This is a genomic window from Streptococcus equinus ATCC 9812, assembly GCF_000187265.1.
Lineage (GTDB): Bacteria > Bacillota > Bacilli > Lactobacillales > Streptococcaceae > Streptococcus > Streptococcus equinus.
The window spans coordinates 885666-929106 of record NZ_GL698429.1; the positions used below are offsets into that span (position 1 = coordinate 885666).

The following is a 43441-nucleotide window of genomic DNA, read 5'->3' on the forward strand; positions in this document are numbered from 1 at the left end:
GTCCTATAATCTCCAAAGTGGATTTACCCACTACAGAAATTATAGAGCCAAACTAAGTTATGGTAAAGCTTTTTGGCTAGCAACTGCTATTTTTGGAATCAGAATTGGATCCACTGCATTGGCACAAAATCGTTTCGTCATCTTTCTAATTTGGTTTATGTCATGCCTATTTTTAGGAGTGATACATGTTACTCAAAAGCCAATTTTACAGACTGAGATTCTGGATGAGTACCTTGGAAGAGTATTTAGTGCTTTTTAATAACTATTCCAACACTTGCCATTGGTTCCCTGTTCTTTGGATTTATTGCTGTTTTCTTATCATGGCGCATTTTTGTTGTGCTATTTGCAGGAGCTTTGCTTTTAGTCGCTTTACATTATTATTCAAACAAAAAGTTAAAAAATTATAGCATTTGAAACGTTACCAATCTTTATAACATAAAAAGAGCTTGAAAAATTTCCAAACTCTTTTTTCATTCTCTCACCCCACCAACTCACTGATATCATTAATTACTTTAGCATTCATGGTGTTGAGCGTTTGGATTTCGTCTTTGGTGTAAGGGAAAGTATTGAGCAGGATACCATCGATATCTGCGGCATTTGCGATTGCCATGTCACTGGTGAAGTCATTTCCGACCATGACGGTTTCTTTAGGGTCAAGTTGATTTTCCTTCAGGACAAGATTCATAAAGTCAACTTGTGGTTTCTTCATTTTGTGGTCTGATGAAATGTAAATCTTATCCAAAAATTCTCTGCATCCTGTCATTTCAATCTCTGCTTGGGTAAATGCACGCTGAGCATTTGAAAGTAAAATGACCGTAGCTCCTGCTTCTTTTAATGTTTTCAAAGTGGCTAGTGTATTTTCGTAAGCTTGCAATTTTTTTCGCGACAGCATTCTAAAGATCTGGGCAATGAGATTTCCCCAAGTTTCCAAATCAAGAATGATACTATCTGTCGCATGCTTGCGCGGTGCTTCAAGCATAAGCTCGATAAAAACCACTACCAAATCAACCTCAACGTGCTGCCATGAATAGTGTTTGTGCAGTTTTTCTTCTTGGCGTTTGATTAGCTCATCATAATTAGCTTTCAGCTCATTGGCTGAGTAATCAGCACCATATGCACAATACAGCTCTGCCATTTTTTGCCAAAGCGCTAAGTCAGCCTCATCTATCTCAATATCCACCAAAGTGCCGTAAAAATCAAAAATATAATTCTTATACTGTAAATTTGTCATTTGTCCTCACCTTATGATTACGTTTACAAAGGTTATTATAGTGAAAAATAAAATATTTGACCAGTCCCAGCCGCAAAAAAAAGCCGACAGATCATAAAAAATGATTTGTCGACTCTTTTTTATCCGCGAAAAGCATCCAAAATGATTTTGAATTCGTCGTTTGTAAGTGTGATACCTTTACCCATTTTACTGTGGTCTGGGCTCCATGAACGAATATCAAATTTTGGTTCAGCACCATTAAAGCTGACACGGTTCAATTCTTTGGTCCAGCCTTTGTCACTTTCAGATAGGGTAAGCAAGTGTTCAACGATTTCAAATTTAAATTCTGACATAATTAAGTCCTCCTACTTAATCTATTCGTAAAAAAATCCTAAACTTTTGATTATTTATTTTTTTAACTAAAAGGTGTATAATCATTTTATCAATTTTTGGGGTAAATGACTATGAAAAATATTATTAAACAATTTACAAAGCAGGCGCAAGCTTACATTGACTTTCGTGCTCCGCAGACAAATGAAGTCAATCTAAAAGCCAATAAAATCGCAGCTATTATCAAAGAAGCGCAGGAAAAACATCTAGCTTTGCATGCGATTTATCTAGATGAAAGTTTCACTGGAGACCTTGTCAAATATGACGCTAAAGGTAGCAAACTTATTCTCAAAAATTTTCAACAAAACATCTCAACCATTATCCCAATTGAAGACATTAAACGCCTGACTTTAGTCCCACCGACTGTCAGAAAATCACAACTTCAAAATCCTAACAAAAAATGAACGACCAAAACAAAACTGTTTTTATGTCGTTCATTTTTTTATTATTACTGCTTTAATTATGCACGAACGGTTTTGCTTGAACCGTCTGTTTTGTAAAGGTTGACTAAACCTTCTTTACAAGCACGAATCATGTCACCAGGCTGAACAGCTTGTGGGACAGTGATTGTCAAAAGTTCCATTGGGTTTGGAGCACGGTCAATTTTATTACCATCTGCGTCGTGCAAGTCTTTGATTGTTGTTTCAAAGTGACGAAGGCCTGGTCCATAAAATTCGACTTTGTCTCCTTCAAGGATAACGTTACGTTGACGGATAGTTGCTGTCATTGTTGATTCATCAAAAGCAACAACTTCACCGACAAATTTATATTGTGGGATTTTACGGCGAGCACCGAAAAGTTGCTCGTTTTCTGTTGGTGTTTGGTAGTAGAAACCAGTTGCTAATTCACGTTGGGCAACTTTCCAAAGTTCATCAAGTAATTCACCTTTAATAGCTTCAAATTTTGCTGGGCTTTCTAGGTAAGCATCAACAGCTGCGCGGTAGCAGTTTGTAACTGTTGACACGTAGTGAATTGATTTCATACGACCTTCAATCTTGAAGCTATCGACACCATTATCAATCAAATCAGGCAAGTGTTCAATCATGCACATGTCAACTGATGACATAGAAAATGGTTCTGGAACTTCACCTTCAAGACTCTTACGATTTTCACCGAATGGCATGTCGTAAAGGTCATATTTCCAACGACAAGATTGTGAACATCCACCACGGTTGGCATCACGGTGACTCATGTGGTTAGAAAGGACACAACGTCCTGAGTAACCAATACACATTGCGCCGTGAACGAAAGCTTCGATTTCAAGGGATGTGTGTTTACGGATTTCTGCAATTTCAGCAACCCCAACTTCACGCGCTAAAACGACACGTGACACACCAACTTCTTCCCAGAAAGCAAATGCTTCATAGTTAGTTGTAGAAGCTTGCGTAGAAACGTGAACTTCTAAACCCGGTGCTTCTGTTAAACAAATTGTAATCATGGCTGGGTCTGATACGATAACGGCATCGAGTCCCATATCACGAAGTTTACGGAACCACTCTCCTGCACCGACTTCATTTCCTTCGTGAGTAACCATGTTTGCTGCAACGTGGACACGAGCGCCACGAGCGTGAGCGTAATTAATACCTTCTTGCAATTCTTCCATAGTGAAGTTACCTGCGCGGCTACGAAGACCGAATTGTTGACCACCTACGAAGACTGCATCTGCTCCATAATCAACAGCAACTTTTAATTTTTCAAGAGTTCCAGCAGGTGCTAAAACCTCTGGACGTTTAAAATTATTTTTTGACATTATATTCTTCCTATTTTCAAGATAGTAAAAATGATTTTCGGTAAAATAGCTTTTACCACATTTCAATAATTCTGCTTAACATGCCCTGAAATAGTAACTCAATCATGATTAAGCAGTAGTTTACGTGAACTTATTTCACTTCTTTTGGATCAAACTCGTAGAATCCAGTTCCAAGTGTACGACCTTTTGGATGCAATTTACGGATTTCTTCGTCAAACAAGAAAGCTTGATCTTGAGTGAATTCACCCTTTTCTAGCAATTCTTTTGTCTTAACAAAGATTTTTGCAATCTCAACAAAATTATGACCTGGGCAATAGATACCGTCTAATTTCCAGTGTGTGTAGTTATGTTCTACCAACTCAGTAATTTTTGGCATCATATCAAGGTCATCGGTATCAAAAATATGTGTACCTTGTTTGTCTTCATAGATTGAATAATGTGTGTCTTTATCACTTGGTTCAGCAAGGAAAAGACCACGTTCACGTGTTTTTTCATCATCAATATGTGTAAAATTAAAGTAATTTTGCAACAATGGACGTTTTGAATGATGAATAACAGTTGCTCCATAAACAAGCACTTCCGCTGGGTAGCGAAGGTTTTCTGACATTTGGAACAATTCAGCTGATGGGATTTCACGTGCAAGAACTGTCTCACTTGCACCATGGTCACCCCAGAAGTTTACTTGACGGCTTGATGTTACAAAAACTGATGCATCGTAAATCATCTTGAAATTGTAGCCTTCAGCTTTATTGACGTGAAAAAGGCCAGCATCACATGCCACAACATAATCCACTTTGATTTCTTTCAAGAAATCTAGATAAGAACGAATGGCATTAATCATGTCTTGGTGCAACAAAGCATTACATGCAACACTCAATTCTTTACCATCAGCATGAACCAATTCAGCAATTTCACGAAGTTCATCATAAGAGAAATTGTGCGGTAAACGTAAACCATAATTTTCTTCACCCACATAAATGCGGTCAACACCTGCATCTAAGAGCTCTTTAACCTGCTCAATAGATTCAGCTGTCGCAGTAATAATTATTTTTTCCATAACGTTTTAATTATACCACTCCTATAACAATTAGTCACTCAGATCTCCTCGGAATCCTTTTGTTATAGCTTTCTAAAGTATTTTATCAATGCCTCAAGAATGAGCAAAACTTTATGAGAGGAGAGGCTCAAAAAGAAATCCTCATTTTGAAACAAAAAAGAGGAACAACTATTTTAAACATATTTTAGAGCAAGAGTCAAGTCCCTTTTTAAAAATAGGTGACAAATATCACAAAATGTGATATGATATCAGTTGAATTAGAGGAGAGGATTATGCCAACACCGTTAAAGCAACACAAAGACCTTGAAGATCAACATCTTCAGGCAGAGGATACCCCTAAATTTTACGAATTTAAAGAAATTAATCATAAAAGCGCTAAGTTCAAAGAATTGATGTTCTTTGCACGTATCGCTTTATTTGCTATTTCTACTGTTGTGGTATCTTTCTTTTTACTTGTCTTGAATCTCGCTCCTATCTGGGCTTTCTTATTTGCCTCTCTTATTAGCCTAGCTATCACTTCAGCGGTTTCAAGTATTATTTGGTCATTACGACACTGATATAAAGCTCCTAAATTGGAGCTTTTTTAATACAATAAAAATAGCGGTCAAATGACCGCTATTTTTATTCTTCATCTTCAGTTGTTTCTGTTTTTTCATTTTCAGAAGCTGGTGTTTCATCCTTTGGTGTGTAATCGATGATAATGTTATCAACTTCTGCTTTTGTTTCTTCTTTAACGTCATCTGCTTCATCAACTGCTTCAGATACTTTTGAAGTGAATTCTGATACTTTTTCAGAAGCAAAATCTGCAGCAGCTTGACCCTTTTCTTTAACGACTTCAAGAAATTCATCAGTGGTTAATTCACCAGATTTAAATTTTTCTTTGTAGTCATTGAATGTATCAACAGCCAAATCAGTGTATTCTGTTGCTTTATCTTTAGCTTTTTGATGATATTCAGAAGGATTTTCTTTGTAAGCTTGGTAAGCTTTTGTTGCTTTTTTTTGCAACTCTTTACCTTTTTCGGTAGATAGGAAGTAGGCTGCGGCGGCACCTGAGGCAACACCAATAATCACATTTCTTAATAGTTTACTCATGATTTTTCTCCTTTTTCAATATTTTTGAGGCAACTTTACCAACAGCGTAAGCTGCACTAGCTTTACCAACATTTGACGTTGCTTGAGAAGCTTTTTGAGACAAGAGTCTAGCTTGAGCATTCAAGTCTGAAACTGTCTCTGAAAGGTCTGCAACTGCGACAAACAAAGGATCAATCGTTGATACCTTACCATTGACATCTTCAACTAAGATATTTGCCTTAGCAAGAATTTCGTTGGTTTGGTGAAGAGTGACATTAACATCGCTCGTCAAGACTTTAATCGTTTGCTTAGATTCATCAATTGTCTCATTAACAACATCAACTGTTTTATATAGTTTAACACCAATTGGTATAAAAACAACAACTAAAACTGCAAAAGCAATGGCAAAAATTAATAGAGCTATTTCTAACATCTTATCTCCTATCTACTAAGCTAATTTTGATAATAAGGAATATCCTTTTGTCTTCGTCTCCAGACAATCATCACAATACCGATAATGACCAAGATTACTGATAACCACTGTGACACGCGCATGCCAAGAAACATCAAACTATCTGTTCGCATTCCTTCTATCACAAAGCGTCCACATCCATACCAAATCAAGTAAAAGAAAGTAATTTCACCTTGTTTAAAGAAATGTGTACGGTGTCTTAAGCTCATGATAATGATAAAACCAAGCAGGTTCCACATTGACTCATACAAGAAAGTCGGAACACGGTAACTACCATCGATATACATCTGATTTTTAATAAAATCTGGAAGGTAGTTTAAGCTTTTAACAGCCTTACCATAGGCTTCTTGGTTGACGAAATTTCCCCAGCGACCAATAGCTTGCGCAATCATCACTCCAGGAGCGGCAATGTCAAGAAAATCAAGCGGATGAATCGCATGATAATATGAAAAGATAAACAAGACAATGGCACCTGTCAGCAAGCCTCCATAAATAGCTAAACCGCCATGCCAAACAGCAAAGATTTCTGTCCATGGCTGACTAGCATAGTAGTTAAAATCAAAAATCACATAATAGAGACGCGCACCGATAATGGCAAGCGGAAATGCAATCAAGATAAAATCCAAAATGTCGTCTGGAATTACTTTTCGACGCGGTGCTTCTTTCATCGCAAGGTAAACAGCAAGAAGCATACCTGACACAATGAAAAGAGCGTACCATCGAATCGCAAAAGGACCAAATTGAATCGCAATTGGATTAATCATTTGATTCCTCGTTCTTTGTAATGAGTTGAGTCAAACGATCTTCAAAAGTCTTAGTAGCATCAAATCCCATTTGTTTTGCACGATAGTTCATGGCTGCTGCTTCGATAACAACAGACATGTTTCGACCAGTTTGGACAGGAATGCGCAAGCGCGGAATTTTGACACCTGATAATTCAAGTTCTTCATTTCCATTTCCAAGACGGTCAAACACTTTACCAGATTCGTAATTTTCAAGGTAAATCGCCAATTGAACTTGTGATGAATCTTTAACAGCACTTGCACCGTAAAGGCTCATAACGTCGATAATTCCGACACCACGAATTTCTAGCAAGTGGCGAAGAATCTCAGCAGGTTCACCCCAAAGTGTTTCTTCATCTTTTGCAAAGACATCAACACGGTCATCGGCTACAAGACGGTGACCACGTTTGACAAGTTCAAGACCAGTTTCACTTTTACCAATACCTGAATCACCTTGAATCAAGACACCCATACCATAAATATCCATCAAAACACCGTGAACACTTGTACGTTCAGCCAAGCAAGAATCAAGATACCATGACATTTCACCTGATAAACGACTCGTTGGAACGTGACTTTGCAAGATAGCAATGCCTTTTTCCTTAGCAGCAGCTAACATTTCTTCAGGAATCGCTAGGTTACGAGCAACAATGATTGCTGGTGTTTCAGGCTTAATCATTTCTCGCAAAACATGACGACGATTATGTGACGTCATTTTTGTCAAATATGACCATTCCTTCATTCCCAAAAGTTGCAAACGCTCAGGCGAATAATAATCAAAATATCCAGTCATTTCAAGACCTGGACGTGAAATATCTGCCGTTGTTATTTCTTTTGCTAATAAGCCATCATCACCGTAGATAACATCAAGTTTTACCTTGTCTACCAACATTTTTACAGTAACTGACATGCCCCATACCATGAACTTTTTACAAAAAATGTAAATGAATTGAAAAATGAAAAATAGACTGTTACTACATTTGGCCTATTTTCAAAGTATTTAACAATTCTGTTCAATCCTTTTCTTCTTTTTTTATTATTATATCATAATAATCCTAAAAAGTAAGCGCTAACGCAAGCTTTTGGAAATTTCACTTCAAGTGTCAAAAAAAGTTTGAGAATAGAACTCAAACCTTTTATCGTTTCTTAAGACTAGGATAAGTTCCTGTTATACTTATCTAGGCTATTAACTACAAACATTAAAAACTTTTTTGCCAGTGATTACCAGAACCAGCCGTCGTTGTCTTTGTCATCATCGTCAACAACTTCAGCATCCTTTCTTCGACGTGGCCCTGTACCATAGTTGTCACGTTCGAGATCTTCTTTGTAAGGAAGAAAAATTGCTAAGAGAATGTATAGCACAATACCAAAACCATAGAAGTACATTAGCAAAGCTGCTAAAACACGTGTCAAAGGCAAGTCCCAGCCAAACTTATCAGCAATTCCGGCACAAACACCGCAAACCAGTTTATTTTTTCGCTGTTTATAAAGAGCTGATTTCATTTTCATCCCTTCCTTCCTTTTCTCACTATAAGTATTATACAAAATATCCTTTAAAATAAAATCAGCCTTACGACTGATTTTAAATTGAAAGTAAGATTATTTTATGTCAACATACGATAATTTGCCATGGCATCGTCCACAAACGTATTTTTTAGTATTAACACGGCGTTTTCGGTGATATTCTTGACCACACTTTTGACAACGATAGCGATAAAATTGCTCCTTCTTAGCAAGGCTTGGAGCGTAGCGAAGTCCATCAACTTTTCGCAACAGTTCTTTAAAATCAGCATCTGAATGCTTGTAGCCTTTACCTTCAAAATAAAGATGGTAATGGCAAAGCTCATGTCGAACGATTTTTCGAAAAATTTCTTCTCCAAAGGCTTCATAAAGTTTCGGATTAAAATCAAGATGACCATCTGCTGGAAAAAAACGTCCACCAGTTGTGCGAAGTCGAGCGTTCCAAGTCGCTGTATGCAAAAATGGTTTGTCAAAATCTTCTAGTGAGACAGTTTTCACATAATCAGTTAAATTCACGTAAATCTACCAATGAAAGATTAATTTTTCCACGTTCTTTATCGATTTTTGAAACCCAAACTGTGACAACATCACCAACGGAAACCACTTGACTTGGGTGTTTGACAAAGGATTTACTCATTTGAGAAATGTGAATCAATCCATCATCGTGAAGACCGATATCAACAAAGGCACCAAAATCGACAACATTTCTGACAGTTCCTTCTAATTTTTGGCCAATTTCAAGGTCTGAAATATCTAGAACATCTTGACGTAAAACAGGCGCTTCGAAATCATCACGTAAATCACGCCCTGGTTTCAAGAGGTCAGCAATGATATCTTTTAATGTTTCTTGTCCAATATTGATTTTTTCAGCCATCTCTTTGATTGATACAGCTTGTAATTTCACTTTTGCAGAATCATCTAAATCTGTGATAGCAAGTTCTTTTAACAAATGTTCAACGGCTTTATATGACTCAGGGTGAACACTTGTATTATCAAGAATGTTTTCAGCACCTGGAATGCGTAAGAAACCTGCTGCTTGTTCAAAAGCTTTAGCTCCCAAACGTGGCACTTTCTTGATTTCTTCACGAGAAGTGATTCGACCATTTTCATCACGGTATTTAACAATATTTTCAGAGATTGTCTTGTTAAGTCCTGAAACGTGTGACAAAAGCGCAGGACTTGCTGTGTTAATATTTACGCCGACCTGGTTAACAACGGTATCAACAACAAAGTCAAGATTTTCAGCAAGTTTTTTCTGACTAACATCGTGCTGATATTGACCGACACCGATTGATTTTGGATCGATTTTAACTAGTTCTGCAAGTGGGTCTTGCAAACGACGTGCAATGGAAATAGCTGAGCGTTTTTCGACAGTCAAATCTGGAAACTCATGACGTGCAAGCTCTGAAGCAGAGTAAACAGAAGCCCCGCTTTCATTAACAATCACGTAAGAAACATCTGGGAAATCTTTCAAAACTTGTGCAACAAAAGCTTCACTCTCACGACTAGCTGTCCCATTTCCGATAGCAATGATTTCAATGCCATAACTGCGAATCAACTCAGCCAAGTCTTTCTTAGATTGCTCAATCTTAGCTTGGCTAGCTGGTGGAACTGGATAGATGACTTGTGTTGTCATTAGTTTTCCGGTTTGGTCAACGACAGCAAGCTTTGCACCCGTACGAAAGGCTGGGTCAAATCCGAGAACCATTTTTCCTTTCAACGGAGACACTAAAAGAAGGTTACGAAGATTTTCTGAGAAGAGTTCGATTGCTCCATCTTCAGCACTCTCAGTCAGCTCACTGTGAATGCGACGTTCCATAGCAGGAACAATTTTTTTCTTGATTGTTTTTGAAATAACATCATCGATATAGGCATTTTTATTTTTAAAGCGTGCTGCCATAAATCGAATCATTTTATCAGTATTGTGGTCAAAACCAACTTTCAAGATACCAAGTTTTTCCCCACGGTTAAGGGCAAGGATACGGTAACCTTGGATTTTACCAACTTTTTCTGAAAAATCATAGTATATTTGGAAGGTCTTTTTGTCATCCGCAGCTTCATCTTTAACTGTTGAAGTAATTGAGCTGTATGACCAGATTTCATTGTAAACCCATGAACGAAGACGATTATCTTCTGAGAAGGATTCAATCAAAATATCACACGCGCCAGCAAGTGCTTTTTCTGCTGTCTCAAAGCTTTCTGTCACAAAAGCTTGCGCTTCTTTTTCTAGCGAAGCTTTATTTTGTAAAATCAAACGTGCCAAAGGAAATAATCCTGCTTCTCTGGCAATTGTTGCTTTTGTGCGACGTTTTTCTTTATATGGAAGATAAAGTTCCTCAACGTCAGCCAATTTTTCAGCTGTCTCAATAGCTTTTTGAAGCTCAGCTGTTAATTTTCCTTGCTCTTGAATCTTAGCAAGAACAGTCGCTTTACGTTCCGCAAGAGCTGTCATGCTCTTATCTAAATCGATAATAGACTTAATCTGAACCTCATCCAAATTACCAGTCATTTCTTTACGGTAACGAGCGATAAATGGAATGGTATTTCCTTGTGACGTTAAGTCTAAAACCTTAGAGATTTGACTTTCTTTAATTCCTAATTCCTGAGCAATTTTTATTATATTTTCATTTTTCATAGCTTATCCATTATATCAAAAAAATACTTCAAACAGTGTTTTTAACTATCATTTTGGAAGATTTTAAGTTAATATTTACTGATTTTTATTAACTGACTTTTTATATTTTTCCAGCAAAATTTTGTAGAATTAGACGAATGATAGTATAATAATGGTTGATTATATATAGAAAAGAGGTTACCAATTATGGCTATCACTCATAAACGTCAAGATAACTTAGAAGCAATGTTTGAAAACTTTGCAAGTTTTCCTAAAATTTCTAGTGACCCTGAAAAAGAAAAGAAAAATGAGGACAACGAAACAAAGAAAGCGACTAATTAGTTTTTATGACCATTTTCAATCAATTACCAGCAAGTGTCTTACAATGGTTTGCTATTTTTATATCAATCATTATCGAGGCACTGCCTTTTGTTTTATTGGGAACTATTTTTTCTGGTATCATCGAAGTATACGTCACGCCAGATTTAGTTCAGCGATACCTTCCCAAAAATAAGATACTACGAATCATTTTCGGGACTTTTATTGGTTCTGTCTTTCCATCTTGTGAGTGCGGGATTGTTCCGATTATTACACGTTTTTTGGAAAAGAAGGTGCCAAGCTACACGGCTATTCCTTTTTTGGCAACCGCACCGATTATTAACCCCATCGTATTATTTGCGACTTATTCGGCTTTTGGAAATAGCTGGCGCTTTTTAGGGTTGAGGTTACTGGGTGCCATTGTTGTCGCGATGACTTTGGGGATCATGCTTGGTTTTGTCGTCGATGATAATATCTTAAAAGAAAATGCAGCACCATACCATTTCCATAATTACTCAAATGAGCCTTGGTACCGTAAAATATTTCTAGCGCTAGCGCATGCCATTGATGAGTTATTTGATACGGGACGTTATTTGGTATTTGGGTCTTTGATTGCCTCAGCTATGCAAATTTACTTACCAACACGTATTCTGACAACAATCGGTGGTAATTCTTTAACAGCTATTCTTATCATGATGCTTCTAGCATTTATCTTATCACTTTGTAGTGAGGCTGACGCTTTTATCGGAGCTTCTCTGCTATCAACATTTGGTACAGCGCCTGTTCTTGCCTTTCTTTTAATTGGTCCTATGGTGGACATCAAGAATCTCATGATGATGCTAAAATCATTTAAGACTCGCTTTATCGCACAATTTATCAGCGTTTCTGTTGTTATGATTGTCATTTATTGCATGCTTGTGGGGGTGATTGGATGATTCGATTTTTAATTCTTGTTGGCTATTTTGAACTAACCATGTACCTCCAAATCACTGGAAAATTAAGCCAGTATATCAATACTCACTATGCATACTTGGCCTATATTTCTATGGTTCTAATATTTATCCTAGCCATTATTCAGCTAGTTCTCTGGATGAAGGACATGAAATTGCACAGCCATTTGCATGGTAAATTGGCTAAAATAACAAGTCCAGTTATCCTTGCCATTCCAGTCTTCATCGGTTTATTAGTGCCGACTGTTTCTCTTGATTCGACGACAGTTTCAGCTAAGGGGTATCATTTCCCGCTAGCTGCAGGCTCTACTGGCACTGTTAGTGATGATGGTACGCGAGTTCAATACCTAAAACCTGATACTAGCCTTTACTTCACTTCTTCTGCTTATGACAAAGAAATGAAAAAAGAAATGAAAAAATATCAAGGTTCAGGTGATTTAACCATTACAACTGACAATTACATGGAAATCATGGAGCTCATCTATCTTTTCCCAGATGAATTTTCTGGTCGAAATATCACCTACACTGGTTTTGTCTACAATGAACCTGAGCACGATGGTTATCAATTTCTTTTCCGATTTGGTATCATTCACTGTATCGCCGATTCTGGTGTTTATGGACTTTTAACTACAGGAAATGAAACAAGCTATCCTGACAACACTTGGATTACAGCTACAGGTACAATTAGCCTCGAGTATGATAAAAATCTAGAGCAGACTTTACCGGTTTTGCATATTTCAAAATTCAAAGTAACTGATAAGCCTGATAATCCTTACGTTTATCGTGTATTTTAACTAAAAAAATAAATCCCTCTTCATAGAGGGATTTTTCTATTTTTTGAAATAAGCAAAAGCTAAACGGGCAATGTTAATAAGAGTCACAAGTGCCCAGACAATCGTGATTGTCCATTTGCTCTCAGTAAGATAAATCAAAGTTAAGACAAATGTTGCTGAAGTGAGCAAAATTGTCGACAAATGAACTTTTACAAAATCAAGCATAATCCTTAAATAATCCCTTCTAGGAGACCACGGATAAAGTCTTCAGAATCAAATTCACCGATATCGTCCATTTTTTCACCAAATCCGATGAATTTAACTGGGATATCAAGTTCTTGGCGAATGGCAAGAACGACACCACCCTTGGCAGTTCCATCGATTTTAGTCAGAATAAGTCCTGTCAATGGAGTGATTTTTGAAAATTCTTTAGCTTGGCTAAGAGCATTTTGACCTGTTGAAGCATCAAGAGCAAGAAGGGTTTCATGCGGTGCATCTGGTACCACGCGCTTGATGATACGGCCAATTTTTTCAAGCTCAGCCATCAAATTATCTTTGTTTTGCAAACGTCCTGCAGTATCAATCAAAAGGACATCAACGTTTTCAGCGACAGCTCTTTCCATACCATCAAAAACAACTGAGGCTGGGTCTGCTTTTTCTGGACCAGTCACAACGGGAACACCAACACGACGTCCCCATTCAGCAAGCTGAGCGACCGCACCAGCACGGAAAGTATCCGCTGCAACAAGCATAACTTTCTTACCTTCATTTTTGTATTTGTAAGCCAGCTTACCAATTGATGTTGTTTTACCGACGCCGTTAACACCGACAAAAAGCATAACTGTCAAATCATCTTGGAAATTGATTTTTTCGTTAAAGACACCATCTTTTTCATAAATTTCAACCAATTTTTCGATGATGACACGTTTTAAATCGTCAGCTTTTTTGGCATTTTCAAGCTTAGCTTCGTAGCGAAGATCTTCTGTTAGCTGAGTCGCCACGTTAACACCAACGTCTGAAAGAATAAGCATTTCTTCAAGTTCTTCAAAGAAATCTTCGTCCACACGACGGAAGTTTGCAAGAAAAGTATTCAAACGTGCACTAAATCCTGTACGTGTCTTTTTAAGACTACGATTGTATTTTTCCTCTTCTATCTCAACAGGAGCGCTAGCTGGCGCTTCTGGTTCAGATACTTTTTCAACCTCTTTACGTGTTTCAACTGCTTCAAATTCAACTGTTTCACCACGGTCAAGAGCTGCTTGGGCGGCTTCTTTTTTAGCATAGTAGTCAGCCATAACATCTGAAAACTCATTAGAAGTCGTTTTACTTGATTCATCAGAAGTTGATGGTTCTTGAGTGGCTTCTTTTTCTGCTTCTTCGCCCGCTACCTGATCAACATCTTCACTAACAGTTTCTTCAGTTGCTGGCTCTGCTACAGTTGTATCAAGAGTTTCTTCTGCTTCTTTTTGGTCGAGTTTTTGAGTATTTTTTTGCTCCTCAACAACTTCTTCAGTATCCTTTTTCTTTCCAAATAAACGATCAAATAATCCCATATTAAGCTACCAAGAGAACGCTAAGTGTCTCTTATCCTTTCTACTTCGCTTGTAAAATGTATTTTTCAACAGCTTCTGCGACACCTGACTCTTCGTTTGTACGACTAGTCACAACGTCTGCTGTCTCTTTTGCAATTGCAACGCCATTTGCCATAGCAACGCCTAAACCTGCCCATTTCAACATAGAAAGGTCATTTTCTTCATCACCCACAGCCATGACATTTTTTGATGATAAGCCCAAGTACTCCACCAACTGATTTAAACCAGCAGCTTTATGAACACCTTTAGGCATCATTTCTACTATAATATCACGTGATTTAAAAATTTCAAAATGTTGGTGTAACTCTTTTGGCAATTTTAGCAATTGTTGATCCAAAAATTCTGGATTTGTCACGCTGACGACTTTATTATAAATGACATTCTCAGGAATTTCAGCAAAGCTATTTACCGTAACAAAATCAAGAGTTGGATTTGCTTCTGGGTAGTGCGAAACATTGCCACGGCAAGCAAGGCTGTATACGATACCGTCGCTAAGCACATCAAATGGAAGAGCAAGCGGCTCTAGATGGCTGTACAAAAGTTTTAACTGTGAACGAGTCAATTCACTCTTGTCCAAAATTTCCCCATTTGTCTTTTGAACCAAACCACCGTTAAAAGTGATAATGTAGTCCTCATCAGAAATCAAATCTAACTCTTCAAGTAAGCCACTAATAGCTTTTAGTGGACGTCCTGTTGTGATAACAACCTTGACACCTTTGTTACGTGCAGCTCTAAGCGCAAGCTTATTTTCACGTGTAACAATTTTTTTACTGTTAAAGAGCGTCCCATCCAAATCCAAGGCAAGTAATTTGATATCTGCCATTAATCAACTAATCCTTCCATGTAAGCCATAACTGATTCGTCATCGCAGTGCCCAATGATTTCACTTGAAATTTCCTTGATTTCTTCTCGAGCATTTTCTGTTGCTACAGCTGTTCCAGCAAATTCAAGCATCTCAAAGTCGTTAAGATTGTCACCAAAAGCCACAACTTCAGAAGCAGACAAACCATAAGAGTCGCAAAGTGCCTCAAGACCTGTTCGTTTGTTGACATCAGAAAGAATAATATCGATTGATTTGAAACCAGTCGTTACTGCTTTGACATAATCAATGCGTTCGTTAAACCAAGCTTCACCTTTTCGCACAGTATCTTCAGAAAAGTTAGCCGTAACTTTCAAAATATTATCAGTAACATTTGCCAAATTATCGACACGTTGCACATTTTCATAATAATGACTGATAAAATCTAGGTATTCATCACTAGCTTTCGGGTGCAAATAAGCACCATTTTCACCTGATAAAAGGAAATCATACCCATCCATATATGGACTTTCAATTAAAGTATCGGTAATTTCCAAAAATTGTGGTTTTGACAAACCTGACTCAAAAACAACTTTATCTCCGACTTTAACGAGTGTTCCATTTTCAGCAATAAATGCCATTTTATCGGCATGATGCTGAAACATTTTTTCCAAAGCTAGCATTGAACGACCGCTAGCTGCTACAAAAAGCATATTATTTTCTTTAAATTTTTCAAGGACATTATGGAGACGACCACCGTCAAAATAACCTTTACTTGTTAAAAAGGTTCCATCCATATCTGTTGCAACAAGTTTTACCATTTCTCTCTCCCTTAAATTACATAATTCTATTCTAACAAAAAACACTGTAATTTTCCTGCTAATAATCCATTCTTTTCTCCTTCAAAAAAGTTTTTCAATTTTTTTGAAAAAAATCCAAGTTTTTAAAAAGTTTTTCGAATATATTATTGAGAAGTAAATTTTGAAGAGGTATATCATGAAAAAACGCAAACACTATTTTTGGATTTCTGGCTTACTGGTAGTAAGTTTCTGCGTGGGAGCTTTGGCTGTCAATCAACTCTCAAAGCACCAAGCAACAACTACTCACATCACTCAAAGCAGTCATTCCAAACCAAAATCTCGTAAAAGAACTTCAGCAGCAACTCATAAAAAAGAAGACAAAAAACGCCTTGATTTATTCGAACTTCCAAATGAGAAAAAGATTACCGAAACTCTGGTAAAGAGTGGAAAAGAAATTGTCGATTCTCGAAAAGTTAGTAACGAAACCAGTCGTTTTGATTTTGCTGCACTAGCTCAGGGTGATTTTTCAAGTCTTGCTGGAACTTGGCAGGACGCCAATGGTTTCACTTTTGAATTCTCACCGCAAGGTTTGGTGTCACAAGACGGAAAATTAACTCTTTCAGCACTTGCCTACGATGATAATGGCGAAGCTGTTTCTCAGGTTTCATCCCTAACTGGAGGGTTTATCCTGTACTACTATCCTGCAGGCAAGCAAATTCCTAACTGGCATTTTAACATTACTGATTCTAACCCATCTGATTACGGGCGTGACAGCTTATTTGCTGCGCAGCTCAGCCGACTCGACTACGAGTCAACACAGCAATTCGTAAATGGCGTCTTTTACAAGATTTCAGACCAGTACAGTCAGAACACAAAAAACGAATCTGATACAGCAGAACTCTCAGATAATCAAGAAGAAAGTGCTGATACACTCACAACCGCTTTATCAGACAATCAAACTGACGAAACAATAGAATCACAAACAAAAACTGCGATAACCAACTAAACCATTTGAATATAACTAACCTCCCAACTAGAATTAGTTGGGAGGTTGTCTAATATCACAAAAACTATTTACTTTCCAATATTTCTGCCAAATAAGGAACAATTTTTTCTCCATCCAAATCATTCAAATCACTTATCCAACGATAGTCAGTATGTTCTTCGGGATTCAATGTAACAATTATTTCCTTATTCTTAGGAAGATGAGCATCATAAACTAATCTAGTGTATACAATACCATTATCTAAATTACTATCTTCATGAATAATATCATCTATTTTGATCTGAAGTCCTACTTCTTCAAGACACTCTCTGACAGCAGCAGCTTTCGGCAATTCCTCACTCTCAACACTTCCACCAGGAATATCCCAATAAAACGGATAAACATTATTTCTACCATAGCTTGTGGCAACACGTTTTATCACTAAATATTTTTCGTGATACTTTATTAAACTATGTGCAATTAGTTTATTTACCATTTTTTCCCTTTAATGTCATTCTACAAGATTTTCAGCATCTTTCAGCTTAACGGATACGATACGTGAAATTCCTGATTCTTGCATGGTTACCCCGTAAATACTGTCAGCAGCAGCCATTGTTCCCTTACGGTGAGTGACTACGATGAACTGACTTGATTTATCAAAGCGGTTGAGGTAATCACCAAAGCGTTTGACATTTGCTTCATCAAGCGCCGCTTCAACCTCATCAAGAATGACAAACGGAATAGTTTTCACGCGAATAATGGCAAAGAGCAGAGCAAGAGCAGAAAGTGCTTTTTCCCCACCTGACATCAGGTTAAGGGATTGAATCTTCTTACCTGGTGGCTGAACAGAAATTTCAATTCCCGCTGTTAATAAGTCACCTTCTGTTAGTGAAAGGTCTGCAGAACCGCCACCGAACATTTGTTTAAAGGTTTCTTTGAATGATTCACGAATAGCATTGAATGTCACTTGGAAACGAGATTTTACTTCGTCATCCATCTCGTTAATAGTGTCAAGTAGAAGATTCTTAGAGTGAACCAAATCTTCTTTTTGACCATTCAAGAATTCCAAACGTTCATTGACTTCATCGTATTGTGAAATAGCATCTAAGTTAATTGGGCCAAGTGCTTTAATACGACGGCGCAATTCTTGCAAGCGTTCACGAGCAGCCTCCATATTTTCAATAGTTTGGCTTGCTTCTTTTGCTTCTTCTAAAGTCATATGATAGTCTTCAGTCAAATCAGTTGAAAAGCCACGCAAACGTTCCGAAACTTGACTCACTTGTGCCTCAATTTGGGCTTGTTTGCGAATCAATTCTTCATTTTTCTGATTTTCTTTAGCAACTTGTTCTTCAAGCTCCTCAAGATTAGCTTCACAATCATCTAATTCAAATCGAAGACTAACTAAGCGCTCTTTTTCACTAGCTTTTCTTTCAATTGCTTCATCATGTTGTTTTTGTAAAGCTGGTAGATTTTCGACTTGATTATCACTAGCATGAAAGGCAAGTAACTCTTCACATTTTGCTATTTCAGATTTGTTTTCTGCCAAGCTGATTTCAAGACGTGTCTTGTTAGCTGATTCAAACTTACGTTCACTCAAGAGCTCACGTTCTTGCAATTTGGCTTGTGACAATTGTTGACGAAGATTATCAACTTTTTGCGTAATTGAGTTTTTGTTAGCTTTGATTTGCTCAATTTCACTAGTCAATTCTTGCTTACGTTCTGCAATTGTTGTTAATTCAGCTTCAAAATGAGCTTTTTGAGCTTCCAAATCATTTGAACTGTGCTCTGTTCCGTTTTCCTCAAGTTGTTTGCAAAGCTGATTAACATCATTTAAACGCTCAGCCAATTGTTGATATTCAAGTTCAGCTTTTTGTTCAGCAAAGCGAGCTTCTTCACCTTGAGCTTTCAAAGTAGCTAATTGTTCTTTATTAGCTTGCAAAGTTTCTTGAAGTGATTGAACATGTTTTTCCTGCTTGATTTGGCTTGCTTGAAGCTCATTCAACTCAGCAATTAGATTTTCAAGTTCTGGCTTGATAAACGTTGTGTTATTTTGACGATTAGCACCACCAGAGAATGAACCACCTGGACGAATTTCAGTTCCATCCAAAGTCACCAAACGCACTTGATAATGCAGCGCACGCGCAGCTTTATTGGCATTATCGACGGTATCAAAGACAGCTGTCACTCCAAGAAGGTTTTGGAAGATATTTTCCAGACGTTTATCATAGGAAACCAAACCGCTCGCCACACCAAGGAATCCTTGACTTGACGTCAAAATAGAATGGTTCTGCTGTGATAAGTGACGTGCTTTAATCGTTGTCAATGGTAAGAATGTCGCACGACCTTGACGATTTTGTTTCAAGAATGCGATTGAACGTTTTGCGGCGTTTTCATCTTCAACAATCACATGCTGACTTGAGCCGCCAAGTGTAATTTCAAGCGCCGTTTGGTACTTACGTTCAAAGCTCAAATGCTCACTCACCGCACCAATAATCCCACCAAGTTGACTAGAGGCTTGCAAAACTGATTTGACACCAGCATAGAAATTGCTGTGATTTTTGAGAATTGACTCAAGACTTGACTTACGAGCTTCTTTTGATTTGATGACATCAAGTTGATCAAACATTTTAGTTTGCTCAGCTTGATAATTTTTTTCAATTTGACTAATCTTGGCAAATAATTCTTGGTAAGCATCAAGTAATTCTTTAACCTTACCACGTGTAGCTTCAAAAGTATCTAAAGCTTGTTTAGCATTTTCTTTCAATTCAGCTAAATTTGCCTTTGTCTGTGCCAATTCTTCAGATTTTGATTCTGATAATTGTTTTTGATTATCGATATCAGCAATCGTCATGGTCAAACGGTTAGACAAATCTGCTTCTTTTTGCATCAAGCCAACAAATTCTTCACGTAATTTTTCAATGATTTGATCTGGATCTGTTGAAAAACGGTCCAATTCAGCTTGTAATTTTTGAATAGTAGCTGTTGTTTGAGTCAACTGGCTATCTAATTGCTCAAGCTGATTTTCTTTTTGTGCCAACTCTTCCCGTAAGCTTGCTTTGCTCTCTTTCAATTCAGCCAATTTTGTGCTAGCTGCTTGTTTTTTCTCTTCTTTTTGACTTGATTCCAAAGCAAGCAAATCCATTTGGCGTTCAAAATCAGAAATAGCTTTGGTAATATCAACCAAACCTGCTTGTTTTTTCGCCATCTCTTCAGATAATTGATGACGTTTTTCTTTTAAAGCTTGATTTTCTTTTTCAAACTTCTGACGTTGTTCATAGTAAGCAGATAGATTTGACTTAATTTCTGACAAATCTTCCTTTAGCTCACTCAAGCGTTCCATATCAGCTTGAATGTCTTCAACTAAAATATTTAAGTGAAGCTGTTTACGCTCGTCTTCTAAGCCAATAAATTCTTTAGCAACTTGTGCTTGACGTTCCAATGGCTTAACTTGCGCTTCTAACTCATAAATAATGTCATCCAAACGGTCCAAGTTGTCTTGAGTTTGATTTAGCTTAGTTTGCGTTTCTTTTTTACGAGTTTTGTATTTTAAAACACCGGCTGCTTCTTCAAACACCGCACGACGGTCTTCGGGTTTACTATTAAAGATTTCTTCAACACGCCCTTGGGAAATAACTGAGAATGAATCACGCCCCAAACCAGTATCCAAAAACAAATCATGAATATCACGTAAACGAACTTTACGTCCATCAATCAAATATTCACTGTCACCATTTCGGTAAATGTGGCGCTCAACACGGATTGTTTCTTTGGCATCTTTAATGAAACCATCCGAATTATCCAAGTTAACAACAACTTGTGCGTAGTTAAGTGGCTTACGATTTTCAGAACCCGCAAAAATAACGTCTGGCATTTTGCCACCACGCAGATTTTTTGCAGAAGACTCACCAAGTGCCCAACGGAGACTTTCAGTAATATTTGATTTACCAGAACCGTTAGGACCTACAACAGCTGTCACTCCCTTATCAAATTCAATTGTTGTCTTATCGGCAAAGGACTTAAAGCCCTGCATTTCAATTTCTTTTAAATACATAAAATAAGAGATAAAAAGACAAACAGCCTTCCTGAACTAGCAATCAAGAAATCACTATAATTTCTTAGTTGCCCTCTAGGCTACGCCAAATACGTATCAACCTAGGACAGGTTGGACATTTGCCTTACTAATTCCTTTCAAACGTCTTATTGAAGTAACGCTAAAGCATTTTTAGCAGCATCTTGCTCAGCCAATTTTTTAGATTTTCCGATTCCTTGACTTTTGGCTTCATCGTTGACATACACAGTCACTTCAAAAACCTTAGCGTGTGCAGGTCCAGATTCATTTGAAACACGGTAGTCAATCGTAACATCCCCATGACCTTGTAGTAACTCTTGAAGTGTTGTTTTATAATCTTTAACACGTTCAAAGTTACCTTTTTCAACTTGCGGAATCATAACTTGATTCAAGAATTTATTGACAGCTTCAACGCCTTGGTCCATCAAAAGTGCTCCAAGAAAGGCTTCAAACAAATCTCCTAAAATTGTGTCACGGTTACGTCCGCCAGATTTTTCTTCACCATTACCAAGTTTGATAAAATCATCAAAACCACAGTAACGTGAAAAACCAGCTAATGATTCTTCACGAACGATAACTGAGCGCATCTTAGAAAGGTCACCTTCTGGTTTCTTAGGATACTTTTTAAACAAGTATTGTGAAATCAAAAGTTGAAGAACCGCGTCTCCTAAAAATTCCAAGCGTTCATTGTGTGAAATGTTTAGGAGGCGATGTTCATTAGCATAAGATGTGTGAGTAAAAGCAGTGTCGAGCAAAGTAGTGTCTTTAAATGTGATACCAAAATCTCGCTGAAGTTTTGTATCTAAAGCTTGCATGATAAATCTCCCTTCAAAAAGTGGTCTATTAATTTATAATCAAAGTATTTCTTGAGATGACTCAAGATAATTTTCTACTATAGACTATATCATTATACCAAAAAATCTGTTAAAAGTGGGACTCAGCCATAAAATCACTTGAATTCTTTCTATTAAAGGTCACTTTTTAACATAAAAAACAAGCTTCGAAATATCGAAACTTGTTTTTTTTAGATTTCAGTTAATGGCGTTGCTTCATCCGGTGACGTATCAAAAACAGTCATATCATGTCCAACCGCAAAATCAGCTTGCATCAAATTATTTTCCATAGTCATGTGAGCTAGTTCTTTGATATTATTTTCCTTACTCAAGTGACCAAGATAGATTTTTTTCGTACGATTACCAATGGTGCGAATCATCGTATCTGCACCATCCTCATTTGATAAATGTCCTCTATCAGATAAGATACGTTGTTTTAAGCTCCATGGATAAGAACCTGCACGCAGAATCTCAACATCGTGATTTGACTCAATCAAATAGCCATCTGCATTTTCAATGACGCCAGCCATTCTATCACTAACATAGCCCGTATCAGTCAAAACAACAAATGATTTGTTATCTTTCATCAAACGGTAAAATTGTGGGTCAACCGCATCGTGGCTAACTCCGAAACTTTCAATATCAATATCACCGAAAGTCAATACTTTACCACGCTCAAAAACATGTTTCTGAGCGGTATCAAGTTTTCCAATCATATTGCGCTCATCAATCATTTGCCAAGTTTTTTCATTGGCATAAACATCAAGATTGTAACGACGAGCAAGCACTCCAACACCCTTAATATGGTCGGAATGTTCGTGTGTAATTAAAATAGCATCCAAATCTTCTGGTTTTCGATCAATATCAGCAAGAAGACTGGTAATTTTCTTACCAGTCAACCCTGCATCAATCAAAAGACGTTTTTGTGATGTTTCCACATAAAATGAGTTACCAGTAGAACCGGAAGCTAAGACACTATATTTAAAAGCATTCTCAGACATCTAGTCCTCGTCATCCTCCCATTCGTCATAAATATCAGAATCCTTCTCATACGGAAGAACAATTGTAAAGGTTGAGCCTTTTCCATAAGTACTTTGAGCCCAAATAAATCCTTTGTGTTGTTTAACAATTTCTTTTGCAATCGCAAGACCAAGTCCTGAACCACCTTGAGCACGACTTCTAGCCTTGTCAACACGATAGAATCGGTCAAAGATTAGCGGCAAATCTTTCTTAGGAATACCAAGACCTTCATCAGAAATTGAAATAATCAACTGTGTCTCAGTCGTCTTCATGCTGACAGTGATTTTACCACCATCTGGCGAATACTTAATTGCATTATTAAGGATGTTATCCAGAACTTGCGTCATTTTATCTGGGTCAATTTCTAACCAGATAGACTTGATCGGATAATCTCTGACAATCTCATACTGCTTACCAGCGACTGTATGTTGACTCTTAATTTGGTCAAAACGGTTCAAAATTGATGTCATAAATGCTGTAAAGTTAGTCATTTCAACTTCAAGCTGAACAGTCTGATTATCAATTCGAGACAAATTGAGCAAATCAGAAATCATTCGAATCATACGGTTTGTTTCATCAAGAGAAATTTTAATAAAACTTGGTGCAATATCTTCTTTAAGTGCACCTTCATCCAAAGCTTCCAAATACGATTTCACAGATGTCAACGGTGTACGCAATTCGTGACTAATATTTGATACGAATAAACGACGTTCACGGTCTTCTTTTTCTTGTTCCATTGTATCATGTAAAACAGCAATCAAGCCTGAGATAAAGCCACTATCACGACGATTCAGCGCAAAACGAATTCGCAAAGTGATAAATTCACCTGTCTCATCGCGACGATTTAGAACAATATCAGGTGTCTTAGAAACCAAATCATGGTAGGTATAATCGCTATCGTCCCCAAGAATATCAACAATATTCATTCCAAGAGCTTCTTCGCGTTCAAGATTAAGTTGCTGCTGAGCTGTCTGGTTAATCATAGTGATATTTCCAGAACGGTCAGTAGCTAAGACACCGTCAGTCATATAAGACAAAATACTAGCCAAACGATTTTTTTCCTGCGCAAGATTTTCCTGAGCCAAGCGAAAAACCGTAGACAAGTCATTTAACCGACCAGCAAGTTCAGCCAAATCTCTATCTTTTTCAATAATGATGTCTTCAGTGTATTTACCAGTGATAAGCTCACGAACCTTACCACTCAAACGACGAATATTAACTGAAGTTCGATAATCTCTTATCGCTAAATGAATAAAATAAACAGCGACAAAAGCGAGCAAAAACAAGATTGCCTGCTCAAACAGATACTGATTCTGTGATATTATATTATTCATAAGACTTCATGTAATATCCAACACCACGACGTGTCAAAATATATTCTGGACGACTTGGTGTGTCTTCGATTTTTTCACGCAAACGACGGATTGTTACGTCAACTGTACGGACATCACCAAAATAGTCATAACCCCAGACAGTTTCCAAAAGGTATTCACGTGTCATTACTTGTCCCATGTGAGTTGCCAAATGATGCAACAATTCAAACTCACGGTGTGTTAATTCAATGTCTTCACCACGTTTTTGTGCCACAAATGCATCAGGCAAGATTTTCAAGTCACCGATTGTGATTTCTGAGTTTGAAGAAGACGCATTTTCTTCAGCAACTGCAGATTCGATATTTTCAGTGCGGCGAAGGTGTGCTTTGACACGAGCCAACAATTCGCGGTTTGAAAATGGTTTTGTCACGTAGTCGTCAGCACCAATTTCAAGACCGATAACTTTATCAAATTCACTATCTTTTGCTGATAGCATAATAATAGGAATATGACTCGTTTTACGAACTTCTTTTGCGACTTCAAGTCCGTCCAATCCTGGCAACATCAAATCCAAAATAATCAAATCAGGATTTTCTTCTTCAAATTTTTCAATAGCTTCACGACCATCAAAAGCCGTAACTGTTTCGTAACCTTCTTTAGTTAAATTAAATTTAATAATATCTGAAATTGGTTTTTCATCATCAACAATAAGAATTTTTTTCATATGTCACCTCTTCAATTTATCAATAGAATAAAAAATTCTCAACCAACAATTCTATGTTATGTTATTTACAAAAATAACCACTGCCCTTTATTATATCAAAATTCAATACTAATTGGAAACTTTGGCAACTTTTGAAACAATACAGTAATATTTTCAGGAAATATTAGCTCTTAGCTTTCTTGTAGTTATTTAAATTTTCTGAAACATTTGACAGTTAACATGATTATGTGGTAATATAAGTAAACACAAATACTTATATGTTAGAAAATCTAACATAGAAAATCTTATCTTTGAAAAGGAGACAAGTGTGGCACTTATTGAATTTAAAAATGTTGAAAAATACTACGGCGACTATCATGCGCTAAGAAATATTAATCTAGAGATTGAAAAAGGACAGGTAGTTGTTCTCCTTGGCCCTTCTGGATCTGGTAAATCAACACTTATCCGAACTATGAACGCTCTCGAATCTATCGAAACAGGTAGTTTGAAAGTCAATGGACATGAACTCGATAACGCTTCTGCCAAAGACTTGGTTCAACTTCGTAAAGAAGTTGGCATGGTTTTCCAACACTTTAACCTTTACCCACATAAAACCGTATTAGAAAATGTAACTTTAGCACCAATCAAAGTTCTCGGTAAATCTAAAGAGGAAGCCGAGGCAATTGCTGAGAAATACCTAACTTACGTTAATATGTGGGACCGCAAAGACTCTTATCCAGGCATGTTATCTGGTGGTCAAAAGCAACGTGTTGCTATCGCTCGTGGTTTGGCTATGCAGCCAGAACTTCTCCTATTTGACGAACCAACTTCTGCACTTGACCCAGAAACAATCGGTGATGTTCTTGCTATCATGCAAAATCTTGCCAAAGAAGGAATGAACATGGTTGTCGTTACACACGAAATGGGATTTGCTCGTGAGGTTGCTGACCGTATTATCTTTATGGCAGAAGGTCAAATCCTTATTGATACAACAGATGTTCAAGGTTTCTTTGATAATCCTACAGAGCCACGTGCTAAACAATTCTTGAGCAAAGTCATTAATCACACCAGTGATAATGTCTCTCAACAATAAGGAGGCTCTTATGAAGAAAAAAATTTGTTTAGCCGTTCTAGCTAGTCTCTCATTGCTCTTTATGAGCTTTTTCACTGCTTCAAAAACTTTTGCAGATACAACATCTGAGCAGATTAAAAAAATCCAAGATGCTGGCGTTCTTAAAGTCGGTGTCAAACAAGACGTCCCAAACTTCGGCTATTATTCAGCTGAGAGCGGCAAATATGAAGGAATGGAAATTGATTTAGCGAAAAAAATCGCTAAGACACTTGGTGTTAAAGTTGCTTACACAGCTGTTACAACTCAAACTCGTGAAGCCCTTCTTGATAATGGACAAATCGATCTTTTGATTGCCACTTATACAATTACTGATGAGCGTAAAGCTTCCTATGCTATTTCAAATCCTTACTATTATGACGAGATTGGCTTTTTAGTTAATACAGGTAAAGGTTTAAAAACAATCTCTGACCTCGATGGTAAAACTATCGGAGTAGCTCAAGGTTCAACAACTAAACTGACAATTGAAGAATACGGAAAAGCACATAACTTAAAATTCAAATTTGTTCAACTTGGTTCTTTCCCAGAACTCGCTATTTCACTTCACGCGAAACGTATCGATGCTTTCTCAGTTGATAAATCAATCTTAACAGGTTATGTCAGCAAGAAAACAACAATCATTAATGAAGGTTTCAACACTCAAGAGTACGGAATTGCAGCTAAAAAATCAAATCAAGAAGTTATTGATTACGTTAATAGCTTGCTAGATGATTGGAAAGCTGATGGTAGTCTACAAAAACTCTACGATAAATATAATTTAAAACCTGCAAAAGCAGAGAATAATTAAGAGAGGAGAATTGACATGTTTTTATTAACCGCAGCTGCGAGTCCATTTGCCCTCTCACGTTGGGCAGATTTCTTTGCTAACTTTGGTGAATTCGCAAAAGGCTTCCTCTATACACTGGGAATGTCATTTTGTGCCTTAATCTTAGCTTTTATTCTTGGTGTCATTTTCGGTGCCATGTCATCATCTAAAAATAAAATTCTAAGAGCTATCGCTCGTGTCTATGTTGAAGTTTTTCAAAACACACCACTTTTGGTGCAGTTCGTCTTTGTCTACTACGGGCTTGCCATTATGACAAACGGTGCAATCATGATTTCAACATTCTTTACTGCAGTTCTCTGTGTTGGAATTTATCACGGTGCTTACATTGCCGAAGTTATTCGTTCAGGGATTGAAGCTGTGCCAAAAGGACAAACAGAAGCCGCTCTTTCACAAGGATTTACTTACAGCCAAACGATGAGCTTGATTATTTTGCCACAAGCGGTGCGTACAATCTTGCCACCACTTACTAACCAAGTGGTTAACTTAATCAAAAATACATCTACTGTAGCTATCATCTCAGGAGCAGATATCATGTTCACAGCCAAAGCTTGGGCTTATGAAACAACAAACTATGTGCCTGCTTTCGCTGGTGCAGCACTTCTTTACTTCATCATGTGCTTCCCTCTTGCAACATGGGCACGCCACAAAGAAGAAGAAAATAAAAAATCATATTCACTCTAGGAGGATAAAATGTCAGTACTAACACCTACAAACATTAGCTTCATCCTCCAAGGATTGTGGCTAACACTTTATATTTCATTTATTTCAATTGTACTATCAACAATCATCGGAACTATTCTTGCTGTCATGCGAAACGGTAAAAATCCTGTTCTTCGTTTGATTTCAAGTATTTATATCGAATTTGTCCGCAATGTACCAAACTTGCTTTGGATTTTCATTATCTTTCTTGTCTTTCAAATGAAATCAACACCAGCTGGAATTACAGCATTTACTGTATTTACTTCTGCTGCTCTTGCCGAAATTATTCGTGGTGGTTTAAATGGTGTTGACCATGGTCAGACAGAAGCTGGGCTCTCACAAGGGATGACACATTTTCAAATCTTTATCTACATTGTCTTTCCTCAAGCATTTCGTAAAATGTTGCCAGCTATCATCTCACAATTCGTGACGGTGATTAAAGATACGTCTCTTCTTTACTCTGTTATCGCGATTCAAGAATTATTCGGAAAAAGTCAAATTTTGATGGGACGCTACTTCGAAGCCAGTCAAGTTTTTACACTATACGCAGTGATTGCAGCTATTTACTTCGTGATTAACTTTACTATTTCAATGATTTCTCGTCGTCTTGCAAAGAAATGGGAAAAAGCTGCAGAATAACAAAAAAAGTCCAGCTATGAGCTGGACTTTTTTATTTGAATAATGTTAGTAAAAAGCTAAGTCCTTGATAACCAATAACTGTATAAAGGTAAAGTGTCAACGGTTTTGTAATCAAGAAAATTGTGATAAATTTTTTCCAAGTCATTTTTGACAGACCTGAAACCATACATAGAAAGTCATCTGGAAATCCTGGCAAAGCAAAAGCTGCTCCAAGTAATTTTGCAAAAAATTTACCATCGTTCTTATCAAGATACCCAATGTATTTATCGTAAGTTTCTTGTGAGACGAAAGCTTTAGCAAAACTTTCTCCGTAGCGTCTTGCAAGACCAAATGCTAAGAGAGACCCAATAAAAATTCCTGTGAAGTTATAAACAAATCCCCAAATTGGACCAAAGGCAAGGTAGCCAATCACACTTGTCATACCACCAGGCACAATCGGATAGATGACTTGAATCATCTGCAAAGCCATAAAAATTAGTGGAGCAAAGAGACCTAGATTACCTAGATAACTTTGAAATAAGCCGTCAACTTGAAAATAAGTTGGGTGTTGTTTAAAGAAAATAAACAAGCCAACAGAGATGGCAAAGCCAATACCAGTCAAAATTTGAATGTACTTTCTTTGTGTTCCTGCTACAGTCATAGCTATCCCTCCCCTAATAAATTTTTATGTTATCGTCGCCAGCTGATGATTTTTAAGCCAAATAATTCTAAAGAATAACTAATCAAAGCTAGCGGCAATGCCACTATCAGTAGTGCATATACAATCTTCTTTTTCATGTTAATAAACTAAACAAGATCAACAATAATTTGAACTTCTTTCAATTCCTTCTTTTCTAATTTATACTTGAGTGTGGTCTTATTTTACTTTATAACGTCGATCAATAATGGAGCCTGTTGAAGCATTAATGGTATAAACAAATCGTTTCGATGCCGTTTCAAATCTAATCTTATGAGTAGCTAGCAATCCCTCACGGCTTTTCATAAGGGTTTGTGAAACTACTTTTGACTTTGTAACACCTGCATTTTGATAAGCAATTTTTTCAACATCGCTTATCGCAAGTTTATAACCAACTTGATTATAGGCATAGCTGCCAACAAAAACAAGCGTCATCAGAACTCCAATCCCGATCAGGTATTTCTTAAAACTTTTCATCTTCTCTCCGTTTCAAGATTGTATCCATATTATAACTGAGTTTAAGGAATAAATCTTGGATAAAGTCTCGAAAAGCTGTGGCAAAAGTGTGGCAATTTCTGCCTAAATTTAGTGTATCTTATTCTAAGGATTTGCGCTCTTACAAAATTGTAAGACATAAAAAACTTGTAGAAATTAGATTCTACAAGTTCTTTTTATTTTGCTGTATTGGCAACATAATCACAAATGTTGTTCTATCTTTTGTGGAGTCAACTTGAATCTTACCATGATGACGGTCTATGATTTCTTTAGTAATGGCAAGACCAATCCCAAAATGTCCACCTTCACCTTTATAAAAACGTTCAAAAAGGTGTGCTTGGTCTTTAGCTGAAATTGGGTTACCGTCATTTGAAAGACAAATTTCAACCTGATTAGTAAGCTTTCTACTAGAAATTGTGATTTCTTTTTTTGCATAGCGAACAGCATTTGACAAAATGTTCGTTATCGCACGCTCAATTAATTTTTCATCAGCTTCAATGTCAAGGTAATCTTCCTCAAAATCATGCTTAAAACTAATTCCACGCGCATCAGCTTTCGCTTTTAAGTGCCAACTAACATCATACAACAAATCAACTAAATTCAAACTTTCAAGTTTCAAGGTCTGCTGCGTCGATTCCATTTTTGATAAAGTCAAGATATCATCAACAAGCTCCGCCATTTTACGACTTTCATCCAGTATGACTGCTGCCGCCTCTTTGTCATCAGCAGCCACCCCTTCTTGAATAGCTTCCGCATAACCTTGAATAGACATCAAAGGCGTCCGCAATTCATGCGATGAATTTTGGAAAAAGAGTTGCTGACTGCGCTGGTTGGCGTCAATCATATCATTCATACGGTCAACTGTTTGACCAACCTCATTAAACTCTCGGTAAGCAAAATTTTCTGGTTGCAAGTCACGCTCGCGATTACCAACACGTAAGATATAAGATTTTAAAGCACCAAAATGCTTATCAAGTTTACACGATGTCAAAAAGATTGTTATGATGGCAACCAAGCCAACAATCACCATTAGCGAAAGCAATAGGTAGTTGATGTACCGTTCAAAATCCGCAATCGGCGTAACGTTGGCAAAGACAAAAACATAATAATTCTGCGCGCTATCGTCGCCATTCGTCTGCTTGACATAGCCTTCTCCAAGCGTTCCTGAGTACTCTTGCATCTTGACCATGTAAGTAGAATCGTAAACTTTTAATTTTTTAAATTGCTGTGAATCAGTATCTATCTCTTCATCAAACCAATCCGTTTCAGTTTTATCTGAGAAATAATCAACGACTTTTTCTGAAATCTGCTTTTCAGATAAATCATAAGTTGATGCTGAGATGTATTTGATGCTAAAGTCTTCATCGACAATAGCATAAGTCGTTTCAAAAATATTTCCATCAAGTATCTTAGAAGAATCATTTCCCACATAACGTGCATCTAAAATATCATACTGACTTTGAACAGCTCTAAAAGCCTCTTCTGCCAAAAATAATTTTAATAACCCATTAAAGATGAGCATGATTATCGCAAATGCAGCAACCAAAATTGTCAACGGCTGTAAAAATAAGGTTGTTCTAAATCGGGATTGTCTTCTTCTTTTCTTGAAAAAATGGCCTGTCTTATCAGTCTTTTCTCGTGAGTTTGAACCCATAGCCCCAAACCGTTTCAATAAGGACATGACTGTCAACCCCTCTCAATTTTTTGCGCAATCGCTTAATAGTATCATCTGTCACACGTGTCTCAACTTCGCTGTCATATCCCCAGACTTGGCGCAAAAGTTCATCACGAGAAACAGCCTCCTCACTGTGAGACATCAACACCTTCAAAAGCTCGAATTCTGTGTTGGTTAACTTGATGTTTTTACCTTGATAAGTCGCAGAACGTTCTTTGTCAGACAAGACTAACTCATCATAGCTTAATGAGTCAGAAGAGTCTTTATTACTATGTTCTTGAGTCATAGGCGTGCGCGCCAAAATCGCCTTGACCCGTAGACTTAATTTTAAAGGTGAGAATGGTTTTGTGAAGTAATCATCAGCTCCCGCAGAAAAACCTTTGACAAAATCATCATCGCTATCACGTGCTGTCAAAAGAATGATTGGCACGTCTGAACGTTTACGAAGAAGTCCAGCAATATCGATGCCATTTGTTCCAGGCATCATGACATCAAGAATCACAACATCTGCCGCATCTTCCATAAAGCGTAACAAAAGCTGATCTCCCGTTTCAAAGACTTCAACTTCTAAATCTTGTTTTCGTAAAAATGAGGCAATTAAGTCGCGGATATTTTTCTCATCATCAGCCACATATACCTTTGCCATTTGACACCTCTCAAGCTAATTTCTTACCTTCATCATACCATAATTTTAATGAAAACAAGCAAGCCCAACTGGACTTGCCACAAAAAACTTACAATTTATTCATAGATTTTAATTCTTTCAAAAATACGCGACGAAGCGCTAGGCTCCTACGGTATGACGACTTTCCATTTTTAGAATAAACACCTTTTCTATTAAAATAGCTGCGCTGCCAATCACTATGCCAAGGTCTTCTCACCCAAAGCGGTGCTACAAAAGCATTTCCTCGATTAACTAAGATATGCTTTCGAAAAAGCGGGTCATGTTGCTTAATTGCTGCAACATCAAGTTCATAATGCCTCTGATTATTTTGATTGGCGTAGTTAAAACTGGCACCATTAATGATGCCATTATATGTTTGACCTTGCGGATCAATTTCATTTGCAAAATGGCCATTGCTGTCAAGGATAAATTCGGTGTGAAATGCCATGAGGATTTTAAAATTGACAGGTAATTCAAATCCTAAAATAGGACATCTTGGTGCTTTATTGTGAAGTCTAGCTGACTCCGTCACATCAAAATCAAAAACTTTTCGCCAAAAACGACGTTCCTTCTTGCCTTTGAGAAAAGCTAAAAGCGATGTCCAATCATTTTTTGCTGGATAATATTCTCTCACCAACTGAGCCTGATAGGCTGAAATGACATAACGAAATTGATGGACTTGATGGGCTAAAAGCGTGTCCTCTGCCATACTCTCACCTGGAAAAGCTAGCTGAACAAGTCTTGCTAATTCACCCCAGAATGGATCATCTGGAGCTAAATCATCTGAAAATTGATTTACCAATTTTCTCGTCTGTGCCACTTCTCCCGTTAATTCTAAAGGCATTTGTGCGATTTTCATGAGCTCAGTAAGCACTTGTCTTGCTTGGTGCTGTGTCATTATAGCTCTGCTATTTTCCCAAAAAAGGAAAAACTCTTTGTCTCCGATTTTCATAGGTCAATTATAGCACATTGCAGCGCTAACACCTTTTTTAAAGAGGCTTGTGATAAAATAACTATAGATAGAGGGGAATTTATGAAGACTTTAACGAAACAAGCTTTTGCTCAAGCTTTAAAAGAGATTATGGCAAAAAAAGCTTTTGACAAAATCACTGTCACTGAACTCATCCAATACTTAAAGGCTAATCGTCAAACTTTTTATTATCATTTTAACGACCTGTATGATCTTTTGGAACAAATCTATATTTCTGACAGTGAACGAATGATTGGCGATAATAGGACCAATGATTCATGGGAAAAAGGAATGCTAGCCATTTTTCACTATATTCAAGATAACAAAGCTTTCGTCTGCAACACTTACTACTCCGTTAACCGCAATTATTTAGAACATTTTCTGTACGACCGTGCTTACGACTTAACTAAACCTGTTCTAGAAGAAAAAGGGATTGATTTGACAGAAGAAGAAATCGAATTTCGTGCGTATTTCTATAAATATGGTCTGGTTGGTTTTATTTTAGACTGGATTGATTCAGGCTTACAAGAAAATCCTCAAGACTTGGCACACCGTATTTACCAGCTACTTGAAAAACTGTAGCTAAACAATCACTCAAATATGCCAAAATTTTAGACAAGGTGTTTACCTTCTCTATTTTGTTTTTCGCAAAAAAGCGGTTTAATGAAGATAATCACAGAAAAGGAGTTGACACGTATGCATTATTCTAATGGTAATTATGAAGCTTTTGCTCGACCTAAAAAGCCTGAAAATGTTGACCAAAAATCAGCTTATATTGTTGGTAGTGGATTAGCAGCTCTTTCGACAGCTGTTTTTTTTGTTCGCGATGGGCAAATGCCAGGTAATCATATCCATATCCTAGAAGAACTAAAACTTCCTAGTGGCAGTATGGATGGGATTAAAAACGATCGTCTAGGCTATATTATTCGTGGTGGACGTGAAATGGAACCTTATTTTGAAGTACTTTGGGATTTATTCCGTTCGATTCCTTCACTCGAAAATCCTGACCACTCAATCTTGGATGAATTCTACTGGCTCAACAAAGAAGACCCTTGTTACGCTAAAACACATGTTATTCATGAGCGTGGCAAAGCTATTCCAGATGATGGCAAGTTAACATTATCAGAAAAAGCCATCAAAGAAATTATCGATTTAATTTTGATGCCTGAAAGCAAACTTGAAAATGTTCAGATTGACCAAATTTTTGATGATGAATTTTTCAAATCTAATTTCTGGCTTTATTGGTGTACTATGTTTGCCTTCGAACCGTAGTCAAGTGCCATGGAAATGCGCCGTTATCTCATGCGCTTTGTCCAACACGTTGGCTGCCTAAAAAATCTTTCTTCTCTTCGCTTTACAAAATACAATCAGTATGAATCATTGATTTTGCCAATTGTGCACTATTTGACAGAACACGGTGTTGACTTCAGTTATGATACTACAGCTACAAATATTTTAGTTAATCGCAAAGGTCAAGACAAAGTTGCCACAAAAATTGAATTTACAAAAGCTGACAAACAAGAAGAAATCTTTTTAACCCCAGATGATTTAGTCTTTGTAACAAACGGTTCAATCACTGAAAGTACAACATATGGTGATAATGACCACCCTGCTCCTATCAAACACACATTAGGTGCTAGCTGGGAACTCTGGCAAAAATTAGCTGCACAAGATGACAGTTTTGGTCACCCGGAAGTCTCCTGCCAAAATATTCCTGACGCTAACTGGACTATTTCTGCTACTATCACTTTTAAAGACAAACGTATCGCTCCTTATATCGAAGCTGTTAACCATAAAGACCCTTACAGTGGTTCAATCGTAACTAGCGGTCCAACTAGTATAAAAGATTCTAGCTGGCTTTTAGGTTATTCAATCAGTCGTCAACCGGATTTCAAAGCTCAAAAAGACAATAAACTCGTTGTTTGGTTTTACCCTCTTTACACAGACCGTAAAGGAAATTACATCGATAAATGACCTGATGAATGCACTGGTAAAGAATTCTGTCAAGAATGGCTCTATCACATGGGCGTTCCAGAAAATGAAATTGCAGAAATCGCAAACGTAGTTTCTACTATTCCTTGCCACATGCCCTATATCACAACTTATTTCATACCACGTGGCTTAAATGACCGTCCACTAGTCGTGCCAAAACACAGTAAAAACCTTGCCTTTATCGGTAACTATGCCGAAACACCAAGAGATACTGTCTTTACAACCGAATATTCTGTCAGAACTGCCATGGAAGCTGTCTACACTTTACTCGATGTTGACCGTGGAGTTCCTGAAGTCTTTGCGTCAGCTTTTGATATCCGCATGTTGCTCAATGCCCTTTACTACCTAAATGACCAAAAATCATTGATAGAAATGAATATTTCTTGGGCAGAGCAAACTCTTTTAAAAGAGGCTCTTAAAAAAAATTCATGGAACTTATATCGAAAAACTCCTCAAAGAATACCATTTACTATAAACAACTCAAATTTTAATCATTCAAAATAGCCCCTCAATAGAGGGGCTATTTTAGACTATAATATCTAGTAAATATTAAATGCTGTTTTGCCAGAAATTTCATTTGCCTGACAGTTTGCAATGATTGTATTTTTGGTGCTTTCAACTGATTTACGAATGCTTGATTGGTTACCAGAAGCTGGTGTAACAACTGAGCGACCGCTTGGTAGTTTATCAGCACTCTTGCCACTAAATCCTTGAACAGATGTCCAACCTTTAATGCTCAATGGTTGAATATAGTAATTATAACCATTATCAAAAGCTACACAATGATTAAAATACCCTGTAACTGAACTGTTATTGTTATCAAATCCTTTTTTGGCTTCATCAAAAGCAAGACAGTAAGAAAGGCTACGAGTTACACTTGATTTTGAGTTGACAGAACCAAGTTTGAAACCATTTGGATTTCCGTCAAAAGAACTACCAGCCCAAGCTGAAAGACTAACTGTTCCAGCATCTGTTTGAATGAAATTACCTGAGGGCAAGCTGAATTTTCTTTTAGCATAGTTTGAAGCAAATGAAGCATCTTTCGCCTTAATCAACTGTACCAAATGAAGATTTTCATCTAGAGCTTTTTTGTGGTCAAAATCATATTTACCTGTAAAGACATCTGGATTACCATTATTCCAAACCGCACAGTTTGTGTACGTGATATCTGGTGTCACATCACCAGCTTTATCAAACGAATCCCAACCATCGTCAGAATTGTCCCAAGCATAACAGCATGTAAAGGTATTGCCTGTTCCAGCACCAAGTTTTGGTGTAAATCCGTCAGCATTACCACCGCGAGTGTAAACATCACAATTACGATAGCTGTAAATCACTTCAATTGTATTTTTGTATGCGCCTGCTGTTATTTGCAAACCAGCGTCATTATTATAACAAACGATACAGTTTGAAACTTTGTTGTTGCCAGCAGTTTTTCCTTTGATTTGGATACCGTTGTCTGGTGCGTGTTCGACAATCAGATTTTGAACAGTGTAGTTAGAACCTGAAATTCTTACACCAACAGCCGCATCTGATGAAGCTTTACCTACATATTTAGCCATAAAGTTTGAAAAATCAAGTTCAGGATAAGAACCGTCAGCATTCTGAACACCGATGATTTGAACATTTGAATTTGCTTTTGAAAGCGCAATTCGTCCATCATAAGCAATCTTTTGCCCTTTGACATAGACTTTACCACCACCAGCTTTTTCAGCTTTAGAAATCGCTGAAAGAAGGTCTTTGTAAGTTGAGACAGTTGTATTTGCCGCTGCTAATGAAGTGGAGATTGTAGCTTCATCAGCAGTTTCAACTTCTGAAAGATTAACTTCTGTGCTATTACTTGTGCTACCTTACTCTTGACTTTCATCAGTTGCCTCAGCAGAATTCACTTCTAATTTAAAAATTTCGACATTCCCAACTTTAGCACATAAGTAAACAAAACTATCATTTTCTACGTAAGTATAAGATTCTTCACTAACTTCAGATTTTGTCTCTGCAATTATTAACTCTTGACCTTGCTCATCAAAAATAGCTAAACTTGCTGATTCAGTATCAGAATTACGTTTCATAGTAACTTTGATAACATCATTAGTTGTAACAGGAATTTTGATAGCATTATCATGTTGCTCACTCTGAGACTTCAATAATAGCGCATTAGAGTAGTCATTCCTAGAAACGGTAACCGACTCAGCTAAAGTGCTCAATGGACTATTTTCATTAGCTTCAAATGTTAAGCTATCAATTGTTTTCTAAGATGAAAGCGAAGCTAAATCTGTAAATTTAGAATCACTGAAGTTCCATACAGAATCAGCTTTTACAATCACTGGACTAGGTCCAAAATTAGACAAAAGCACAGCTAAGGCTAATAATAGACCAAAGCCAGTCGATAACGATTTGTATTTTAAGTTTCGCATATTTACTCCCCCCTTTTGCGAGCGCTTACTTTTATTTTAACACTTATGGATAAAAAGCAACTACTTTTGCAAATCTGGAAAACATAAAAAGAAGCCCCGCAGGACTTCTTTTTTACCGAATTTATTATGCAAATATAAGGAATTATTCAGCGTCTGGACGAGATTTACGGTCAATATCAGCCATGATATTTTCAACAAATTCATCAATAGATTCTGTATGAGTTTGTTTGCTACCGTAACGACGAACGTTAACTGTCTTATCAGCCATTTCTTTATCACCAACGATTAATTGATAAGGAATTTTCTTAGTTTGGCTTTGACGGATTTTAAGTTGCATTTTTTCGTTACGTTCATCAACGTCAACACGAACACCTTTGTCACGAAGAAGTTTAGCTACTTCCCAAGCATAGTCGACGTGAGCTTCGTTAGAAACTGGGATTACAGTTACTTGGTGAGGAGCAAGCCATGTTGGGAATGCACCTTTGTAGTTTTCAATCAAGATAGCTGTGAAGCGTTCCATTGTTGAGATAACACCACGGTGAATCATAACTGGACGGTGTTCTTCACCATCAGCACCAACATATGTAAGACCGAAACGTTCTGGAAGAAGGAAGTCAAGTTGGATAGTTGACAATGTTTCTTCGTTACCAAGAGCTGTCTTAACTTGGATATCAAGTTTTGGACCGTAGAAGGCTGCTTCACCTTCAGCTTCAAAGTAATCAACGCCCATTTCATCCAATGCTGCTTTCAACATTGATTGAGCATTTTCCCACATTTCATCGTCATCGTAGTATTTGTGAGTGTCTTTAGGGTCACGCAATGAAAGACGGAAACGGTAGTCAGTCAAGTTGAAATCTTCGTAAACGTCGATAATCAATTGAAGAGCTTTTTGGAATTCGTCTTGGATTTGTTCAGGTGTTACGAACAAGTGACCATCATTAAGAGACATTTCACGAACACGTTGAAGACCTGACAAAGCACCAGATTTTTCGTAACGGTGCATCATACCGATTTCAGCGATACGGATTGGCAATTCACGGTATGAGTGTACGTGGTGTTTATAAACTTGGATGTGGTGTGGGCAGTTCATTGGACGAAGAACGAATTCTTCACCATCACCCATATCCATTGTTGGGAACATGTCTTCACGGTAGTGATCCCAGTGACCTGAAGTTTTGTAAAGGTCAACTGAAGCCAATGGTGGAGTGTAAACGTGAAGGTATCCTGAAGCCACTTCTTTATCAACGATGTAACGTTCCAAAGTACGACGGATTGTAGCACCATCTGGCAACCAGAATGGAAGACCTTGACCAACTTCTTGAGAAATCATGAACAAATCAAGTTCTTTACCAAGTTTACGGTGGTCACGTTCTTTAGCTTCTTGACGTTGTTTAAGGTAAGCTTTAAGGTCTTTTTTATCAAACCAAGCAGTACCATAGACACGTTGCATCATAGCGTTGTCGCTATTTCCACGCCAGTAAGCACCAGCAACGTTCAATAGGTGGAAGACTTGAATACGTCCAGTTGAAGGAACGTGTGGGCCACGGCAAAGGTCTGTAAATTCACCTTGTGTGTAAACAGTAAGACCACCTTCGTCTTCACCGTGTTCTTCAATCAATTCAAGTTTGTAAGGATCGTTTTTGAACAATTCACGCGCTTCTTCGATAGAAATTTCTTTACGAACGCATGGAAGGTTTTCTTTAACGATTTTTTTCATTTCTTCTTCGATACGAGGAAGATCTTCATCAGTGATTTGACCTGATTTGTTATCTGTATCGTAGTAGAAACCATTTTCGATTGCAGGACCTACACCAAGGCAAAGGTCTGGGAAAAGACGTTTAGCAGCTTGGGCAAAAAGGTGAGCTGCAGAGTGACGCAAAACTGAAAGTGCATCTTCGTGATCAGGTGTCACAACTTCGATGCTACCATCTTCTGTAATTTCACGTGTGGTATCAATCAATTCTCCGTTAAATTTACCAGCCAAAGCTTTTTTAGCTAGTGAATTACTGATACTTTGAGCAATTTCAAAAGTTGTTACACCAGATTCAAATTCGCGCACAGCGCCATCTGGAAAAGTAATTTTAACCATACTATTCTCCTTTTTTAATAATGACATTGTTGAGAATTCCTTTTTGGAACCAGACAAAAGGAATTTGACGAGTTCACAATGCTTTTTTCTCGAGATAAAAGAAAAACGACGCCCAAAAAGGACGTCGTAACGTGGTTCCACCTTCATTTATCTACGACAAAAAAGAGTCGTAAACCTCAAAATAGCTATATCGTAGCAACCGTTTTATGTTTGCATAAAAGCAATGGAAGGAGTATTGAATCAGCTAACCCTGCGCCCTTCTCACCAACCGGCACTCGCTCTAAAGGTTAAACCCTGTTCAACTTGTCTTCGATAGCTATTATAACACGAATTTTTTATTTTTCAAGAACTTAGTTAAGGAAATCTCGAATTGAATTAATTAAACGTTTTGGTGCCTTAAAAACTTTGGCAGATGTTTTAACCGTTGCTTTTGCAGCTTCTGCTGGAAGTTTGATAGCAGAGTGAGCAATTTTTACAGATGTTTTTTCGCGTTTTCTACGAACAGTCAATGAGAATTTTTCTTTTTTCTTATTCTCAGCAGAAATCAAAACATCCAAATAAAAGGCATAAACTGATTTTCCAAAATGTTCAGCTGAGATAGCATACATCTTAGCTTGATAGGATTTTTCATCCATTTTAGGAGTATTTTCAATAGCATCTAAAATAGCATTTGCTAAATCCTCTTCTTGATAGAAAAGTGTTCCAAACATTTTTTGGTCAATGATATCATCCAAGTAAGGATTTCCGTGCGCAATAACTGGTGTTCCACTGGCAAGACTTTCAGTGTATGTGAGACCTTGGGTTTCACTTGTTGAAGCCGAAATAAAGAAATCAGCAGCTTTGTAGTAAATCGCTGTTTGATCGTGTGGCACCATTCCAGTGAAAATAACCTTTTCCTCGATACCAAGTTCAGCAACCATTTTTTTAAGGTCAGAAAGATATGGTCCATCACCAACAACAACCAGTCTAACACGACTATTTTGCGCTAGAACATTTGGAAATTGTTGGATAATCGCTTGTATATTTTTTTCATGAGAAATACGTGACAGACTTAGCAACATTGTCTCGTCCTCGGCAATTCCAAGTTGCTCACGAAGTGCCATAGCATCTTCTTTTGTGATGTCCTTGCGTTCGTATTCTTCAACACGGATTCCTGTTGGAATAACACGTTTTGGAATCTTGATATCATAACCATCAAGCAAGTTTAACACAATACGTGATGGACAAATCACACCGTCCAAATCATTTAAATACCCGCGGACAATGTACTTAACCATCCCAGGTTTAATGATTTTTCCTTTAGCAATATAACCAACATAATCTTCATATTGCGTGTGATAAGTGTGAACGACTGGAATCCTTAGCGCAGCTGCAATCATTTTTCCAAGCATACCAACACTGAACTCTGTCTGTGTGTGAATAATATCTAGTTTATATTGTTTAGCAATTTTATATGACGAAATCAATCCACGATAGACAATACGGCGATCTGTAAAAGAAATAAAAGGAACGCTTGGAAGTCTGATAATCGTCGGATCTTCATAGCGCTTAACCGCTTTATCTGTGGTTGTAAAGATATAAACTTCGTGCCCTTCTTTCTCCAATTCTTCCTTAAGGGTGCAAATACTTGTTGCTACCCCGGAAACTTGAGGAAAATAGGTGTCCGTAAATAGTCCTATTCTCATTTTACAACTCCATTACTTTGTGATAAACATCAACCAATTCATGAGCAACCTTATCAATACTACGACTCTCAGCAATATGATAACCTGCTTCTTGTTTTTCACTATTTCCTGATAAAACTTTTCGTAAAGCTTTAACGAAACCATCAACGTCAGTTGCTAACTCAGCACAGCTGTCATCAACCCAACCATGGTAAACTGGAATGTCACGCACGACAACATGTTGGTGGCTAGCAAGGGCTTCAAGAACGACGATTCCTTCTGTTTCCTCACGACTTGGGAAAAAGAAGGCGTCAGCACCACTCATGGCCCCTTCAAAAACATCCCCTTTGATATAACCAGCAAAGGTAACATTATCTGGATGTTTGCGTGTCACGATGCTTCGAACTTTATGTGGAATAACCCATTTATTTATTTCACCAAACCAAATAAAACGCACATCAGGCATTTGTTTAGCAACTTCAACAAATTCATCAATACCTTTTCGCATAAAATAAAGCCCAGCACAAATAACAACTTTTTCATCTGGTTTAATGCCAAAATGACGTCTAAAAGTTTCCTCTTTAGCAGGATTTGGCACATAACGTGACAAATCAATACCATTTGAAACAGCATAAATAGGTTTGTCAACACCATAACCACTGATTAGTGATTTTGAATATTCTGTCGGCGTAATAATGGCATCTGCATTGTTATAAAAATGACAAAGGTACCATCTAAAAATTGGTGATACTAAATTAGAGCCAATAAATGAATTACGAAAATCTTCCTCTGTTGAATGACCATGCATCAACACTTTTTTACCAGCTTTTTTAGATTTTTTTAGTAATTTCCAGCTCTTAATTCCATAAGTATTGATATGCACTAAATCATAATCATCGTCTGGATTTGTTGTATAATCTTGACCAACCATCGTAAGCGCACGTTCTTGGTGCTTAATGGCACGACCAATTCCTGATTTTCTTAAATAATTTTCGGCTTCCAAATACAGTAAAACTTTCATAAACTCTATTATAGCCTATTTTGTAACATTTTTCACTAAAGCTCAAAAAAATCAGCCCTAAGGCTGATTTCAGATAAATAAATTATTGACGTGATGTACCACGTAATTTAAGACCATGATTAAGAATAATTTCTTTTTCTTCAAGTTCTTCTTTGTTCATGATTTTAGTCAACATACGCATGCTGACAGCTCCAAGGTCATAAACCGGTTGGCTGATTGAGCTGAGGTTTGGACGTGTGTATGAAGTAATTGGTGAATCATTACTTGTAATGATTTCAAAGTCTTCAGGAACTTTTTTACCTGCAGCAAACAAGCCGTTCAAAAGACCTGCAGCTAATTCATCTTCACCTACATAAGCAGCTGTTGCACCTGAGTTCATCACACGTTGAGCAAGCTCATAACCATCTTTATAGTCATAGTTTGCTTCAAATACAAGTCCTTCTTTGAATGAAAGATTGTTCTTTTCAAGTCCTTCTTTGTAACCAGTAAGACGAACTTTACCATTGATTTCGTCAATAAGTGGTCCTGAAACAAAGGCAATATCTTTATTGTTTTTAGCTAAAATATCAACAACATCTGCTACAGCAGCTTTGTAATCAATATTAACACTTGGAAGTTGATGTTCTAAATCAACTGTCCCTGCTAGAACAACTGGTGTGCGTGAGCGAGAGAACTCTGCACGAATTTTTTCAGTCAAATGGTGACCCATGAAGATAATACCATCAACTTGTTTAGCAAACAAAGTGTTTACGACATTAACTTCTTTATCGTCATCTTCATCACTTGATGCAAGAACGATATTGTATTTGTACATAGCAGCAATGTCATCAATCCCTCTCGCTAAAATTGAAAAATAGCTATTAGCGATATTTGGAATAACAACACCAACAGTTGTCGTTTTCTTACTTGCCAAACCACGAGCAACTGCATTTGGACGATAGTCTAAACGGTCAATAACTTCAAGGACTTTTTTACGAGTGTTTTCCTTTACATTTTTATTACCATTTACAACACGACTAACTGTTGCCATTGAGACACCAGCTTCACGTGCAACGTCATAAATTGTAATCGTATCATCAGTGTTCATTATTGGACTTCCTTTCTATTTGAAAATTTCGCTTTCACAGATATTTTACCATCTTTTGGAAACACTTTCAAGGGTAAACTCATTATTTTTGGAAAGTTTTCATATATTGAAAACGTTGCCAAATTTCAGGTTCAAATTAGCCAGTCTGTAAAAACTCTTTAGGAGATTTATAATTGAATAGTTTCTTTGGATAGTTGTTAATCCAGTTTTCAATAAATGCGACTTGTTGTTGAGTCGCATTTTTGCTTCCCTTAGGCAACTAACGCTGGATGAGTCTATTATGATTCTCATTAGTACCACGCTCCCAAGAAGAATACGGGTGGGCATAGTAGATATGAGCAGGGTCAAAAACTTCTGCTAAACGACTGAACTCAGCTCC

The 43441-nt window shown here is 37.3% G+C and carries 44 protein-coding genes and 3 pseudogenes; 13 read left to right on the forward strand and 34 right to left on the reverse strand.

The window, feature by feature from the left end; genetic code table 11:
- A pseudogene (locus HMPREF0819_RS09120) lies at window positions 1-414 on the forward strand (hypothetical protein); the annotation flags it as partial.
- Between the two features lie 64 nt (window positions 415-478).
- Here the strand turns inward: HMPREF0819_RS09120 and HMPREF0819_RS04190 are convergent.
- On the reverse strand, window positions 479-1231 hold the full coding sequence (locus tag HMPREF0819_RS04190) for an HAD family hydrolase (RefSeq protein ID WP_004232733.1): 753 nt from the start codon (window positions 1229-1231) through the stop codon (window positions 479-481).
- Window positions 1232-1350: 119 nt separating this feature from the next.
- Window positions 1351-1563: a YdbC family protein gene (locus tag HMPREF0819_RS04195; protein ID WP_004232736.1), complete on the reverse strand. Its 213-nt coding sequence runs from the start codon at window positions 1561-1563 to the stop codon at window positions 1351-1353.
- A 105-nt stretch (window positions 1564-1668) separates the two neighbouring features.
- On the opposite strand from HMPREF0819_RS04195, the gene HMPREF0819_RS04200 reads away from it, so the two are divergent.
- The gene (locus HMPREF0819_RS04200) at window positions 1669-2004 is read left to right on the forward strand and encodes a hypothetical protein (RefSeq protein ID WP_004232738.1); all 336 of its coding nucleotides are present in this window, start codon (window positions 1669-1671) and stop codon (window positions 2002-2004) included.
- Between the two features lie 56 nt (window positions 2005-2060).
- On the opposite strand, the gene HMPREF0819_RS04205 is transcribed toward HMPREF0819_RS04200, so the two are convergent.
- Complete coding sequence (locus HMPREF0819_RS04205; protein ID WP_004232739.1) at window positions 2061-3350, reverse strand: peptidase U32 family protein; 1290 nt, start codon at window positions 3348-3350, stop codon at window positions 2061-2063.
- 130 nt (window positions 3351-3480) lie between these two features.
- The gene (locus HMPREF0819_RS04210; RefSeq protein WP_004232741.1) at window positions 3481-4407 is read right to left on the reverse strand and encodes a peptidase U32 family protein; all 927 of its coding nucleotides are present in this window, start codon (window positions 4405-4407) and stop codon (window positions 3481-3483) included.
- 272 nt (window positions 4408-4679) lie between these two features.
- Here HMPREF0819_RS04210 and HMPREF0819_RS04215 point away from each other — a divergent pair, with 272 nt between their 5' ends.
- Window positions 4680-4964 carry a DUF3270 domain-containing protein gene (locus tag HMPREF0819_RS04215; protein WP_021142822.1) on the forward strand — a complete coding sequence of 95 codons (285 nt, stop codon included), beginning with the start codon at window positions 4680-4682 and terminating at the stop codon, window positions 4962-4964.
- 64 nt (window positions 4965-5028) lie between these two features.
- Here HMPREF0819_RS04215 and HMPREF0819_RS04220 read toward each other — a convergent pair whose 3' ends face one another.
- From HMPREF0819_RS04220 to HMPREF0819_RS04250, 7 genes are all read right to left on the reverse strand, one after another.
- Window positions 5029-5499 carry a YtxH domain-containing protein gene (locus HMPREF0819_RS04220; protein WP_004232746.1) on the reverse strand — a complete coding sequence of 157 codons (471 nt, stop codon included), beginning with the start codon at window positions 5497-5499 and terminating at the stop codon, window positions 5029-5031.
- Entirely contained in the window at window positions 5492-5911 is a 420-nt protein-coding gene (locus tag HMPREF0819_RS04225) for a DUF948 domain-containing protein (protein WP_004232748.1), read from the reverse strand. The genes HMPREF0819_RS04220 and HMPREF0819_RS04225 overlap by 8 nt, the downstream gene beginning before the upstream one ends.
- Window positions 5912-5931: 20 nt before the next feature.
- Window positions 5932-6714 (reverse strand): prolipoprotein diacylglyceryl transferase, encoded by a 783-nt coding sequence (lgt, locus tag HMPREF0819_RS04230; RefSeq protein ID WP_004232750.1) that lies wholly within the window; start codon window positions 6712-6714, stop codon window positions 5932-5934.
- Window positions 6707-7642, reverse strand: coding sequence for an HPr(Ser) kinase/phosphatase (gene hprK, locus HMPREF0819_RS04235; protein ID WP_232007642.1), 936 nt, complete (start codon window positions 7640-7642; stop codon window positions 6707-6709). Before hprK ends, lgt begins: the two co-directional genes overlap by 8 nt.
- A 311-nt stretch (window positions 7643-7953) precedes the next feature.
- Entirely contained in the window at window positions 7954-8235 is a 282-nt protein-coding gene (locus tag HMPREF0819_RS04240; RefSeq protein WP_044023420.1) for a PspC domain-containing protein, read from the reverse strand.
- 96 nt (window positions 8236-8331) lie between these two features.
- Window positions 8332-8769, reverse strand: a complete 438-nt coding sequence (locus HMPREF0819_RS04245; protein WP_004232756.1) for a SprT family protein — start codon at window positions 8767-8769, stop codon at window positions 8332-8334.
- Complete coding sequence (locus HMPREF0819_RS04250) at window positions 8756-10888, reverse strand: Tex family protein (protein ID WP_004232758.1); 2133 nt, start codon at window positions 10886-10888, stop codon at window positions 8756-8758. The genes HMPREF0819_RS04245 and HMPREF0819_RS04250 overlap by 14 nt, the downstream gene beginning before the upstream one ends.
- Window positions 10889-11074: 186 nt before the next feature.
- Between HMPREF0819_RS04250 and HMPREF0819_RS04255 the strand changes: the two genes are divergently transcribed.
- From HMPREF0819_RS04255 to HMPREF0819_RS04265, 3 genes are read left to right on the forward strand one after another with little or no spacing between them, the layout of a single operon-like run.
- Complete coding sequence (locus HMPREF0819_RS04255) at window positions 11075-11209, forward strand: SPJ_0845 family protein (protein ID WP_004232760.1); 135 nt, start codon at window positions 11075-11077, stop codon at window positions 11207-11209.
- 5 nt (window positions 11210-11214) lie between these two features.
- Window positions 11215-12120: a permease gene (locus HMPREF0819_RS04260; protein ID WP_004232763.1), complete on the forward strand. Its 906-nt coding sequence runs from the start codon at window positions 11215-11217 to the stop codon at window positions 12118-12120.
- Window positions 12117-12929, forward strand: coding sequence for a TIGR03943 family putative permease subunit (locus HMPREF0819_RS04265; protein WP_004232765.1), 813 nt, complete (start codon window positions 12117-12119; stop codon window positions 12927-12929). Before HMPREF0819_RS04260 ends, HMPREF0819_RS04265 begins: the two co-directional genes overlap by 4 nt.
- 36 nt (window positions 12930-12965) lie before the next feature.
- On the opposite strand, the gene HMPREF0819_RS04270 is transcribed toward HMPREF0819_RS04265, so the two are convergent.
- From HMPREF0819_RS04270 to HMPREF0819_RS04285, 4 genes are read right to left on the reverse strand one after another with little or no spacing between them, the layout of a single operon-like run.
- The gene (locus HMPREF0819_RS04270) at window positions 12966-13133 is read right to left on the reverse strand and encodes a hypothetical protein (protein WP_004232768.1); all 168 of its coding nucleotides are present in this window, start codon (window positions 13131-13133) and stop codon (window positions 12966-12968) included.
- 5 nt (window positions 13134-13138) lie between these two features.
- Window positions 13139-14461: a signal recognition particle-docking protein FtsY gene (gene ftsY, locus HMPREF0819_RS04275; RefSeq protein WP_004232770.1), complete on the reverse strand. Its 1323-nt coding sequence runs from the start codon at window positions 14459-14461 to the stop codon at window positions 13139-13141.
- A 40-nt stretch (window positions 14462-14501) separates the two neighbouring features.
- Window positions 14502-15323 (reverse strand): Cof-type HAD-IIB family hydrolase, encoded by an 822-nt coding sequence (locus HMPREF0819_RS04280; RefSeq protein ID WP_004232772.1) that lies wholly within the window; start codon window positions 15321-15323, stop codon window positions 14502-14504.
- The gene (locus HMPREF0819_RS04285) at window positions 15323-16120 is read right to left on the reverse strand and encodes a Cof-type HAD-IIB family hydrolase (RefSeq protein ID WP_004232774.1); all 798 of its coding nucleotides are present in this window, start codon (window positions 16118-16120) and stop codon (window positions 15323-15325) included. Before HMPREF0819_RS04285 ends, HMPREF0819_RS04280 begins: the two co-directional genes overlap by 1 nt.
- A gap of 175 nt (window positions 16121-16295) precedes the next feature.
- Between HMPREF0819_RS04285 and HMPREF0819_RS04290 the strand changes: the two genes are divergently transcribed.
- Window positions 16296-17105 carry a DUF6287 domain-containing protein gene (locus tag HMPREF0819_RS04290; RefSeq protein WP_004232776.1) on the forward strand — a complete coding sequence of 270 codons (810 nt, stop codon included), beginning with the start codon at window positions 16296-16298 and terminating at the stop codon, window positions 17103-17105.
- Between the two features lie 64 nt (window positions 17106-17169).
- Here HMPREF0819_RS04290 and HMPREF0819_RS04295 read toward each other — a convergent pair whose 3' ends face one another.
- The 6 genes from HMPREF0819_RS04295 to yycF all read right to left on the reverse strand — a co-directional run bounded on the left by HMPREF0819_RS04295 (window position 17170) and on the right by yycF (window position 25043).
- Window positions 17170-17580: an NUDIX hydrolase gene (locus HMPREF0819_RS04295; protein ID WP_004232778.1), complete on the reverse strand. Its 411-nt coding sequence runs from the start codon at window positions 17578-17580 to the stop codon at window positions 17170-17172.
- Window positions 17581-17595: 15 nt separating this feature from the next.
- Window positions 17596-21135, reverse strand: a complete 3540-nt coding sequence (smc, locus tag HMPREF0819_RS04300) for a chromosome segregation protein SMC (RefSeq protein ID WP_004232785.1) — start codon at window positions 21133-21135, stop codon at window positions 17596-17598.
- A 146-nt stretch (window positions 21136-21281) separates the two neighbouring features.
- Window positions 21282-21968: a ribonuclease III gene (rnc, locus tag HMPREF0819_RS04305; RefSeq protein ID WP_004232787.1), complete on the reverse strand. Its 687-nt coding sequence runs from the start codon at window positions 21966-21968 to the stop codon at window positions 21282-21284.
- Window positions 21969-22177: 209 nt separating this feature from the next.
- The gene (locus tag HMPREF0819_RS04310) at window positions 22178-22987 is read right to left on the reverse strand and encodes an MBL fold metallo-hydrolase (protein WP_004232789.1); all 810 of its coding nucleotides are present in this window, start codon (window positions 22985-22987) and stop codon (window positions 22178-22180) included.
- Window positions 22988-24340: a cell wall metabolism sensor histidine kinase VicK gene (gene vicK, locus HMPREF0819_RS04315; RefSeq protein ID WP_004232791.1), complete on the reverse strand. Its 1353-nt coding sequence runs from the start codon at window positions 24338-24340 to the stop codon at window positions 22988-22990.
- Entirely contained in the window at window positions 24333-25043 is a 711-nt protein-coding gene (yycF, locus tag HMPREF0819_RS04320) for a response regulator YycF (protein WP_004232793.1), read from the reverse strand. The genes vicK and yycF overlap by 8 nt, the downstream gene beginning before the upstream one ends.
- Window positions 25044-25350: 307 nt before the next feature.
- Between yycF and HMPREF0819_RS04325 the strand changes: the two genes are divergently transcribed.
- From HMPREF0819_RS04325 to HMPREF0819_RS04340, 4 genes are read left to right on the forward strand one after another with little or no spacing between them, the layout of a single operon-like run.
- Window positions 25351-26115, forward strand: a complete 765-nt coding sequence (locus HMPREF0819_RS04325) for an amino acid ABC transporter ATP-binding protein (RefSeq protein WP_004232795.1) — start codon at window positions 25351-25353, stop codon at window positions 26113-26115.
- A gap of 10 nt (window positions 26116-26125) precedes the next feature.
- On the forward strand, window positions 26126-26938 hold the full coding sequence (locus tag HMPREF0819_RS04330) for a transporter substrate-binding domain-containing protein (protein ID WP_044023328.1): 813 nt from the start codon (window positions 26126-26128) through the stop codon (window positions 26936-26938).
- A gap of 15 nt (window positions 26939-26953) precedes the next feature.
- On the forward strand, window positions 26954-27658 hold the full coding sequence (locus HMPREF0819_RS04335; RefSeq protein WP_004232799.1) for an amino acid ABC transporter permease: 705 nt from the start codon (window positions 26954-26956) through the stop codon (window positions 27656-27658).
- A 9-nt stretch (window positions 27659-27667) separates the two neighbouring features.
- Entirely contained in the window at window positions 27668-28315 is a 648-nt protein-coding gene (locus tag HMPREF0819_RS04340; RefSeq protein ID WP_004232801.1) for an amino acid ABC transporter permease, read from the forward strand.
- A 31-nt stretch (window positions 28316-28346) separates the two neighbouring features.
- Here HMPREF0819_RS04340 and HMPREF0819_RS04345 read toward each other — a convergent pair whose 3' ends face one another.
- From HMPREF0819_RS04345 to HMPREF0819_RS04365, 5 genes are all read right to left on the reverse strand, one after another.
- Entirely contained in the window at window positions 28347-28955 is a 609-nt protein-coding gene (locus HMPREF0819_RS04345; protein ID WP_004232803.1) for a TVP38/TMEM64 family protein, read from the reverse strand.
- 216 nt (window positions 28956-29171) lie between these two features.
- Window positions 29172-29468: a hypothetical protein gene (locus tag HMPREF0819_RS04350; protein ID WP_004232805.1), complete on the reverse strand. Its 297-nt coding sequence runs from the start codon at window positions 29466-29468 to the stop codon at window positions 29172-29174.
- A gap of 181 nt (window positions 29469-29649) precedes the next feature.
- Window positions 29650-31140, reverse strand: a complete 1491-nt coding sequence (locus HMPREF0819_RS04355) for a sensor histidine kinase (protein WP_004232807.1) — start codon at window positions 31138-31140, stop codon at window positions 29650-29652.
- Entirely contained in the window at window positions 31112-31807 is a 696-nt protein-coding gene (locus HMPREF0819_RS04360; protein ID WP_004232808.1) for a response regulator transcription factor, read from the reverse strand. Before HMPREF0819_RS04360 ends, HMPREF0819_RS04355 begins: the two co-directional genes overlap by 29 nt.
- 88 nt (window positions 31808-31895) lie before the next feature.
- Window positions 31896-32777 (reverse strand): DUF3114 domain-containing protein, encoded by an 882-nt coding sequence (locus tag HMPREF0819_RS04365; RefSeq protein WP_004232810.1) that lies wholly within the window; start codon window positions 32775-32777, stop codon window positions 31896-31898.
- An 81-nt stretch (window positions 32778-32858) separates the two neighbouring features.
- Between HMPREF0819_RS04365 and HMPREF0819_RS04370 the strand changes: the two genes are divergently transcribed.
- A complete protein-coding gene (locus HMPREF0819_RS04370; protein ID WP_004232811.1) occupies window positions 32859-33377 on the forward strand; it encodes a TetR/AcrR family transcriptional regulator in 519 nt (172 codons plus the stop codon).
- 114 nt (window positions 33378-33491) lie between these two features.
- Window positions 33492-35262, forward strand: a pseudogene (locus tag HMPREF0819_RS04375) (oleate hydratase).
- 64 nt (window positions 35263-35326) lie between these two features.
- Here HMPREF0819_RS04375 and HMPREF0819_RS09320 read toward each other — a convergent pair.
- The 8 genes and pseudogenes from HMPREF0819_RS09320 to HMPREF0819_RS08945 all read right to left on the reverse strand — a co-directional run.
- Window positions 35327-36349 carry a right-handed parallel beta-helix repeat-containing protein gene (locus HMPREF0819_RS09320; RefSeq protein WP_004232821.1) on the reverse strand — a complete coding sequence of 341 codons (1023 nt, stop codon included), beginning with the start codon at window positions 36347-36349 and terminating at the stop codon, window positions 35327-35329.
- A gap of 288 nt (window positions 36350-36637) precedes the next feature.
- Window positions 36638-36931 (reverse strand): hypothetical protein, encoded by a 294-nt coding sequence (locus tag HMPREF0819_RS09325; protein WP_237393043.1) that lies wholly within the window; start codon window positions 36929-36931, stop codon window positions 36638-36640.
- 105 nt (window positions 36932-37036) lie between these two features.
- A complete protein-coding gene (locus tag HMPREF0819_RS09330) occupies window positions 37037-37201 on the reverse strand; it encodes a hypothetical protein (RefSeq protein ID WP_004232826.1) in 165 nt (54 codons plus the stop codon).
- Window positions 37202-37343: 142 nt separating this feature from the next.
- A complete protein-coding gene (gene thrS / locus HMPREF0819_RS04385) occupies window positions 37344-39290 on the reverse strand; it encodes a threonine--tRNA ligase (RefSeq protein WP_044023330.1) in 1947 nt (648 codons plus the stop codon).
- A 350-nt stretch (window positions 39291-39640) separates the two neighbouring features.
- Window positions 39641-40975, reverse strand: a complete 1335-nt coding sequence (locus HMPREF0819_RS04390) for a glycosyltransferase family 4 protein (protein WP_004232830.1) — start codon at window positions 40973-40975, stop codon at window positions 39641-39643.
- Between the two features lies 1 nt (window position 40976).
- The gene (locus tag HMPREF0819_RS04395) at window positions 40977-41975 is read right to left on the reverse strand and encodes an LTA glycolipid anchor biosynthesis glycosyltransferase, IagA/BgsA family (RefSeq protein WP_004232832.1); all 999 of its coding nucleotides are present in this window, start codon (window positions 41973-41975) and stop codon (window positions 40977-40979) included.
- A gap of 82 nt (window positions 41976-42057) precedes the next feature.
- Window positions 42058-43062: a catabolite control protein A gene (gene ccpA / locus HMPREF0819_RS04400; RefSeq protein ID WP_004232834.1), complete on the reverse strand. Its 1005-nt coding sequence runs from the start codon at window positions 43060-43062 to the stop codon at window positions 42058-42060.
- A gap of 136 nt (window positions 43063-43198) precedes the next feature.
- Window positions 43199-43441, reverse strand: a pseudogene (locus tag HMPREF0819_RS08945) (transposase); the annotation flags it as partial.

What these genes read in the sequence shown, in the direction of transcription:
- HMPREF0819_RS04295 (WP_004232778.1), bottom strand. Translation starts at nt 17,580, where the DNA reads ATGGTAAATAAACTAATTGCACATAGTTTAATAAAGTATCACGAAAAA.
- HMPREF0819_RS04360 (WP_004232808.1), bottom strand. Translation starts at nt 31,807, where the DNA reads ATGGCAAAGGTATATGTGGCTGATGATGAGAAAAATATCCGCGACTTA.
- ftsY (WP_004232770.1), bottom strand. Translation starts at nt 14,461, where the DNA reads ATGGGATTATTTGATCGTTTATTTGGAAAGAAAAAGGATACTGAAGAA.
- HMPREF0819_RS04225 (WP_004232748.1), bottom strand. Translation starts at nt 5,911, where the DNA reads ATGTTAGAAATAGCTCTATTAATTTTTGCCATTGCTTTTGCAGTTTTA.
- HMPREF0819_RS04255 (WP_004232760.1), top strand. Translation starts at nt 11,075, where the DNA reads ATGGCTATCACTCATAAACGTCAAGATAACTTAGAAGCAATGTTTGAA.
- HMPREF0819_RS04350 (WP_004232805.1), bottom strand. Translation starts at nt 29,468, where the DNA reads ATGAAAAGTTTTAAGAAATACCTGATCGGGATTGGAGTTCTGATGACG.
- thrS (WP_044023330.1), bottom strand. Translation starts at nt 39,290, where the DNA reads ATGGTTAAAATTACTTTTCCAGATGGCGCTGTGCGCGAATTTGAATCT.
- HMPREF0819_RS04310 (WP_004232789.1), bottom strand. Translation starts at nt 22,987, where the DNA reads ATGTCTGAGAATGCTTTTAAATATAGTGTCTTAGCTTCCGGTTCTACT.
- HMPREF0819_RS04250 (WP_004232758.1), bottom strand. Translation starts at nt 10,888, where the DNA reads ATGAAAAATGAAAATATAATAAAAATTGCTCAGGAATTAGGAATTAAA.
- HMPREF0819_RS04345 (WP_004232803.1), bottom strand. Translation starts at nt 28,955, where the DNA reads ATGACTGTAGCAGGAACACAAAGAAAGTACATTCAAATTTTGACTGGT.
- HMPREF0819_RS09330 (WP_004232826.1), bottom strand. Translation starts at nt 37,201, where the DNA reads ATGCGAAACTTAAAATACAAATCGTTATCGACTGGCTTTGGTCTATTA.
- smc (WP_004232785.1), bottom strand. Translation starts at nt 21,135, where the DNA reads ATGTATTTAAAAGAAATTGAAATGCAGGGCTTTAAGTCCTTTGCCGAT.
- HMPREF0819_RS04285 (WP_004232774.1), bottom strand. Translation starts at nt 16,120, where the DNA reads ATGGTAAAACTTGTTGCAACAGATATGGATGGAACCTTTTTAACAAGT.
- HMPREF0819_RS04265 (WP_004232765.1), top strand. Translation starts at nt 12,117, where the DNA reads ATGATTCGATTTTTAATTCTTGTTGGCTATTTTGAACTAACCATGTAC.
- HMPREF0819_RS04395 (WP_004232832.1), bottom strand. Translation starts at nt 41,975, where the DNA reads ATGAAAGTTTTACTGTATTTGGAAGCCGAAAATTATTTAAGAAAATCA.
- HMPREF0819_RS04340 (WP_004232801.1), top strand. Translation starts at nt 27,668, where the DNA reads ATGTCAGTACTAACACCTACAAACATTAGCTTCATCCTCCAAGGATTG.
- HMPREF0819_RS04215 (WP_021142822.1), top strand. Translation starts at nt 4,680, where the DNA reads ATGCCAACACCGTTAAAGCAACACAAAGACCTTGAAGATCAACATCTT.
- HMPREF0819_RS04200 (WP_004232738.1), top strand. Translation starts at nt 1,669, where the DNA reads ATGACTATGAAAAATATTATTAAACAATTTACAAAGCAGGCGCAAGCT.
- hprK (WP_232007642.1), bottom strand. Translation starts at nt 7,642, where the DNA reads ATGTCAGTTACTGTAAAAATGTTGGTAGACAAGGTAAAACTTGATGTT.
- HMPREF0819_RS04335 (WP_004232799.1), top strand. Translation starts at nt 26,954, where the DNA reads ATGTTTTTATTAACCGCAGCTGCGAGTCCATTTGCCCTCTCACGTTGG.
- HMPREF0819_RS09320 (WP_004232821.1), bottom strand. Translation starts at nt 36,349, where the DNA reads ATGGCTAAATATGTAGGTAAAGCTTCATCAGATGCGGCTGTTGGTGTA.
- HMPREF0819_RS04210 (WP_004232741.1), bottom strand. Translation starts at nt 4,407, where the DNA reads ATGGAAAAAATAATTATTACTGCGACAGCTGAATCTATTGAGCAGGTT.
- HMPREF0819_RS04355 (WP_004232807.1), bottom strand. Translation starts at nt 31,140, where the DNA reads ATGGGTTCAAACTCACGAGAAAAGACTGATAAGACAGGCCATTTTTTC.
- HMPREF0819_RS04195 (WP_004232736.1), bottom strand. Translation starts at nt 1,563, where the DNA reads ATGTCAGAATTTAAATTTGAAATCGTTGAACACTTGCTTACCCTATCT.
- ccpA (WP_004232834.1), bottom strand. Translation starts at nt 43,062, where the DNA reads ATGAACACTGATGATACGATTACAATTTATGACGTTGCACGTGAAGCT.
- HMPREF0819_RS04390 (WP_004232830.1), bottom strand. Translation starts at nt 40,975, where the DNA reads ATGAGAATAGGACTATTTACGGACACCTATTTTCCTCAAGTTTCCGGG.
- HMPREF0819_RS04240 (WP_044023420.1), bottom strand. Translation starts at nt 8,235, where the DNA reads ATGAAATCAGCTCTTTATAAACAGCGAAAAAATAAACTGGTTTGCGGT.
- HMPREF0819_RS04370 (WP_004232811.1), top strand. Translation starts at nt 32,859, where the DNA reads ATGAAGACTTTAACGAAACAAGCTTTTGCTCAAGCTTTAAAAGAGATT.
- HMPREF0819_RS04270 (WP_004232768.1), bottom strand. Translation starts at nt 13,133, where the DNA reads ATGCTTGATTTTGTAAAAGTTCATTTGTCGACAATTTTGCTCACTTCA.
- HMPREF0819_RS04290 (WP_004232776.1), top strand. Translation starts at nt 16,296, where the DNA reads ATGAAAAAACGCAAACACTATTTTTGGATTTCTGGCTTACTGGTAGTA.
- vicK (WP_004232791.1), bottom strand. Translation starts at nt 24,340, where the DNA reads ATGAATAATATAATATCACAGAATCAGTATCTGTTTGAGCAGGCAATC.
- HMPREF0819_RS04260 (WP_004232763.1), top strand. Translation starts at nt 11,215, where the DNA reads ATGACCATTTTCAATCAATTACCAGCAAGTGTCTTACAATGGTTTGCT.
- HMPREF0819_RS04190 (WP_004232733.1), bottom strand. Translation starts at nt 1,231, where the DNA reads ATGACAAATTTACAGTATAAGAATTATATTTTTGATTTTTACGGCACT.
- HMPREF0819_RS04365 (WP_004232810.1), bottom strand. Translation starts at nt 32,777, where the DNA reads ATGAAAATCGGAGACAAAGAGTTTTTCCTTTTTTGGGAAAATAGCAGA.
- HMPREF0819_RS04280 (WP_004232772.1), bottom strand. Translation starts at nt 15,323, where the DNA reads ATGGCAGATATCAAATTACTTGCCTTGGATTTGGATGGGACGCTCTTT.
- HMPREF0819_RS04220 (WP_004232746.1), bottom strand. Translation starts at nt 5,499, where the DNA reads ATGAGTAAACTATTAAGAAATGTGATTATTGGTGTTGCCTCAGGTGCC.
- HMPREF0819_RS04205 (WP_004232739.1), bottom strand. Translation starts at nt 3,350, where the DNA reads ATGTCAAAAAATAATTTTAAACGTCCAGAGGTTTTAGCACCTGCTGGA.
- HMPREF0819_RS04330 (WP_044023328.1), top strand. Translation starts at nt 26,126, where the DNA reads ATGAAGAAAAAAATTTGTTTAGCCGTTCTAGCTAGTCTCTCATTGCTC.
- yycF (WP_004232793.1), bottom strand. Translation starts at nt 25,043, where the DNA reads ATGAAAAAAATTCTTATTGTTGATGATGAAAAACCAATTTCAGATATT.
- rnc (WP_004232787.1), bottom strand. Translation starts at nt 21,968, where the DNA reads ATGCAAGCTTTAGATACAAAACTTCAGCGAGATTTTGGTATCACATTT.
- lgt (WP_004232750.1), bottom strand. Translation starts at nt 6,714, where the DNA reads ATGATTAATCCAATTGCGATTCAATTTGGTCCTTTTGCGATTCGATGG.